49 protein-coding genes (1 of these 49 only partly in view) are annotated in these 57,534 nt (G+C 68.3%); 20 read left to right on the plus strand and 29 right to left on the minus strand.

Annotated features, from left to right (window positions below):
* Positions 1 to 676: 4Fe-4S dicluster domain-containing protein (locus U4Z64_RS31680; RefSeq protein ID WP_321822027.1), on the plus strand; the 676-nt coding region annotated here is incomplete at its 5' end.
* 117 nt (positions 677 to 793) lie between these two features.
* Here the strand turns inward: U4Z64_RS31680 and U4Z64_RS31685 are convergent.
* The 3 genes from U4Z64_RS31685 to rbsK form a co-directional block, all read right to left on the minus strand.
* Entirely contained in the window at positions 794 to 1,741 is a 948-nt protein-coding gene (locus tag U4Z64_RS31685; RefSeq protein WP_321810391.1) for a dihydrodipicolinate synthase family protein, read from the minus strand.
* 45 nt (positions 1,742 to 1,786) lie between these two features.
* Positions 1,787 to 3,106: an MFS transporter gene (locus tag U4Z64_RS31690; protein WP_124488978.1), complete on the minus strand. Its 1,320-nt coding sequence runs from the start codon at positions 3,104 to 3,106 to the stop codon at positions 1,787 to 1,789.
* 61 nt (positions 3,107 to 3,167) lie between these two features.
* Positions 3,168 to 4,097: a ribokinase gene (gene rbsK, locus U4Z64_RS31695; protein WP_044846062.1), complete on the minus strand. Its 930-nt coding sequence runs from the start codon at positions 4,095 to 4,097 to the stop codon at positions 3,168 to 3,170.
* 238 nt (positions 4,098 to 4,335) lie between these two features.
* Here rbsK and U4Z64_RS31700 point away from each other — a divergent pair, with 238 nt between their 5' ends.
* Positions 4,336 to 5,406 carry a LacI family DNA-binding transcriptional regulator gene (locus tag U4Z64_RS31700; RefSeq protein WP_321822028.1) on the plus strand — a complete coding sequence of 357 codons (1,071 nt, stop codon included), beginning with the start codon at positions 4,336 to 4,338 and terminating at the stop codon, positions 5,404 to 5,406.
* A 78-nt stretch (positions 5,407 to 5,484) separates the two neighbouring features.
* On the opposite strand, the gene aroC is transcribed toward U4Z64_RS31700, so the two are convergent.
* The 3 genes from aroC to U4Z64_RS31715 all read right to left on the minus strand — a co-directional run bounded on the left by aroC (position 5,485) and on the right by U4Z64_RS31715 (position 9,377).
* The gene (aroC, locus tag U4Z64_RS31705; RefSeq protein WP_044846064.1) at positions 5,485 to 6,585 is read right to left on the minus strand and encodes a chorismate synthase; all 1,101 of its coding nucleotides are present in this window, start codon (positions 6,583 to 6,585) and stop codon (positions 5,485 to 5,487) included.
* Between the two features lie 262 nt (positions 6,586 to 6,847).
* Positions 6,848 to 8,782, minus strand: a complete 1,935-nt coding sequence (locus tag U4Z64_RS31710) for an MFS transporter (RefSeq protein WP_321822029.1) — start codon at positions 8,780 to 8,782, stop codon at positions 6,848 to 6,850.
* A 139-nt stretch (positions 8,783 to 8,921) separates the two neighbouring features.
* Complete coding sequence (locus U4Z64_RS31715) at positions 8,922 to 9,377, minus strand: CBS domain-containing protein (RefSeq protein WP_044846066.1); 456 nt, start codon at positions 9,375 to 9,377, stop codon at positions 8,922 to 8,924.
* A 158-nt stretch (positions 9,378 to 9,535) separates the two neighbouring features.
* Between U4Z64_RS31715 and U4Z64_RS31720 the strand changes: the two genes are divergently transcribed.
* Positions 9,536 to 9,853: an Mpo1-like protein gene (locus U4Z64_RS31720; RefSeq protein ID WP_044846067.1), complete on the plus strand. Its 318-nt coding sequence runs from the start codon at positions 9,536 to 9,538 to the stop codon at positions 9,851 to 9,853.
* Between the two features lie 18 nt (positions 9,854 to 9,871).
* Here the strand turns inward: U4Z64_RS31720 and U4Z64_RS31725 are convergent, their stop codons facing one another.
* A complete protein-coding gene (locus U4Z64_RS31725) occupies positions 9,872 to 11,200 on the minus strand; it encodes a YihY family inner membrane protein (protein WP_321802169.1) in 1,329 nt (442 codons plus the stop codon).
* A 148-nt stretch (positions 11,201 to 11,348) separates the two neighbouring features.
* Between U4Z64_RS31725 and wrbA the strand changes: the two genes are divergently transcribed.
* From wrbA to U4Z64_RS31745, 4 genes are read left to right on the plus strand one after another with little or no spacing between them, the layout of a single operon-like run.
* Positions 11,349 to 11,969, plus strand: a complete 621-nt coding sequence (gene wrbA / locus U4Z64_RS31730) for an NAD(P)H:quinone oxidoreductase (protein WP_321802168.1) — start codon at positions 11,349 to 11,351, stop codon at positions 11,967 to 11,969.
* A complete protein-coding gene (locus U4Z64_RS31735; RefSeq protein WP_321822030.1) occupies positions 11,966 to 12,358 on the plus strand; it encodes a DUF2069 domain-containing protein in 393 nt (130 codons plus the stop codon). The genes wrbA and U4Z64_RS31735 overlap by 4 nt, the downstream gene beginning before the upstream one ends.
* Positions 12,359 to 12,377: 19 nt before the next feature.
* Positions 12,378 to 13,799, plus strand: a complete 1,422-nt coding sequence (locus U4Z64_RS31740; RefSeq protein ID WP_321822031.1) for an FAD-binding oxidoreductase — start codon at positions 12,378 to 12,380, stop codon at positions 13,797 to 13,799.
* A 24-nt stretch (positions 13,800 to 13,823) separates the two neighbouring features.
* A complete protein-coding gene (locus tag U4Z64_RS31745; RefSeq protein WP_321822032.1) occupies positions 13,824 to 14,651 on the plus strand; it encodes a metallophosphoesterase in 828 nt (275 codons plus the stop codon).
* Between the two features lie 56 nt (positions 14,652 to 14,707).
* Here the strand turns inward: U4Z64_RS31745 and U4Z64_RS31750 are convergent, their stop codons facing one another.
* A complete protein-coding gene (locus U4Z64_RS31750; protein WP_170296438.1) occupies positions 14,708 to 14,866 on the minus strand; it encodes a hypothetical protein in 159 nt (52 codons plus the stop codon).
* A gap of 125 nt (positions 14,867 to 14,991) precedes the next feature.
* Positions 14,992 to 15,933, minus strand: a complete 942-nt coding sequence (locus U4Z64_RS31755) for a LysR family transcriptional regulator (RefSeq protein WP_044846073.1) — start codon at positions 15,931 to 15,933, stop codon at positions 14,992 to 14,994.
* A 157-nt stretch (positions 15,934 to 16,090) separates the two neighbouring features.
* Here U4Z64_RS31755 and U4Z64_RS31760 point away from each other — a divergent pair, with 157 nt between their 5' ends.
* The 4 genes from U4Z64_RS31760 to U4Z64_RS31775 are packed head-to-tail and all read left to right on the plus strand — an operon-like array spanning position 16,091 to position 21,009.
* A complete protein-coding gene (locus tag U4Z64_RS31760) occupies positions 16,091 to 17,704 on the plus strand; it encodes an efflux transporter outer membrane subunit (protein ID WP_321822033.1) in 1,614 nt (537 codons plus the stop codon).
* A gap of 15 nt (positions 17,705 to 17,719) precedes the next feature.
* Positions 17,720 to 19,921, plus strand: a complete 2,202-nt coding sequence (locus U4Z64_RS31765) for an FUSC family protein (protein WP_321822034.1) — start codon at positions 17,720 to 17,722, stop codon at positions 19,919 to 19,921.
* Positions 19,918 to 20,121 carry a DUF1656 domain-containing protein gene (locus U4Z64_RS31770; RefSeq protein WP_011351756.1) on the plus strand — a complete coding sequence of 68 codons (204 nt, stop codon included), beginning with the start codon at positions 19,918 to 19,920 and terminating at the stop codon, positions 20,119 to 20,121. Before U4Z64_RS31765 ends, U4Z64_RS31770 begins: the two co-directional genes overlap by 4 nt.
* A gap of 12 nt (positions 20,122 to 20,133) precedes the next feature.
* On the plus strand, positions 20,134 to 21,009 hold the full coding sequence (locus U4Z64_RS31775) for an HlyD family secretion protein (protein ID WP_044846076.1): 876 nt from the start codon (positions 20,134 to 20,136) through the stop codon (positions 21,007 to 21,009).
* A gap of 23 nt (positions 21,010 to 21,032) precedes the next feature.
* Here U4Z64_RS31775 and U4Z64_RS31780 read toward each other — a convergent pair whose 3' ends face one another.
* Positions 21,033 to 22,706: a methyl-accepting chemotaxis protein gene (locus U4Z64_RS31780; protein WP_321822035.1), complete on the minus strand. Its 1,674-nt coding sequence runs from the start codon at positions 22,704 to 22,706 to the stop codon at positions 21,033 to 21,035.
* A gap of 410 nt (positions 22,707 to 23,116) precedes the next feature.
* Between U4Z64_RS31780 and U4Z64_RS31785 the strand changes: the two genes are divergently transcribed.
* Positions 23,117 to 24,352, plus strand: coding sequence for an MFS transporter (locus U4Z64_RS31785; RefSeq protein WP_321822036.1), 1,236 nt, complete (start codon positions 23,117 to 23,119; stop codon positions 24,350 to 24,352).
* 71 nt (positions 24,353 to 24,423) lie between these two features.
* Here the strand turns inward: U4Z64_RS31785 and U4Z64_RS31790 are convergent, their stop codons facing one another.
* The 3 genes from U4Z64_RS31790 to U4Z64_RS31800 all read right to left on the minus strand — a co-directional run bounded on the left by U4Z64_RS31790 (position 24,424) and on the right by U4Z64_RS31800 (position 27,941).
* The gene (locus U4Z64_RS31790) at positions 24,424 to 24,696 is read right to left on the minus strand and encodes a hypothetical protein (RefSeq protein ID WP_124523050.1); all 273 of its coding nucleotides are present in this window, start codon (positions 24,694 to 24,696) and stop codon (positions 24,424 to 24,426) included.
* A gap of 75 nt (positions 24,697 to 24,771) precedes the next feature.
* Positions 24,772 to 25,581, minus strand: coding sequence for a 5'-methylthioadenosine/adenosylhomocysteine nucleosidase (locus U4Z64_RS31795; RefSeq protein ID WP_321822037.1), 810 nt, complete (start codon positions 25,579 to 25,581; stop codon positions 24,772 to 24,774).
* Complete coding sequence (locus U4Z64_RS31800; RefSeq protein ID WP_321802163.1) at positions 25,578 to 27,941, minus strand: UvrD-helicase domain-containing protein; 2,364 nt, start codon at positions 27,939 to 27,941, stop codon at positions 25,578 to 25,580. The genes U4Z64_RS31795 and U4Z64_RS31800 overlap by 4 nt, the downstream gene beginning before the upstream one ends.
* Positions 27,942 to 28,155: 214 nt before the next feature.
* Here U4Z64_RS31800 and U4Z64_RS31805 point away from each other — a divergent pair, with 214 nt between their 5' ends.
* On the plus strand, positions 28,156 to 31,023 hold the full coding sequence (locus U4Z64_RS31805) for a valine--tRNA ligase (protein ID WP_321822038.1): 2,868 nt from the start codon (positions 28,156 to 28,158) through the stop codon (positions 31,021 to 31,023).
* 87 nt (positions 31,024 to 31,110) lie between these two features.
* The gene (gene galU / locus U4Z64_RS31810; RefSeq protein WP_044846083.1) at positions 31,111 to 31,995 is read left to right on the plus strand and encodes a UTP--glucose-1-phosphate uridylyltransferase GalU; all 885 of its coding nucleotides are present in this window, start codon (positions 31,111 to 31,113) and stop codon (positions 31,993 to 31,995) included.
* Positions 31,996 to 32,054: 59 nt separating this feature from the next.
* Here galU and U4Z64_RS31815 read toward each other — a convergent pair whose 3' ends face one another.
* From U4Z64_RS31815 to U4Z64_RS31845, 7 genes are all read right to left on the minus strand, one after another.
* Entirely contained in the window at positions 32,055 to 32,669 is a 615-nt protein-coding gene (locus U4Z64_RS31815; protein ID WP_321822039.1) for a DUF4136 domain-containing protein, read from the minus strand.
* A 37-nt stretch (positions 32,670 to 32,706) separates the two neighbouring features.
* Positions 32,707 to 35,094, minus strand: coding sequence for a CHASE2 domain-containing protein (locus tag U4Z64_RS31820; RefSeq protein ID WP_321822040.1), 2,388 nt, complete (start codon positions 35,092 to 35,094; stop codon positions 32,707 to 32,709).
* A gap of 10 nt (positions 35,095 to 35,104) precedes the next feature.
* Complete coding sequence (locus tag U4Z64_RS31825; protein ID WP_321822041.1) at positions 35,105 to 36,466, minus strand: FecR domain-containing protein; 1,362 nt, start codon at positions 36,464 to 36,466, stop codon at positions 35,105 to 35,107.
* On the minus strand, positions 36,463 to 37,167 hold the full coding sequence (locus U4Z64_RS31830) for a response regulator transcription factor (RefSeq protein ID WP_006490421.1): 705 nt from the start codon (positions 37,165 to 37,167) through the stop codon (positions 36,463 to 36,465). Before U4Z64_RS31830 ends, U4Z64_RS31825 begins: the two co-directional genes overlap by 4 nt.
* Before the next feature lie 229 nt (positions 37,168 to 37,396).
* Complete coding sequence (locus tag U4Z64_RS31835; RefSeq protein WP_321822042.1) at positions 37,397 to 37,837, minus strand: peptidase; 441 nt, start codon at positions 37,835 to 37,837, stop codon at positions 37,397 to 37,399.
* A 288-nt stretch (positions 37,838 to 38,125) separates the two neighbouring features.
* Positions 38,126 to 38,353, minus strand: a complete 228-nt coding sequence (locus tag U4Z64_RS31840; protein ID WP_006753156.1) for a sulfurtransferase TusA family protein — start codon at positions 38,351 to 38,353, stop codon at positions 38,126 to 38,128.
* A 162-nt stretch (positions 38,354 to 38,515) separates the two neighbouring features.
* Positions 38,516 to 39,451: a LysR family transcriptional regulator gene (locus tag U4Z64_RS31845; protein WP_321802157.1), complete on the minus strand. Its 936-nt coding sequence runs from the start codon at positions 39,449 to 39,451 to the stop codon at positions 38,516 to 38,518.
* Between the two features lie 115 nt (positions 39,452 to 39,566).
* Here U4Z64_RS31845 and U4Z64_RS31850 point away from each other — a divergent pair, with 115 nt between their 5' ends.
* Complete coding sequence (locus U4Z64_RS31850) at positions 39,567 to 41,087, plus strand: CoA-acylating methylmalonate-semialdehyde dehydrogenase (protein WP_321802156.1); 1,521 nt, start codon at positions 39,567 to 39,569, stop codon at positions 41,085 to 41,087.
* A gap of 73 nt (positions 41,088 to 41,160) precedes the next feature.
* Here U4Z64_RS31850 and U4Z64_RS31855 read toward each other — a convergent pair whose 3' ends face one another.
* The 8 genes from U4Z64_RS31855 to U4Z64_RS31890 all read right to left on the minus strand — a co-directional run bounded on the left by U4Z64_RS31855 (position 41,161) and on the right by U4Z64_RS31890 (position 50,277).
* Entirely contained in the window at positions 41,161 to 42,045 is an 885-nt protein-coding gene (locus tag U4Z64_RS31855) for a MurR/RpiR family transcriptional regulator (protein ID WP_321802155.1), read from the minus strand.
* A 318-nt stretch (positions 42,046 to 42,363) separates the two neighbouring features.
* Positions 42,364 to 43,536, minus strand: a complete 1,173-nt coding sequence (locus tag U4Z64_RS31860) for a Gfo/Idh/MocA family protein (RefSeq protein WP_124488955.1) — start codon at positions 43,534 to 43,536, stop codon at positions 42,364 to 42,366.
* Positions 43,537 to 43,602: 66 nt separating this feature from the next.
* Positions 43,603 to 44,529, minus strand: coding sequence for a TIM barrel protein (locus U4Z64_RS31865; protein ID WP_321822043.1), 927 nt, complete (start codon positions 44,527 to 44,529; stop codon positions 43,603 to 43,605).
* An 85-nt stretch (positions 44,530 to 44,614) separates the two neighbouring features.
* Entirely contained in the window at positions 44,615 to 45,628 is a 1,014-nt protein-coding gene (locus U4Z64_RS31870; RefSeq protein ID WP_044846092.1) for a Gfo/Idh/MocA family protein, read from the minus strand.
* Positions 45,629 to 45,702: 74 nt separating this feature from the next.
* The gene (locus U4Z64_RS31875) at positions 45,703 to 46,617 is read right to left on the minus strand and encodes a sugar phosphate isomerase/epimerase (RefSeq protein WP_321822044.1); all 915 of its coding nucleotides are present in this window, start codon (positions 46,615 to 46,617) and stop codon (positions 45,703 to 45,705) included.
* A 37-nt stretch (positions 46,618 to 46,654) separates the two neighbouring features.
* Positions 46,655 to 47,680: an ABC transporter permease gene (locus tag U4Z64_RS31880; protein WP_014722872.1), complete on the minus strand. Its 1,026-nt coding sequence runs from the start codon at positions 47,678 to 47,680 to the stop codon at positions 46,655 to 46,657.
* A gap of 27 nt (positions 47,681 to 47,707) precedes the next feature.
* Positions 47,708 to 49,282, minus strand: coding sequence for a sugar ABC transporter ATP-binding protein (locus U4Z64_RS31885; protein WP_321822045.1), 1,575 nt, complete (start codon positions 49,280 to 49,282; stop codon positions 47,708 to 47,710).
* Between the two features lie 68 nt (positions 49,283 to 49,350).
* On the minus strand, positions 49,351 to 50,277 hold the full coding sequence (locus U4Z64_RS31890; protein WP_044846095.1) for a sugar ABC transporter substrate-binding protein: 927 nt from the start codon (positions 50,275 to 50,277) through the stop codon (positions 49,351 to 49,353).
* A 317-nt stretch (positions 50,278 to 50,594) separates the two neighbouring features.
* Here U4Z64_RS31890 and U4Z64_RS31895 point away from each other — a divergent pair, with 317 nt between their 5' ends.
* From U4Z64_RS31895 to U4Z64_RS31915, 5 genes are all read left to right on the plus strand, one after another.
* Positions 50,595 to 52,553: a bifunctional 5-dehydro-2-deoxygluconokinase/5-dehydro-2-deoxyphosphogluconate aldolase gene (locus U4Z64_RS31895; protein ID WP_321822046.1), complete on the plus strand. Its 1,959-nt coding sequence runs from the start codon at positions 50,595 to 50,597 to the stop codon at positions 52,551 to 52,553.
* A 46-nt stretch (positions 52,554 to 52,599) separates the two neighbouring features.
* Entirely contained in the window at positions 52,600 to 54,483 is a 1,884-nt protein-coding gene (gene iolD / locus U4Z64_RS31900; RefSeq protein WP_321822047.1) for a 3D-(3,5/4)-trihydroxycyclohexane-1,2-dione acylhydrolase (decyclizing), read from the plus strand.
* 61 nt (positions 54,484 to 54,544) lie between these two features.
* On the plus strand, positions 54,545 to 55,474 hold the full coding sequence (iolE, locus tag U4Z64_RS31905) for a myo-inosose-2 dehydratase (protein ID WP_124523020.1): 930 nt from the start codon (positions 54,545 to 54,547) through the stop codon (positions 55,472 to 55,474).
* A 31-nt stretch (positions 55,475 to 55,505) separates the two neighbouring features.
* The gene (gene iolB / locus U4Z64_RS31910) at positions 55,506 to 56,324 is read left to right on the plus strand and encodes a 5-deoxy-glucuronate isomerase (RefSeq protein WP_044846099.1); all 819 of its coding nucleotides are present in this window, start codon (positions 55,506 to 55,508) and stop codon (positions 56,322 to 56,324) included.
* An 84-nt stretch (positions 56,325 to 56,408) separates the two neighbouring features.
* Positions 56,409 to 56,903 carry a heme-degrading domain-containing protein gene (locus U4Z64_RS31915; RefSeq protein WP_321822048.1) on the plus strand — a complete coding sequence of 165 codons (495 nt, stop codon included), beginning with the start codon at positions 56,409 to 56,411 and terminating at the stop codon, positions 56,901 to 56,903.
* A 22-nt stretch (positions 56,904 to 56,925) separates the two neighbouring features.
* Here U4Z64_RS31915 and U4Z64_RS31920 read toward each other — a convergent pair whose 3' ends face one another.
* Positions 56,926 to 57,534 carry the 3' portion of a glucose 1-dehydrogenase gene (locus U4Z64_RS31920; protein WP_257774079.1) on the minus strand. It continues 138 nt past the right edge of the window, so the window shows 609 of its 747 coding nt (coding positions 139-747); the start codon falls outside the window, past its right edge; it ends in the stop codon at positions 56,926 to 56,928.

The following is a 57,534-nucleotide window of genomic DNA, read 5'->3' on the forward strand; positions in this document are numbered from 1 at the left end:
TGGCGACGACGCGGGCTTCCTGAACGCATCGCGGATCAAGGGCAGCCACGCGGCGATCAAGACCGGCATGCTGGCCGCCGATGCCGCGTTCGACGCGCTGCAGGCCGGTCGTCAGAGCGACGAGCTCAACGCGTATCCGGATGCGTTCAAGCAATCGTGGCTGTACACGGAGCTGTACCGCGCGCGCAACTTCAAGCAGTGGATGGCGAAGGGCCTGTACCTCGGCACGCTGATGGTCGGGCTCGAGCAGAAGGTGATGGGCGGCAACGTGCCGTGGACGCTGCACCACAAGCATGCGGACCACGAGATGCTGAAGCCGGCGTCGCAATGCACGCCGATCGAGTACCCGAAGCCGGACGGCAAGCTGACGTTCGACCGGTTGTCGTCGGTGTTCATCTCGAACACGAACCACGAGGAGAACCAGCCGGCGCACCTGACCTTGAAGGACGCGAACGTGCCGGTGAACGTGAACCTGCGCACCTACGCGGGACCGGAGGCGCGCTTCTGCCCGGCGGCGGTGTACGAGTTCGTGAAGAACGACGACGGCAGCGACCGCCTCGTGATCAACGCGCAGAACTGCGTGCACTGCAAGACCTGCGACATCAAGGACCCGACGCAGAACATCGTGTGGGTCACGCCGGAAGGCGGCGGCGGGCCGAATTATCCGAACATGTAACTGCCGAAGAACGCCGCCTCGCGCGGCGTTTTTTTCGTCGGTTCGACGTTCGACATTCGACGCCGCCCGGCTCTCCATCGGGCGCGCGACTCATGCACCGCGCCCGCATCGGCTGCGCTAACGCGCCGCGATCCGCCGACGGAAATGCTCGGTACCTGACACGATCTTGTCGAGCACCGCGTCGAGCGCCCAGAAGCGCTCGCGCACGTCGTAGTCGATCGCGCGGCAACGAATCGATCCGAACGTGCCGATCCGTTGATGATAGATCTTCGCAAGCGCCGGGTAGCCCAGCGCTTCCGACACCGCCGAGAGCACCAGGAACGTCGACAACTCGTCGGCCAGCGCCGGATCCGAGCCGCCCTGCGTGCGCAACCATCGGTACAGGTCGGGATGGAAGTTGGTGAACACGCCGTTGAAACCGGCCGACCCCGCCTTCATCGCATCCCATGCGATCGCGGCGTTTGCATTGAGGATCTTCAGCGGCGACCCCGCGGCGAGTGCGACGCGTCGCTTCACCGTCTCCAGATCGCAGCTCACGTCCTTCAACATCACGAAGCGGCCGGTGTCGATGCACGCACGCAGTTCGTCATCGGACAGCAGTCGCCGATAAGGCGCCGGACATTCGTACAAACCGAGCGGCAGATCCGACGGCAACCGGGCGAGCAGCTTGTGAAGATGGTCGAGAAGCGCGGCGCTGCCCTTGCGCTGCGGATCGAGGCGGTTGGTCACGAGCACGACGCCCTGCGCACCCGATTCTGCCGCGGCACGCAGCTCGGCGACCTGCGCATCCAGATCGTCGCTGATGTGCCCGGACGCGACGACGGGCACGCGCCCGGCCACCCGCTCGACCACGAAACGCGCGAGTTCCGCACGCTCGGCAAGACTCAGGAATTGCATCTCGCTCGATTGCGCGACCGCGAACAGCGCATCCGCGCCGTGCGCCAGATACCATTCGACGAGTCGCTCGAGGCCCGCGTAGTCGATCGCGCCGGCGTCGTCGAACGGCGTCAGCATCACCGGTACGATCCCCTCGATGGTTGCGCTCGATTGCCGATGTGGTTGCATCTGTTTCTCCTTCCTTCAGTGAATACGGGGGTGTAGCCGACGGACTCAGGCCGGCAGCGGTCCGGGCGCGGCGCTCGCGGACTGCTCGGGAATCGGTTTGCGCACCAGCAGCAGGTAAGCCATCGCGCCGGCGAATGCGATTGCCGCCGCCGTCAGCAGCGCCGGCACGAACGACCACCTCTGCGCGATGACCCCCGTCAGGATCGGCGCGAGCGCACCGCCGATGAAACCGCCGAAATTCTGGATCGCGCCGAGCGATGCGACACGGCTCGGCGGGGCGGCCGCCGTCGCGAGCGCCCACGAGCATGCCGACGCCGCATTGGCGAGAAAGATCACGACCGAAATGCATGCGAGCGCGACCGTGTTGCTCTGCACGAGCGCGGCCGGAATCGTGAACGCGACCATCCCGAGCATCGCGACGACCACCGCGTTGCGCCGGCTCACGACCGGCGAGCGGCTGCGGCGCGTCACCAGATCCGAGAGCCAGCCGGCAACGAGCGAACCGACGAACCCGCACAGGAACGGCACGGATGCCGCAAACCCGGTGCGCACGAGGCTCATGTGACGCTCCATCGTCAGGTAGCCCGGCAGCCAGGTCAGGTAGACCCAGTTCAGATACACGGAACCGAAGAATCCGAGCAGCATGCCCCAGGTCGTGCCGTGCGAAAACAGGCTGCGCCAGTCGGCGAAGGTCAGTTTCGGCATCGCGACGGCCGTCTGCGCATCGGTATCGAGATACGCGCGTTCCGCCGCGGTCAATTGCGCGCGCGCCGGATCGCGGTACAACGCAAACCAGACGACGGCGACGACGAGGCCGAGCGCGCCCGTCACGACGAATGCCCAGCGCCAGTTGAACGATGCGACGAGCACCGCGAGCAGCAATGGCGCGAGTGCGGTGCCGAGCGGCGACGCCGCGTTGAAGATGCCGGTCGGCGTACCGCGCGCACGCAACGGAAACCAGTTGCTCACCACCCGCGCCGCCGACGGGAACTGCGGCGCCTCGCCGATGCCCAGCACGATGCGCGCGACGATGAACCAGCCGAAGGTGGACACGATGCCGCCCGATGCCTGCGCGAGCGACCAGACGATCAGCCCGATGCCGAGCAGCCGGCGCGGCCCGATGCGATCGACGAGTCCGCCGACCGGGAACTGGCACAGCGCGTAGCTCCACGAGAACGCCGACAGCAGCAAGCCCATCTGCGAGAGCGACAGCCCGAGATCGCCCCGGATTGCCGAACTCGCGACGGCCAGCGTGCCGCGGTCGAGATAGTTGACGATCCCGCTCGCCATCAGCAGCGCGAGCGCAATACGTTGTCCGCGCCGGATACGTGGCGGCGCCGTCGGAACAGCATGATTCTCGTTCATTGCGTTTGTCTCCATGTCCTGAATGGTTTCCGGGCCTCGGTCTGTTCCGTCTTCGCGGAATCTATGCGGCCCCACGCTCCACTTCCTCGCGTGTCGGAATCGACGTCTGCGCGCCGTGGCGCGTGACGCTGATCGCGGCCGCACGCTGTCCGAACGCGATCGCGTCGTCCATCGACGCGCCGCTCGCCCGGGCGGCCGCGAAGCCGCCGACGAAGGTATCGCCGGCCGCCGTCGTATCGACGGCGACCACCGCCATCGCCCGATGGCGGCCGCTCCCTGCACTTCCGCGCCAGCAGACGCCGCGCGCGCCCAGCGTGACCAGCACGTTGCCGACACCCTTCGCGCGCAGCGCTTCGGCGGCTCGCACCGCGGAGGCGTCGTCGCCGACGGCAATGCCGGTCAGCGACTCCGCTTCCGTTTCGTTGACGACGAGATAGTCGATGCGGGCCAGCAATGCGTCGAACAGCGGCCGGGCCGGCGCCGGATTGAGCAGCACCGGCGTGCGATGCGCGATTGCACTGCCGATGGCGCGCGCGACGGTCTCGATCGGCACCTCGAGCTGGCACACCATCAGCGCCGCGCCGGCGATCGCGTCGCGCGCCCGGTCGATCAATTCGGCATCGAGGCGCGCGTTTGCACCGGGCACGACGACGATGCTGTTCGCGCCGTGCGCATCGACCGTGATCGTCGCGACCCCGGTTGCCTCGCCGTCGATCCGGTGCAGATGCGTCACGTCGATGCGCTCCGCGGCCAGCGCGTCGTGCAGACGTGCGCCGAACGCGTCGTTGCCGACGCAGCCGATCATCGCGACCGACGCACCGAGGCGCGCGGCGGCCACCGCCTGGTTCGCCCCCTTGCCGCCGTGAACGGTCTGGAACGTGGTGCCGAGCAGCGTTTCGCCCGGCACGGGCAGCCGCGGCGCATGCGTGACGAGGTCGACGTTGACGCTGCCGACGACAGCGATTCGGGGTGGTCTGGTGTGGGTCATCATCGAATGTAACCGCTTACATTTTCGACGGACAAAATGGCCTGATCGGCCTTCGTCGACGAAAACGTCACGATGCGGTTGAAATCTGTGTCTGACATAATACGGAGTAGCATCAAGATAGCGCTTACATTCTCACAGGCGAGACCGGGATTGCAAGCGGGACCACGATGAATCGAGGGTAAACGATGGCGTTTTTGACCACACGCGGAGCCTGCAGGGCAGCCGCGCCCGGGGATGACCGATGAGTACGCCTTCATCCGGTGGTGGCACGGCGCGCGCGCGCCGCGGCAGCGGCCGGTCGGTGCTCGGCGACGTCGCGAAACTCGCCGGCGTGTCGACCGCGACCGTTTCGCGCGTCTACAACGATCCCGGCAAGGTCTCGGCCGACGTGCAGCAGCGCGTGCGCGACGCGGCACGTGCGCTGAACTGGATTCCCAATGCAGCCGGCCGCGCACTCGCCTCCACGCGCACCCACATCACCGGGGCGATCATTCCGACGCTCGACGACCAGGTGTTCGCATCGCAGGTGGCGGGCATGCAGGCGGTCATGGCCGAGCACGGCATCACCCTGTTCCTGGGCTGCTCGAATTACGATCCGGCGCAAGCGCTCGCGCAGGTGCGCGCGATGCTGTCGCGCGGCGTCGAAGCGGTGTCGCTGGTCGGCGAAGCCTATCCGCCGGAAGTATTCGAACTGCTCGACCTGCATCGGGTGCCGTATGTCGTCACCTATGCTTACCGCGACGACAGCCCGCACTGCTGCATCGGCTTCGACAACCGCGCGGCATTCGCGCGACTGACCACGCACCTGCTCGAGCTCGGGCATCGCGATTTCGCGATCATCATGCAGCCTTCGGCCGACAACGACCGCGTGCAGGCCCGCCTGCGCGGCATTCACGAGACGCTCGCCGCGCGCGGGCTCGCGGTCAGGCCGATCCACCAGCACGAGGGCGCGGCCACGATCGCGTTCGGGCGGGCGAGCCTGCGCGCGATTGCCGACAGCGGCGCGACGCGCCCGACGGCCGTGATCTGCGGCAACGACGCACTCGCGCTCGGCGCCCTGCTCGAGGCGCAGGCACTGGGCATCGACGTGCCTTCGCAGCTGTCGATCACCGGGTTCGACGATGTCGCGCTGGCTCGCGAAATCCGGCCGGCGCTGACGACGATGTGGGTCGACACCGATGCGATCGGCCGCAAGGCCGCCCGTGCGTTGCTCGACGCACTCGAAAACGGCGCAGCCGGGCCCGGTTGCGCGGTACTGCCGGAGCTGCGGGTACGCGAATCGGCCGCGCCGCCGGACGCGCCGGCCCAATGAAAGCGGGGCGCCGCAGGCGCCCCGTTTCGCATCGAATCGGCTAAATCGGTCGAACCGGCGAGTGCCGGCTCCGTTGCATCAGGTCGCGCTGCCCGCGATCTTCGGCGTCGGCGTCTCGACGTCGCCGCACTGCGCGCGATGGCGCAGCGCGTGGTCGATCAGCACCAGCGCGAGCATCGACTCGGCGATCGGCGTCGCGCGAATGCCGACGCACGGGTCGTGGCGGCCGAAGGTTTCGACGGTCGCTTCTTCACCGGACTTCGTGATCGAACGGCGCGGCGTGCGGATGCTCGAGGTCGGCTTGATCGCGATCGACACGGTGATGTCCTGCCCCGTCGAAATCCCGCCGAGCACGCCGCCTGCATGGTTGCCGACGAAACCGGCCGGCGTCAGTTCGTCGCCGTGCACCGAGCCGCGCTGCGCGACGCTGTCGAAGCCCGCGCCGATCTCGACGCCCTTCACCGCGTTGATGCTCATCATCGCCTTCGCGATGTCCGCGTCGAGCCGGTCGAATACCGGTTCACCCCAGCCGACCGGCACGCCCGACGCGACGACGTCGATGCGCGCACCGATCGAATCGCCGTCCTTGCGCAGCGCGTCCATGTAGGCTTCCAGCTCCGGAACGATCGCCGCATTCGGCGAGAAGAACGGGTTCTCGCGGACGTGCGACCAGTCGACGAACGGCACGTCGATCTCGCCGAGACCGCTCATGTAGCCGCGCACTTCGACGCCGAAGCGCTCGCGCAGCCACTTCTTCGCGACCGCGCCCGCGCCGACGATCGGCGCGGTCAGGCGCGCGGACGAGCGGCCGCCGCCACGGTAGTCGCGGATGCCGTATTTCTGCCAGTAGGTGTAGTCGGCGTGGCCGGGGCGGAACGTCTCGACGATGTTGCCGTAATCCTTGCTGCGCTGGTCGGTGTTGCGGATCAGCAGCGCGATCGGCGTGCCGGTCGTCACGCCTTCGAACACGCCGGACAGGATCTCGACCTCGTCGGCTTCCTGGCGCTGCGTCACGTGCCGCGACGTGCCGGGCTTGCGGCGATCGAGCTCGACCTGGATGTCGGCTTCGGTCAGCCCCATTCCCGGCGGGCAGCCGTCGATCACGCAGCCGATCGCGGGACCGTGCGATTCGCCGAAGGTCGTGACAGTGAAAAGCGTGCCGAGGGTATTGCCGGACATGATGGAACCGCCCAAAGAGAAATGGACAAACCGATGCGCTGCCGGGGCCGCTGGCAGGCCGATCGTTTGCCGGTCGAGAAAAGAGGTAAACCGCTATTATGCCAGCCGTCCCGGACCCGCGGGCCGCGTGAACCGTTCAGACCATACTGGCCGGCCACGCAGACGACCCGGCGCGAGAATCGTCGACCTGCGCCGTTCCGGTCGAACCGGCCGGTTTGCAGCCGTCTGCTGCCCGATACGAAGCCGCCGGGGCCCGCCCTGCCTACTTCCGCGCGCCGCGCAGCTCGGTCACCGCCGCCTGCAGCGCCTCGGGCGTCGCGACCGAGGCCGCGATCGGCTCGCCGACCGCGAGCGTCAGCCGGCTCATCACGCCGCGCTTGATGGGCCGCGGCATGCGCGCATCGGCATGACGGGAGAAATAGCTGCCCCACAGCCCGCGCAGCGCCATCGGGATCACGGGCGCCGGCGTGCGACCCAGGATCTCGGTGATGCCGTGGTGGAAGGTGTTGATGTCGCCCGTCTTGGTCAGCTTGCCCTCGGGGAAGATGCACACGAGTTCGCCGTCCTTCAGCGCGGACTCGCATGCGTCGTACGCGCGCGCGAGCATGTCGGGATCCTCGTGGCGCGGCGCGATCGGAATCGCCTTCGCATGCCGGAACACCCAGCTCGCGAAGCGCGCCTTGAAGATCCGGTGATCCATCACGAACCGGATCGGCCGCGGGCTCGCAGCCGCCAGCACGAGCGCGTCGACGTAGCTCACGTGGTTGCATACGAGCACGGCCGCGCCCTCTTCCGGGATCCGCTCCGCATGGACGAGACGAATCCGGTAGAACGTGTGCACCAGCACCCACGCGACGAAACGCAGCAGGAACTCGGGGACGAGCAGGTAGATGTACGTCGCGACCACGACGTTCAGCAGCGCGGTGACGAGGAACAGGCCGGGGATGTCGACCCCGGCCTTGGTCAGCCCCATCGCCATCAGGGCCGACAGGATCATGAACAGCGCGTTCAGGATGTTGTTCGCGGCGATGATCCGCGCACGGTGGGTCGGCGCGCTGCGGCTCTGGATCAGCGCATACAGCGGCACGCTGTAGAAGCCACCGAACATCGCGAGCAGGAACAGGTCGGCCAGGATGCGCCAGTGACGCGCGCCGCCCAGGAATTCCCCGACCGACAGCAGATGCCCGGGCGACGGCAGCGAGCGGCTCGCGAAATACAGCTCGATCGCGAACACGCTGATGCCGATCGAGCCGAGCGGCACGAGGCCGATCTCGACGCGGCGCTGCGACAGCCGCTCGCAGAGCAGCGAGCCGAGGCCGATCCCGACCGAGAACGTCGCGAGCAGGACCGTGACGACGTCGGGGCTCGCGGACAGCACGTCCTTCGCGAAATTGAAGAACGACGTGAGGAACGTCGCGCCGACGAACCACAGCCACGAGATGCCGAGCAGGCTCAGGAACACGGTGCGGTTCTGCCGCGCGAGCCCGAGGTTGCGCCACGTTTCGCTGAACGGGTTCCAGTTGATCACGAGATCGGGCTGCGGCGCGGGCGTCGATGGCACGCGCTGCGCGACGAGCCGCCCCGCGAGCGCGATGACGACGACGCTCACCGCCAGCACGCGCTCGCCGCTGCCTTCGATGCCCGCGGCCGCGCCGCCGATGATCGTGCCGATCAGGATCGCGATGAACGTGCCCATCTCGACGAGGCCGTTGCCGCCGACCAGTTCGTGGTCGCCGAGATGCTGCGGCAGGTATGAATACTTGACGGGGCCGAACAGCGTCGAGTGCATCCCCATCATGAACGTGCACAGATACAGCAGCGTCGCGCTGTGCGTGACGAAACCGGCCGCGCCGACCAGCATCAGCACGATCTCGAAGGACTTCACGAAGCGCGTGAGCGTCGCCTTGTCGTATTTGTCGGCGATCTGGCCGGAGGTGGCCGAGAACAGCACGAACGGCAGGATGAAGATCGCGGAGATCAGGAACGCGGCCGTCTTCGCGTCGACGCCGGAAAAGCGCGCGGTGTGATAGGTGACGAGCGACGTGAAGCCGATCTTGAACACGTTGTCGTTCAGCGCGCCCAGGAACTGGGTCGTGAAGAACGGCGCGAAACGGCGCTGGCGCAACAGGTCGAACTGCGACGCGTGGGCGCGCCGTTCGCCGCGCGATGCGGAAGAGACTTGCGTGTGATCGCTCATGCGGAATACGCGCGCATCGTCTGGGCGAAGCTGCGCGGGCCTTGGGTTGTTGTCGAAAAAAAGGCGGCGCAGGCTGAACCTGCGCCGCCGTACGCCGAATGGCAGCGCCCGCGCGTCATGGCACCGGGCGCGACGCGATTCACGGCTTCTGCGCTTCGGCTTCCGATTCCGGCCAGTCGCGGATGTACGCCTTCAGCATCCGGTTCTCGAAGCTCTGCGCCTCGACGACCGTCTTCGCGACGTCGTAGAACGAAATGACGCCCATCAGCACCTTCTTGTCGAGCACCGGCATGTAGCGCGCGTGGCGCTCGAGCATCATCCGGCGCACTTCGTTGACGTCGGTTTCCGGCGTGCACGTGAGCGGCTCGTCCATCACCTTGCGCACCTGCACGTCGCCGATCGCGCCGCCGTTCACGTGCAGGCGCAGGATGATCTCGCGGAACGTCAGCATCCCGACGAGATCGCCGTACTCCATTACGACGAGCGAACCGATATCGTGTTCGGCCATCGTATCGACCGCTTCGCGCAGCGGCTTATCGGGCGTCACCGTAAACAGCGTGTTGCCCTTCACTTTCAGAATATCGCTGACGCGCATCGTAGTCCCCTCATGCTTGAATGCAAAACCGCTTTCGATCCTATCGGAAAGCCTGTCAAAAGGAAAGCTCAGCCCCACGCGGCGCGGCCGTCGCCGCTTGCGGACACCGGCCGGCCGCCGCACAATGACTCCATGGACGGCGGCCCGAGGAGACGGCCATGGCACATACGCATACGGAGCAATTCGCCAGCTTCGCCGATTTCTACCCGTACTACCTGAACGAACACCAGAACCTGACGTCGCGCCGGCTGCACTTCATCGGCTCGCTCGGCGTGATCGGCTGCGTCGCGATGGCGATCGCGACGGGCCACTGGCCGTGGCTGCCGGCGGCGGTCGTGTGCGGCTACGGATTCGCGTGGGTCGGACACTTCTTCTTCGAGAAGAACCGCCCCGCCACGTTCCGGCACCCGATCTACAGCCTGATGGGCGACTGGGTGATGTTCAAGGACATCTGCACCGGCAAGATTCCGCTATAACGCCCGCCCGGTACCGCGTCACGCCGTTTTCGGCGGCCGCGCGTGCGGGTCGGGCGCCCCGCCGGGCACCGGCCCGGGCACGGTCGCGGCCGGCGCACCCGCAAGCCGGTGCGCGGCGATCAGCGACGCAAGCGATACGTCGAACCGGTCGTTCGACAGCACCTCGAGCAATGCCGCGCCTTCGACGTGGCTGCTGCGTCGCTGCAGCTGGTAGGTCAGTTCGGTGCGGTCGATCACCAGCACGTCGAACAGCTGCGCCAGCGTCAGCTGCTCCGGATTCGCCAGCAGGATGTAGCGCGGCGCGCGTTCGCCGCTGTCCAGCCGCGCGATCCATTCCCGCTCCTCCATCGTCGACAGCAGCCGCTGCGCGGTTTCCATGTCGCAGCGCAACATGGCCGCAAGCCGCATCGCCGTATAGCCCGCCTTGCCGACCGCGCGCGCCTCGGCCAGCCGCGCGAGCAATTCGAGCGCGTCGAGCAGGTCGCTGCCCGCATAGTGGATGCGATGGAACTGGCCGACGCGGATCGCCGGCAGCGCGGACGCCACCATCGCGCCGAGCAGCGCGATGAACCAGCTCAGATACACCCACAACAGGAACACCGGCAGCGCCGCGAACGCGCCGTAGACGGCCGTATAGGTCGGAATGCGCCGCACGTAATAGCCGAAGCCGCGCTTCGCGAGCTCGAACGCGATGGCCGCGAACAGCCCGCCGATCACCGCGTCGCGCCATGCGACCGTGCAGTTCGGCAGATACACGTACAGCAGCGTGAACGCGAGCACGGTCAGCGGCAGCGACACGAACGCGAGCAGCCATTCGACGATCGACGTCGACGGCGCGGCGCCGGTGAACGCCAGCGATTGCGTAAACAGGTACGACGAGATCGACAGGCTCACGCCGAACAGCAAGGGCCCGAGCGTGATCAGCGCCCAGTACGCGAGCACGCGCTGCGCGAACGGCCGCGGCTTGCGCACCCGCCAGATCAGGTTGAACGCGGACTCGATCGTCATCATCGTCATCACGGACGTGACGACGAGCACGATCAGACCGGCCGTCGTCAGCCCCTTGGCCTTCGACGCGAACTGGTTCAGGTACTTGAAGATCTGGACGTTGAACTGCGCGGGCATCAGGTGATCCGCGAGGAACCCCTGCAGCGAGATCTGGAACGACGCGAACATCGGGAACGCGGTAAACAGCGCAAACGCGACCGTCACGAGCGGCACGAGTGCCAGCATCGTCGTGAACGTGAGGCTGCCCGCCACTTGCGGGATGCGATCCTCGGCGCTGCGCCGGGCCGCGAACTGCGCGAGGCGCTTGAGGGTGTCGAGATCGACGCTCAACTTCGGCAAACGGCTTCTCCTTCTCTGCTGACGCCGCGCGCCCGGTGGCGCGCCGCCGCCGCGCTGCGCGACGACTTCAGCCCCTATAATAGCCGCTCGATCCAGCAGGGGCCGACTGCACCGGGCATCCGCGCGGCCGCATGCGGCCCCGTCGCCCATGAAAGACATCCTCGTCCTCTATTACAGCCGCCACGGCGCCACGCGTGATCTCGCGCTCGCAATCGCGAACGGCATCGACAGCGTGCCCGGCATGCAGGCCCGCATCCGTACCGTGCCACCCGTCTCGACGGTCTGCGAAGCCACCGCCTCCGATATCCCCGACGACGGCCCGCCGTATGCGGAACTGCGCGATCTCGAGGAGTGCGCGGGCCTCGCGCTCGGCTCGCCGACCCGCTTCGGCAACATGGCCGCCTCGCTCAAGTATTTCCTCGACGGCACGACGCCGCAATGGCTGTCGGGCGCGCTGACCGGCAAGCCGGCCTGCGTGTTCACGTCCACCGGCAGCCTGCACGGCGGCCAGGAGTCGACGCTGCTGTCGATGATGCTGCCGCTGCTGCATCACGGGATGATGATCGTCGGCATCCCGTACACGGAATCCGCGCTCAGCACGACGCGTACCGGCGGCACGCCGTACGGCGCGTCGCACGTGTCGCAGCACGATCGCAGCGGGCCCGCGGGGCTGTCGGCGGACGAAAAGGCGCTCGCGGCCGCGCTTGGCGTGCGGCTCGCGCGTGCGGCAGCGGCCCTCGCCGACGCCCAGGCCGCCGAGGCCGCATGAACGCGCCTGCCCGTCCCCCCGTCACCGCCCGGCCGCGCTACGCGCTGGCCGCGGCCGCGTGCCTCGTCGCGCTGATCGCGCTGTCGCTCGCGTGGGAACTGTGGCTCGCGCCGCTGCGCCCGGGGGGCTCGGCGCTGATGCTCAAGGCCGTGCCGCTCGCGCTCGCGCTGCCAGGCGTCTGGCGGCGTAACATCTATACGATGCAGTGGGCGAGCATGCTGATCCTCGTCTATTTCGCCGAAGGCATCGTGCGCGGCATGTCCGACCGCGGATTGTCCGCGACGCTCGGCTGGTGCGAGACCGCGCTCGCCGTCGGCTTCTTCGTGGCCGCGCTGGCCTACGTCGCGCCGTTCAAGCGCGCGGCGAAGCAGCAGCGCGCCGCGTCCTGACCCTTACGCGACCGAACGTATGAATTCTTCCGAAGCCTTCGTATCCGCCTGCCGAGACGCGATCGGCGCCACCTACGTGCTGACCGAGCCGCACGACACCGAACCGTTCCTGACCGACTGGCGCCGCCGTTACAAGGGCAGTGCGTGCGCGGTGCTGAAACCGGCCGATACGGCGGAAGTCGCCGCGCTCGTCCGGCTCGCCAACGCGCACGGCGTCGCGCTCGTGCCGCAGGGCGGCAACACGGGGCTCGCCGGCGGCGCGACGCCCGACGCGAGCGGCAGCCAGGCCGTGCTGAGCCTCGCGCGCCTGAACCGCGTGCGGGCCCTCGATCCGCACAACAACACGATCACGGTCGACGCCGGCGTGATCCTCGCCGACGTGCAGGCGCGCGCCCGCGAAGGCGGCCGGCTGTTCGCGCTGAGCCTCGCTGCCGAAGGCAGCTGCACGATCGGCGGCAACCTGTCGACCAACGCGGGCGGCACCGCGGTGCTGCGCTACGGCAACGCACGCGAGCTGTGCCTCGGGCTCGAGGTCGTGACGCCGCAGGGCGAGATCTGGGACGGCCTGCGCGGGCTGCGCAAGGACAACACCGGCTACGACTTGCGCGACCTGTTCATCGGCGCCGAAGGCACGCTCGGGATCATCACGGCCGCCGTGCTGAAGCTGCATCCGCTGCCGGCCGCGCAGGTCACGGCGCTGGCCGCGCTCGAGTCGCCGCACGCGGCGCTCGACTTCCTCGCGCTCGCGCAACGCGCGGCCGGCCCGCTGCTGACCGGCTTCGAGCTGATGTCCGACTTCTGCATGCAGCTGGTCGGCAAGCACTATCCGCAACTGCGCTATCCGTTCGACCGCACGCATGCGCAGACGGTGCTGCTCGAACTGTCGGACAACGAAAGCGAAACGCATGCGCGCGCGCTGTTCGAAAAACTGATGGAAGAGGCGTTCGAGGCCGGGCTCGTGGTCGACGCGGTCGTCGCGGAAAATCTCGCGCAATCGCGCGCGTTCTGGGACCTGCGCGAACACATCCCGCTCGCGCAGGCCGACGAAGGTCTCAACATCAAGCACGACATCGCGGTGCCGATCTCGTCGATCGCGCGCTTCATCGGCGAAACCGACGCGGCGATCCAGCAAGCCGCGCCGGGCGCGCGGATGGTCACGTTCGGCCACCTCGGCGACGGCAACCTGCACTACAACGTGCAGACGCCCGAAGGCGGCGACCCGAAGGCGTTCCTCGCGGCATTCCAGAAGCCGATCAACCGCATCGTCTACGACAACGTGCACCGTCACCACGGCACGATCAGCGCGGAGCACGGGATCGGCCAGCTGAAGATCGACGACGCGCAGCGCTACAAGTCGCCGGTCGAAACGGCGCTCATGCGCACGCTGAAGACCGCGCTCGACCCGCGCGGGCTGATGAATCCCGGCAAGGTCCTGCACTGAAGCCCCCGTCCCGGAGCGATGCCCATGAGAGTCCGCGTCCTGTCCGACCTGCATCTCGAATGCAACCAGCCCGACACGATCGCGCATGCCGACGCGGATCTCGTCGTGCTGGCCGGTGATATCCACAATCACGCGGAAGGCCTGCGCTGGGCCGCCGAGACGTTCGATCCCGACGTGCCGGTGATCTACGTGCCGGGTAATCACGAGTACTACGACGGGGAATTCGGCGCGCTCGAAACCGCGATGCGCGACGCCGCGCATACGCTCGACCACGTGCATTACCTGAACAACGGCGTGTACGTCGATCCGGCGCAGCGCTTTCGCGTGCTCGGCACGACGCTGTGGGCCGATTTCTCGCTGTTCGGCGCCGATCAGGCGAGCGTCGCGCGCGCGATCGACGCGGCCATGCGCGTGATGCTCGATTTCAAGGGATTGATCCAGGTGACGTGGCCGCACGATGCGTCCGTGCATGCGGCGGCAGCCCCGGAGCGGGATTTCACGCCGGCCGATGCGATCGCACTGCACCGGCAAGGCCGCGCGTGGCTGGAAGCACGGCTCGCGACACCGTTCGCGGGCCGCACGATCGTCGTCACGCATCATGCGCCGCACCTGCGCTCGCTGGCGGAGCGTTATGCGGAAGACCTGGCGTCGGCGGGATTCGTCACGGACATGGCGGAACTCGTGCGGCCGCCCGTGGACCTGTGGATCCACGGCCACACGCATACTTCATTCGATTACGTGACCGACAGCGGCACGCGCGTGGTGTGCAACCCGCGCGGCTATATCCGCCGGCGCACCGGCGAACTGGAGAATCCCGCGTTTGCGTGGGACAAGGTAGTCGAGCTCGGCTGAGCGCCAAGCCATCGGGCCGCGTGATGCGGCCCTACCCGAGCTGAAAGGCCGCCCGATCAGCGATCGGCGCGGCGCGAGCCGTTCGACGACGGGCGCACCCGCACCGGCACGGGCTTCATCCGTGCCTTCATCGCGCGCAGCAGATCGCGCGTCGCCGCGGCGGCAGCAGCCGCACCAAGCAAAACTCCAAGGCCGATCATCAGTTGCGTATCCATTGCGACTCCGGGTGTGGGCAGTTCCAAATCTCGATGATTGAAACAGTATCAAACTGTCCGCGGTCCGTTGGTAAAAAAATGTTGCGTGAAGGACAAATCTCGTCAGATTGCACTCGACCGCGCGCTCATGTCGCAGCCGTGAACTGCGCGAGCGCGGCTTCGTCGGCTTCCAGCGTGGCCGGCAGCTCGTCGCGCAGGAAATCGACCCAGGTGCGGATTTTCGCGTCGAGGTACTGGCGCGACGGATACAGCGCGTAGATGTTCATCACGTGCGACCGGTATTCGGGCATCACGCGCACGATGTGTCCGCTGCGCAGCCCGCCGATCGCCGAATAGAGCGGCAACCCGCCGATTCCCATCCCTTCCCGCACGGCCACCGCGAGCGCCTCGGCGACGTTCACGCGGAACGGCGGCGCCGTGACCGGAACCACTTCGTCGCCGCGCGGCCCCGACAGCGACCACTCGTCGAAATGAAAACCGGGCGCGACCATCCCGAGACAGACGTGCTGCTCGAGATCGGCCGGGGTCTGCGGCACGCCGTGCGCGTCGATATAGCCCGGCGACGCGCACACGACGCTGTAGCTCTCCCCGAGCCGCTGCGACACGAGCCCCGAATCCGGCAGGTCGCGGCCGACCACGATCGCGACGTCGTACCCCTCGTCGAGCAGGTCGGGCATGCGCTGCGCGAGCGTCAGCTCGACGTGCACGTCCGGATAGCGCTGCCGATAGCGCGCGATGGCCGGCACCAGATAGTGCTGCCCGAGGCTCGTGAAGCAATGCACCTTCAGCTTGCCCGACGGCCGCGCGTGCGCGTCGCCCGCTTCGGCTTCGGCCTGGTCGACGTACGCGAGGATCTGCTCGCAGCGCTGCAGGTAGCGCTCGCCCGCTTCGGTCAGCGCGATCCGGCGTGTCGTCCGGTTCAGGAGGCGCGTGCGCAGGTGCGCCTCGAGATCCGACACGGCGCGCGACGCATAGGCGGTGGTCGAATTCATCTGCTGGGCGGCCGCGGTAAAGCTGCCCGCGTCGACCACGCGGACGAAGACCCGCATGTTTTGTAACGTATCCATCCCATTACCCGTATGAATCCGGAGGGATTGTTGCACAGGGGCCAACAAATATTATCTCAGGATTCGTAAAAATGACTTGCACCGTTGTCCATTTATTCAGGAATCACTGAAAAATATAATCGCATCCGACTTATCTATATCCGAAAGGGAGAAAATCGTGCGGTCTCCGGCAACAAAAGGGACGCTGGCACTGGCGGTTCTTGCAGTCTCATTAATAATGGCCGGATGCGCGAGCATGGGCGACAACAAGCCGCAGTCCGCCCGCATCGAAGCGAACACGCTCGACGCCGGCGCCGCGATCCGCGCGGCGGACCACGATGCGGGCTGGCCCGCGTCCGACTGGTGGCGCGCGTACCGCGATCCGCAGCTCGATGCGTGGATTGCCGCCGCGCAGGCCGGCAACCCGAGCCTGGCGGCCGCCGAGGCGCGCGTGCGCGAAGCGCAGGCGATGGCGCGCGTGGCGCGCTCGGCGGAACTGCCGCAGATCAACGGCAATCTGTCGCTGATGCGCCAGCACTGGCCCGACAACGTCTACTACGGCCCGGGGCCGCTCGCCGACACCGACACCTGGAACAACACCGGCACGCTCGGCCTGTCGTACCACCTCGACCTGTGGGGCAAGGACAAGAACGCGACCGAGCGCGCGCTCGACACCGCGCATGCGACCGCGGCCGACGCACGGGCGGCGAAGCTCGAGCTCGAGGTCAACGTCGTGCGCGCGTATGTCGGCATGTCGATGAACTACGCGCTGCTCGACCTTGCGCACGAAACGTTCGAACGCCAGCGCTCGCTGGCCGATCTCGCGCGCAAGCGCCTGCAGGCCGGCCTCGGCACGCAGCTCGAAGTCAGCCAGGCCGAATCGACGCTGCCCGACTACGAGCGCCAGATCGACAGCTACGAAGAAGCGATCCAGCTCGCGCGCCACCAGCTCGCCGCGCTCGCGGGCAAGGGTCCTGGCGCCGGCGACGCGATCAAGCGGCCGAGCCTGTCGCTCGATGCGCCGGCCGGCCTGCCGTCCGCGCTGCCGGCCGACCTGCTCGGGCGCCGCCCGGACGTCGTCGCGGCCCGCTGGACGGTCGACGCGCAGGCTCGCGGCATCGATGTCGCGAAAGCCGCGTTCTACCCGAACATCGACCTGCTCGCGACGGTCGGCGGCTTCGGCGTGACCGCGCCGTTCACCGACTTCCTGCGCGCGATGAACGGCGGCTGGACGGCCGGCCCAGCGCTGTCGCTGCCGATCTTCGAAGGCGGCCGGCTGCGCGCGCAACTCGGCGCGGCCGACGCCGGCTACGACCAGGCGGTCGAACGCTACAACCAGACGGTCGTCGGCGCGCTCAAGGACATCGCCGACCAGGTCGTGCGGATCCGCTCGCTCGACACGCAGAAGAAGGACGCCGCGCGCTCGGTGGCCGCCAACGACCGCAGTTACCAGCTGTCGCGCGAAGGCTTCCGCCGCGGGCTGACCGATTACGTGAACGTGCTCGTCGCGCAGCAGCAGTTGCTGCGCGCGCAGGAGACGGCCGCCCGCATCGACGCGGAACGCCTCGCCGCGCGCGCGCAGTTGATGGCCGCGCTCGGCGGCGGCGTCGAGACGGAGGCGCAGACGGATGCGGACGTTCGGGGCGGCCATCCGCCGCGCGACGCGTCCGCCGCGGGTGCCGCCGCGCCGGCAGCCGCATCGGGTGCGAAGCCCGCCGCGGCCGCCGCGCGCCCCGCGCAGGTCGCGACGGCCGGTTCGGCGGGTGCAGCCGCCACGCCGGCCGCACGGTAACGCGGAGCGACCGTCATGTCAGCCTCCTCCCCCGCTTCCACGCACGCCGGCGGCGCGCTCGCGGCCTGGTACGCCGCCTTCGGCGACTGGGCCCGCAGCGACGGCGCCGCGCGGCTCTACCTGTTCAAGGCGCTGCTCGCCGCGTTCATCGCGACCGGCGTGTCGATGCGGCTCGACCTGCCCGCGCCGAAGACGGCGATGACCACGGTGTTCATCGTGATGCAGCCGCAAAGCGGCGCGGTGCTCGCGAAGAGCTTCTACCGGGTCGCCGGCACGATCTTCGGGCTGATCGCGACGCTCACGTTCGTCGGGCTGTTCCCGCAGCAGCCGCAGCTGTTCCTCTTGGCCGTCGCGCTGTGGGTCGCGCTGTGCACGGCCGGCGCCGCGCGCAACCGCAATTTCCGCAGCTACGGCTTCCTGCTCGCCGGTTACACGACCGCGCTGATCGGGCTGCCGGCGTCGCAACACCCCGACGGCGCGTTCATGAGCGCGATGACGCGGGTCGCCGAGATCATGGTCGGGATCGTGTCGGCAGGCGTCGTCAGCGCGCTGGTGTTTCCGCAGTACACCGGCGAGCAGATGCGCACGACGGTGCGCAAGCGCTTCAGCAGCTTCGTCGACTACGTCGCGGCGGCACTGTCGGGCCAGCTCGACCGCGCGCACATCGAAACCATCCATACGCGCTTCGTCGCGGACGTGGTCGGCTTCGAAGCGGCGCGCAGCATGGCCGTGTTCGAGGATCCGGACACGCGGATGCGCAGCGGCCGTCTCGCGCGCCTGAACAGCGAGTTCATGAGCGTATCGAGCCGCTTCCACGCGCTGCACCAGCTGATGAACCGGCTGCGCGCGGCCGGCGCGCAGGCCGCGATCGATGCGATCGAGCCGTACTTCCGCGAAATCGCGCCGCTTCTGACGCGCAACGGCGAGCCGGTGCGCTCGTCGGCCGACGCCGCGCTCGCCGCCGAACAGTTGCTCGCGTGGCGCGACGCGCTGCCGCGCCGCATCCGCGCGACGCGCGCCGCGCTCGAGACGCAGCCGGATTTCCCGCTGCTCGACTTCGACACGGCCACCGAGCTCCTGTACCGCTTCATCACGGACCTGCACGAATACGCGGCAACCTACGCGTCGCTGTCGACCGCGACGCACGAGCGCGAGCGCTGGATCGAACGCTACGAGCCGCGCACCAACCTGACGGCGATGGTGATCGCGGCGATTCGCACCGCGACCGTGATCCTCGTGCTCGGCGCGTTCTGGATCGCGACCGCGTGGCCGAGCGGCGTGACGCTGACGCTGACGGCGGCGGCCACCTGCGCGCTCGCGTCGTCGACGCCGCGCCCGACCGCGATGTCCGCACAGATGGGCATGGGTACCGCACTGGCCGTCTGCACGGGCTTCCTGCTGACGTTCGGCATCTACCCGCACATCGACGGCTTCCCGCTGCTGTGCGTGGCCCTCGCGCCGCTGCTCGCGATCGGCATCTTCATGACGCTGAAGCCGAAGCTCGCCGGCTACGGGATGGGCTACCTGATCTTCTTCAGCTTCCTCGCCGGCCCCGACAACATCACGCACTACGACCCGACGAGCTTCATGAACGACGCGCTCGCGCTGGTGCTGTCGATGCTGGTCTCCGCGATCGCGTTCGCGGTGCTGTTCCCGCCGACCGCGCCGTGGCACAAGAAGCGGCTGTTCGCCGACCTGCGCCACCAGGTGGTCGCGGCGTGCCACGCACGGCTGGCCGGATTGCGCACGCGCTTCGAGAGCGGCGCGCGCGACCTGATGTACCAGGCGCACACGCTGTCGGCCGACCAGCCCGACGTGCAGCGCGACGCGCTGCGCTGGATGTTCGCGGTGCTGGAAACGGGCAATGCGGCGCTGGACCTGCGCGCGGAGCTGGCGACGCTGCCGTCCGACCCGCGCTATGCGCCGACGACACCGTGGCGCCGCGCGATCGAGACGCTGCGCGCCGCGCTGTCCGCGCTGTTCCGCAAGCCGGACGCGGCGCGCTTCGACGCGGCGCTCGCCGCGGTCAACGCCGCGATCGACGCGACCCGGCAAACGCTCGATGCGTTCACGCCGTCGCGCGAGGAGCGCCACCGGCTGCAACGCATCCTGAGCCATCTGCATTTCGTACGCACGGCGCTGCTCGATCCGGAATCGCCGCTCGAGCCGCTCAACCGCAACCGCCCCGTGCGTCCCCAACAAGGAGCCTCATCATGATGCCGCGTGAAATCGCCATTCTCGATGCCTACATGCCCACGGTGGTCCTGATGTTCGTCCTGGGCGCGCTCGCGACCTGGGCCGTCGACCGCCTGCTCGCCTACACGGGCCTCTACCGTCTCGTCTGGCACCCGTCGCTGTTTCGCGCGTGCCTTCTCGTCTGCATTTGCGGCGGACTGAGTCTTGCCGTTTACCGTTGATTCCGAACCATCATGATTCTCAGAAAACTCTTCGGCTTCGTCGCGACCGCCATCATCCTTCTCGTCGCGATCCTGATCGGGCGCTCGCTCTGGGTGCACTACATGGACGATCCCTGGACGCGCGACGGCCGCGTCCGTGCCGAGATCGTCAACGTCGCGCCGGACGTGTCGGGCGCGATCGTCGAGCTGCCCGTGCATGACAACCAGCTCGTGAAAAAGGGCGACCTGATCATGCAGATCGACCCGTCGCACTACCAGATCGCGGTCGAGCAGGCGCAGGCGGCCGTCGCCGCCCGCCGCGCGGAACTGCAGATGCGCCGCGACGACGCGGCCCGTCGTGCCGACCTCGACGCGCTCGTCGTGTCGAAGGAAAACCGCGAGAACGCGGCGCACAGCGCGTCGAGCGCCGATGCGCAGTACCAGCAGGCGATCGCCGCGCTCGACGCCGCGAAGCTCAACCTCGAACGCACGCGCGTGGTCGCACCGGTCGACGGCTACATCACGAACCTGCAGACGTTCAAGGGCAACTACGCGGTGGCCGGCCAGGCGAAGCTCGCGATCGTCGACAGCCATTCGTTCTGGGTCTACGGCTACTTCGAGGAAACCAAGCTGCCGCGCGTGAAGGTCGGCGCGCCGGCCGAGATGCGGCTGATGAGCGGCGGCGTGATGAAGGGCCACGTCGAGAGCATTTCGCGCGGCATCTACGATCGCGACAACCCGCAAAGCCGCGACCTCGTCGCGGACGTGAACCCGACCTTCAACTGGGTGCGCCTCGCGCAGCGCGTGCCGGTGCGCATCCGCATCGACGAGGTGCCGGCCGACGTGGTGCTGTCGGCGGGCACGACCTGCACGGTCATCATCGATCCGGACCAGCGGAAGAAGTCGTAAGCGCCGACCTGCCGGCCGGACGCCTACGCCGCGATGCGAAAGCGTCCGACCAGCGACTTGAGCGCCTGCGCCTGTTCGTCGAGCGCATTCGCCGCGGCGGCGGCCTGCTCGACGAGCGCGGCGTTCTGCTGCGTGCCGGCATCCATCTGCGTGACCGCGCGGCCGATCTCGTCGATCCCGGCGCTCTGCTCGTCCGACGCCGCCGAGATCTCGCCGATGATGTCGGTCACGCGCTTGACCGCCCGCACCACGTCGTCCATCGTGCTGCCCGCATCGCGCGCGAGCGCCGCGCCGTTCGCGACGCGCTCGACCGACGCGCCGATCAGCGCACGGATCTCCTTCGCCGCGGTCGCCGCGCGCTGCGCGAGCAGCCGCACCTCGCCCGCGACCACCGAAAAACCGCGCCCCTGCTCACCCGCGCGCGCCGCCTCGACCGCCGCGTTCAACGCGAGAATGTTGGTCTGGAACGCGATCCCCTCGATCGTGCCGATGATGTCGCGAATGTTCTTCGCGCTGTCGTCGATCTCGCTCATCGTCGCGACCACGCGGCCGACGACTTCGCCGCCCGCCTCCGCGACGGCCGACGCATTGGCCGCGAGCGCGCTCGCCTGACGTGCGTTCTCGGCATTCTGCCGCACGGTCGACGTGAGCTCTTCCATGCTGGCCGCGGTGCGCTCGAGCGCGACGGCCTGCTGCTCGGTGCGCCGCGACAGGTCGAGGTTGCCGGTCGAGATCTCTCCGGACGCGGCCGCGATCGCCTCGGCGCTGACGGCGATCTCGCCGACGGTCGCCGCAAGCCCGGACTGCATGTCGGACAGCGCGCGCACCATGCTGTCGCGGTCGTGCCGGCCGAGCGGAATCGGCCGCGTCAGGTCGCCGCGCGCGATGTCGGCGGCGATCGCCTTCGCCTGGGCGGGCTCGCCGCCGAGCTGCGACGCGAGGCGGCGCACGACCCGCTCGGCGATCGCGATCGCCAGCACGATCAGCGCGGCCGTCATCGCCGCGATCATCGCGAACGACGACGAGAAGATCGTTGCGGATGCATCGAGCGTCGCCTTCGACTTCGCGCCGCGCGTCTTCACGAGCATCGCGACGAGCTTCTCGAGCTTGCCGGTCTCGACCAGCAGCGACACGTCCTGCGTGCCGACCTGCCAGTTCATCTGCGACAGGTCGAGCGGCTGCGCCTGCACGAGCGCGACGAAATCGCGCAGATGGCCGCTCCACGTGCCGACCGCCAGCGAGAACGCGCGCAGTCGCGCGGAATCGTCCGCATCGGCCGGATCCGCGTAATGCTGCAGCGTCGCGAGCGCCTGGCCGATCGACGCGAGCCCCGCGCCGACTTCGGCGCCCAGGTCATCGCGTTCCTTCGCGGTGGTGGCGGTCAGCAGCATCTTCTGCGCGCGGCTCGCGCGCAGCACCTCGGCGCGCACTTCCTCCGCCGCCCGGCTCGCGACGTGCCCCTGCTCGTAGACCGACGCAATCGACGCGTTCAGCCGGCTGATCTGCCACAGCGAGAACACGCCGATCGCGAGCGTGCCGGCCAGCAGGATCGCGAACGCGGCGCGCAACGTCGCCTTGACGGTCCACGTCCGGCGTTCGTGCCGGGCTGCGCGCGCGTGCCGCGAGGCGGGCCTGGCGGCTGCGTCGGTCGCGGCTGTGGCCGCAACCGGCCGCGGATGCAATGAAGCTGCTTTCATCGATATTTCCCCGTATTGATCGTGCCGCCGGAAAGGTCGGTTCCGGCGGCCGGCATTCACGCAATGACCCGTCATGCCGCGCGTCCTGCACCCGTCCGGCTCGTGGCCGGCGCCGGGCGCGGCGCGCCTGTGTTGTCGTTGCGTCTTCTACGGCCTCGATCGGCGCGCCTTGAGTCCGGACAAACACCGATCCGGTCCCGCGCGGCGCGACGAAAGGCGGACACGCCGCAGCGTTATACCCGGCCAAAAAAGGGTGCAATGGGTCGAATCGTCGTAGCAATGTCCGAATCGCGACAAAACTTGGCCTGACATTCTCGATACGCCACATTAGACTTCTTTGACGCAACAACGATTCGAACGCGCCGATCCCCATCAGAGCGCGTCCCGTCACCTCAACTCGCTCAGCTCACATGGAAACCAGCCTCGATACGGGCGCCGGCACCGCCGCCGCCCAGCCGTCTGCTCCACGCGCCCCGCGTACCGTCTACCCGGTGCTCGGCGCGATCAGCTTCTCGCACATGCTCAACGACATGATCCAGTCGTTGATCCTCGCGATCTATCCGATGCTCAAGAGCCAGTTCGCGCTGTCGTTCGCGCAGATTGGCCTGATCACGCTGACCTACCAGATCACCGCGTCGCTGCTGCAGCCGCTCGTCGGCCTGTATACGGACAAGCGGCCGAAGCCCTATTCGCTGCCGGTCGGGATGGGTTTCACGCTCGCGGGGCTGCTGCTGATGTCGGCCGCGCCGAACTTCCCGACGCTGCTGGCGGCGGCGGCGCTGGTCGGCTGCGGCTCGTCGGTGTTCCATCCGGAATCGTCGCGCGTCGCGCGGATGGCGTCGGGCGGCCAGCACGGGCTCGCGCAGTCGCTGTTCCAGGTCGGCGGCAACGCCGGTTCGGCACTCGGCCCGCTGCTCGCCGCGCTCGTGATCATCCCGCACGGCCAGCACAGCATCGCGTGGTTCTCGGCGGCCGCGCTCGTCGCGATGGTCGTGCTCACGCAGATCGGCCACTGGTACAAGAAGCATCCGTCGATGAAGAAGAAGGCGGCGCCGGCCGGCCATCCGACGCTGTCGCCGGGCCGCGTACTCGCCGCGATCGGCGTGCTGGTGCTGCTGGTGTTCTCGAAGTACTTCTATCTCGCGAGCATCAACAGCTATTTCACGTTCTACCTGATCGACAAGTTCCACCTGTCGGTGCAGGCCGCGCAGATCCACCTGTTCGTGTTCCTCGCGGCGGTCGCGGCCGGCACGCTGATCGGCGGGCCGGTCGGCGACCGGATCGGCCGCAAGTACGTGATCTGGGTGTCGATCCTCGGCGTCGCGCCGTTCACGCTGCTGCTGCCGTACGCGAACCTGTTCTGGACGAGCGTGCTGAGCGTGATCATCGGCGTCGTGCTGGCGTCGGCGTTCGCCGCGATCCTCGTCTATGCGACGGAGCTGATGCCCGGCAAGGTCGGGATGGTCGCGGGCCTGTTCTTCGGCTTCGCGTTCGGCCTGGGCGGCGTGGGCGCCGCCGTGCTCGGCCAGCTCGCCGACGCGACGAGCATCACGTTCGTCTACAAGGTGTGCTCGTTCCTGCCGCTGATCGGCGTGCTGACGGTGTTCTTGCCGAACCTCGAAAGCAGCCGGCGCAAGAAGGCGTGACGAAACGGCCGCGGCTTGGGTGCCGCGGCCGTTGGCTCAACAACCTTGCGAAACGTTTCGTTGAGCGGTTATCAGTGCCGGGGTTCTCGTGTGCCGCGACCGAACATTCGCGCACCCAGCCAGACCAGCGCGATCGCGATCACGAAGCTGACGCCGAGCATGGTGCTGATCAGGATGTCGCCCTGGCCGTGAACACCGAGCGTTTCGAACACGCGGAACAGCGGCTCGAACGCTCGCCACCCCGCCCCGCTTTGAAACCATTCATCCAGCGGGGAATTCGCCAGGCCGAGATAGACCGGGATCGTCAAGACGATCGCTGCAAGCAGGCGGACAAGCACTTTCATTGGACGATCACTCGACCGTAGTACTTCATCCCGGTGCCCGGAATCGTGGCACCGGCCTGCGACTTCAAGACTTGCCTACACGACGGCTGCACCATTCTCCGTCGCATGCAACGTCAGGAACCGCTTGAGGATGCCGGACGAATAGCTGCTCGCGATCGCCGACAGGAAGTGCGAGAACGACTGCGTCGCGTGATCGTCGGCCGTATCGGAGATCGTGCGCACGATGGCGAACGGCACGTCGTGTTCGGCGCACACCTGCGCGATCGCCGCGCCTTCCATCTCGACCGCGAGCGCGTCCGGCAGCGCGTCGCGCAGCGCGACGACTTCCCGCTCGCTCGACACGAAGCGGTCGCCGCTGATGATCAGCCCGCCATGCAGCGTCCCGCCGGCGAGCCCGAAACGCGCGGCGAACTGTGCGCCCTCCTCGGCGACGAACAGCGTGCACGCGGCCTTCAGGCGGGCCGTCAGCGCCGCGTCGGTCGCGAACCGCGTGATGCCGAGCAGCGGCACCTCGTAGCGCGGAAACAGCGGCGACGCATCGAGATCGTGCTGCAGCAGCGTATCGGCGACGACGACGTCGCCGATACGCACCGTGCGCGACACGCCGCCGGCGACACCGGTGAACACGACGCCGGACACGCCGAACACATGGATCAGCGCACTGACGGTGGCGGAAGCCGCGACCTTGCCGACCCGCGCGAGCGTGACGACGCAGGCCGCGCCGTGCACGGTGCCGACGTGGTAATCGCGGCGGCCGAGCGTGATCGTCTTCATCACGCCGTCGGCGCGCATCGCGGCGATCAGGTCGCCGAGTTCCTCGGGCAGCGCAGCCAGAATGCCGAGCGGACGCGTCGATACCGTTTCAACCATGTCGATGCTCATCATTCCACCGCCTGCAGTTTCGCGACCGCCAGCGCGAGCCACTTCTCGCCGTGCCGCTTGAACTTCACCTGCGCCTTCGCATCGGCGCCGCTGCCTTCAAGCGCGGTGACCGTGCCCTCGCCGAACTTGGTATGGAAGACCGGCTGGCCGACGCGGAAACCGGTGTCGGCTGCGCGCTGCTTGTTCGCGAAGGCCGGCAGCGGCGCGGTGACCGCCGCGTCGACGACCTGCTCGCGGCTGCCGCCGCCCGGCCGCGCGAACCAGTCGCGCCCCCAGCCGGCGTTGTCCGAGCGGCCGCCCCAGCGCGAGCCGGCCTCGACCTTCGGCGTGAGCCACTTCAGCACGTGCTCCGGCAGTTCGTCGAAGAAGCGCGAGCGCACGTTGTAGCGCGTCTGGCCGTGCAGCATCCGGCTCTGCGCGAACGACAGGTAGAGCCGCTCCTTCGCGCGCGTGATCGCGACGTACATCAGCCGGCGCTCTTCCTCGAGGCCGTCCGATTCGAGCACGCTGTTCTCGTGCGGGAACAGCCCTTCCTCGAGGCCGGTGATGAACACGGCCGAGAATTCGAGGCCCTTCGCCGCATGCACCGTCATCAGTTGCACCGCGTCCTGGCCGGCCTGCGCCTGGTTGTCGCCGGCTTCGAGCGACGCGTGCGACAGGAAGCCCGCGAGCGGCGTCATCGTGTCGGGGTTCTGCGCGGGGTCGCCGAGCGGCGCCGGGTCGAGCACGTCGACCGACGGATCGCCTGCGTCCACGCCGAGCTCCGGCGCCGCGATCGCGCCCGCGCGCAGCGGAATCGAGCGGGCCGGTGCGTCGAGCCCGTAGCCTTCCTCGCTGACGAACGCGGTGGCCGCGTTCACGAGTTCCTGCAGGTTCTCGAGGCGGTCCTGGCCTTCGCGCTCGCCCTGGTAGAAATCGGCGAGGCCGCTCGCGCGCACGACGTATTCGACCGTCTCAGGCAGGCTCATCTGCTGCGTCTCGGCGCGCATCTTCGCGATCAGCGTTGCGAACGCGCCGAGGCTCGTGCCGGCCTTGCCGGTCACGTACGGAATCGCGGCGGCCATCGAGCAGTCGTACAGGCGCGCGGCGTCCGCGAGCTGCTCGATCGAGCGCGCGCCGATCCCGCGCGTCGGGAAATTCACGACACGCACGAACGCGGTGTCGTCGTTCGGATTGTCGATCAGCCGCAGGTACGCGAGCGCGTGCTTCACTTCCTGGCGCTCGAAGAAGCGCAGGCCGCCGTACACGCGATACGGAATGCCCGACGTCATCAGCGTGTGCTCGATCGCGCGCGACTGCGCGTTGCTGCGATACAGGACGGCCACCTCGCTGCGCGACATCCCGGTGTTGATCAGCGAGCGGATCTCCTCGACGATCCAGCCGGCTTCCTGCGCATCGGTGCTCGCCTCGTACACGCGCACGGGCTCGCCGTGACCGGCGTCGGTGCGCAGGTTCTTGCCGAGGCGATGCGCGTTGTTCGAGATCAGCTGGTTCGCCGCATCGAGGATGTTGCCGTGCGACCGGTAGTTCTGCTCGAGCTTGATCAGGTTGCGCACGCGGAATTCGTCTTCGAAGTCGCGCATGTTGCCGACGTTCGCGCCGCGGAACGCGTAGATCGACTGGTCGTCGTCGCCGACCGCGAAGATCGCGTTCTCGCCGCCCGCGAGCATCTTGAGCCACGCGTACTGCAGCTTGTTGGTGTCCTGGAACTCGTCGACGAGGATGTGCCTGAAACGCGCCTGGTAGTGCGCGCGCAGCGGCGCGTTGTACGCGAGCAGCTCGTAGCAGCGCAGCAGCAGCTCGGGGAAATCGACGACGCCCTCGCGCTGGCACTGCTGGTCGTACGCCTGGTACAGCTCGACGAACTTGCGGTTGAAGTTGTCGGACGCGTCGACCTTGTCGGGCCGCAGCCCCTGCTCCTTCGCGTTGTTGATGAAGTACTGGACGTTCTTCGGCGGGTATTTCTCGTCGTCGACGTTCGCCGCCTTCATCAGCCGCTTGATCGCCGACAGCTGGTCGGCCGTGTCGAGGATCTGGAAGGTCTGCGGCAGGCCGGCGTCGCGCCAGTGCGTGCGCAGCATCCGGTTGCACAGCCCGTGGAACGTGCCGATCCACATCCCGCGCGTGTCGATCGGCATCATCGCCGACAGCCGCGCCATCATCTCGCGCGCGGCCTTGTTCGTGAAGGTGACGGCGAGCACGGTGGCCGGCGATGCGTAGCCCTGCTGGATCAGCCACGCGATACGTGTGATCAGCACGCGGGTCTTGCCGCTGCCCGCCCCCGCGAGGATCAGCGCCGGTTCGTTCGGCAGCGTGACGGCGGCGTATTGTTCAGGGTTCAGATTGGCGAGCAGATCGGGCATGGAGCGGCAGCGGACGTGCGAGAAAAATGCGGACCCGCCATTATAAGTCGGCCGCGCGATGCCGTTTCCGATCCGTTGTGCCGCGGGCCGTCGCCCGCGCTGCGCGCCCCTTGCGACGCGCCCGCGCGGGCAAGCGATGGCTGGCCGATGTGCATCCATTTATAATTGTCAGATTCGGCATCCAATTCACGCATTTTTCGGCAGATTTCCAACCATGAGCGACAGCACGCTTGCGAAGAGTTTCGAGCCCCACACCATCGAGTCCCAATGGGGGCCGGAGTGGGAAAAACGCGGCTATGCCGCCCCGGCATTCGACCCGGCGCGTCCCGATTTCGCGATCCAGCTGCCGCCGCCGAACGTCACCGGCACGCTGCACATGGGCCACGCGTTCAACCAGACGATCATGGACGGCCTCGCCCGCTACCACCGGATGCTCGGCGAGAACACGCTGTGGGTACCCGGCACCGACCACGCGGGGATCGCGACCCAGATCGTCGTCGAGCGCCAGCTCGACGCGCAGGGCGTATCGCGCCATGACCTCGGCCGCGAGAAGTTCGTCGAGCGCGTGTGGGAGTGGAAGCAGCAGTCCGGCTCGACGATCACGGGCCAGGTGCGCCGCCTCGGCGCGTCGACCGACTGGTCGCGCGAATATTTCACGATGGACGACAAGATGTCGGCCGCCGTGCGCGACGTGTTCGTCACGCTCTACGAACAGGGCCTGATCTACCGCGGCAAGCGCCTCGTGAACTGGGATCCGGTGCTGCTCACCGCGGTGTCCGACCTCGAAGTCGCGAGCGAGGAGGAAAACGGCCACCTGTGGCACATCCGCTACCCGCTCGTCGACGGTTCGGGCTCGCTGACCGTCGCGACCACGCGTCCGGAAACGATGCTCGGCGACGTCGCGCTGATGGTCCACCCGGAAGACGAGCGCTACGCGCACCTGATCGGCAAGCTCGTCACGCTGCCGCTGACGGGCCGCGAGATCCCGGTGATCGCCGACGACTACGTCGACCGCGAGTTCGGCACGGGCGTCGTGAAGGTCACGCCCGCGCACGACTTCAACGACTACCAGGTCGGCCTGCGCCACAACCTCGCGCCGATCGAGATCCTCACGCTCGACGCGAAGATCAACGACAACGGCCCCGAGCAGTATCGCGGCCTCGACCGCTTCGACGCGCGCAAGGCGATCGTCGCCGATCTCGACGCGGAGGGCTTCCTCGACTCCGTGAAGCCGCACAAGCTGATGGTGCCGCGCGGCGACCGCACGGGCGTCGTGATCGAGCCGATGCTGACCGACCAGTGGTTCGTCGCGATGACGAAGGCGGCGCCGGAAGGCACGTTCAACCCGGGCAAGTCGATCACCGAAACGTCGCTCGACGTCGTGCGCAGCGGCCAGATCAAGTTCGTGCCGGAAAACTGGACGACCACCTACTACCAGTGGCTCGAGAACATCCAGGACTGGTGCATCTCGCGCCAGCTCTGGTGGGGCCACCAGATTCCCGCGTGGTACGGCGAGAACGGCGAGGTGTTCGTCGCGCGCGACGAGGAAGAGGCGCGCGCGCAGGCCGCCGCGAAGGGCTACACCGGCGCGCTGAAGCGCGACGAGGACGTGCTCGACACGTGGTTCTCGTCGGCGCTCGTGCCGTTCTCGTCGCTCGGCTGGCCGAACGAAACGCCTGAACTGCAGCACTTCCTGCCGTCGTCGGTGCTCGTCACCGGCTTCGACATCATCTTCTTCTGGGTCGCCCGGATGGTGATGATGACGACGCACTTCACCGGCAAGGTGCCGTTCCACACCGTCTACGTGCACGGTCTCGTGCGCGACGCGGAAGGCCAGAAGATGTCGAAGAGCAAGGGCAACACGCTCGACCCGATCGACATCGTCGACGGCATCGACCTCGAGACGCTGGTCGCGAAGCGCACGACCGGCCTGATGAACCCGAAGCAGGCCGCCACCATCGAGAAGAAGACGCGCAAGGAATTCCCGGACGGCATCGCCGCGTTCGGCACCGACGCGCTGCGCTTCACGATGGCGTCGATGGCGACGCTCGGCCGCAACGTGAACTTCGACCTCGCGCGCTGCGAAGGCTATCGCAACTTCTGCAACAAGCTGTGGAACGCGACGCGCTTCGTGCTGATGAACTGCGAAGGCCACGACTGCGGCGCCGACAAGCCGGAAGTGTGCGGCGCGGGCGACTGCGGCCCCGGCGGCTACCTCGACTTCTCGGCGGCCGACCGCTGGATCGTGTCGCTCCTGCAGCGCACCGAGGCCGACATCGCGAAGGGCTTCGCCGATTACCGCTTCGACAACATCGCGACCAGCATCTACAAGTTCGTGTGGGACGAGTACTGCGACTGGTACCTCGAACTCGCGAAGGTGCAGATCCAGAACGGCACGCCGGAACAGCAGCGCGCGACGCGCCGCACGCTGCTGCGCGTGCTGGAAACGGTGCTGCGCCTCGCGCACCCGATCATCCCGTTCATCACCGAAGCGCTCTGGCAGAAGGTCGCGCCGCTCGCCGGCCGTTATCCGCAAGGCCAGGCCGAGGGCGAAGCGTCGCTGATGACGCAGGCGTATCCGGTCGCGAACCTGCAGAAGATCGACGAGGCGTCCGAACAATGGGCGGCCGACCTGAAGGCGATCGTCGACGCGTGCCGCAACCTGCGCGGCGAGATGAACCTGTCGCCGGCGACCAAGGTGCCGCTGCTCGCGGCCGGCGATGCCGAGCGCCTGCGCTCGTTCGCGCCGTACGTGCAGGCGCTCGCGCGCCTGTCGGAAGTGCAGATCCTGGCCGACGAAGCGACCCTCGACAAGGAAGCGCACGGCGCGCCGATCGCGATCGTGGGCCCGAACAAGCTGGTGCTGAAGGTGGAAATCGACGTCGCGGCCGAACGCGAGCGCCTGTCGAAGGAAATCGCGCGCCTGACGGGCGAGATCGCGAAGTGCAATGCGAAGCTCGGCAACGAGGCGTTCGTCGCGAAAGCCCCGCCGGCCGTGGTCGAGCAGGAGCAGAAGCGCGTCGCCGAATTCCAGAGCACGCTCGAAAAACTGCGCGCTCAGCTCGATCGGTTGCCTGCGTAACAAACGGTAAGGTCGTTTGCGTTCACTATAATCAGAACGTGAACATAGGCTGTCTGACAAGTCGATTACAGGAATAAAGGTTCGATCATGTTGAAAGTCACCAAGGCGGTATTCCCCGTTGCCGGTCTCGGCACGCGGTTCCTCCCGGCAACGAAGGCGAGCCCGAAGGAAATGCTGCCCGTCGTCGACAAGCCGCTGATCCAGTACGCAGTCGAGGAAGCGATCGCCGCGGGCATCACCGAGATGATCTTCGTGACCGGGCGCAGCAAGCGCGCGATCGAGGATCACTTCGACAAGTCGTACGAGGTCGAGGCCGAACTCGAGGCGCGCGGCAAGGAGAAGCTGCTCGAGCTCGTGCGCAGCATCAAGCCGAGCCATGTCGACTGCTTCTACGTGCGCCAGCCGGAAGCGCTCGGCCTCGGCCATGCGGTGCTGTGCGCGGAGAAGCTCGTCGCCGACAATCCGTTCGCCGTGATCCTCGCCGACGACCTGCTCGACGGCAACCCGCCCGTGATGAAGCAGATGGTCGACGTGTTCGATCACTATCACAGCTCGGTGATCGGCGTGGAAGAGATCCCGCCGTCGGAGACGAAGTCGTACGGCATCGTCGACGGCAAGGAGTGGGAAGAGTCGATCGTCAAGATGTCGGCGATCGTCGAGAAACCGGAGCCGGAAGTCGCGCCGTCGAACCTCGGCGTGGTCGGCCGCTACATCCTGAAGCCGCGGATCTTCGAACACCTGCGTGCGCTGAAGCCGGGCGCGGGCGGCGAGCTGCAGCTCACCGACGCGATCCAGGCGCTGCTCGCCGACGAACAGGTGCTGGCCTACAAGTACCAGGGCACGCGCTATGACTGCGGCAGCAAGCTCGGCTACCTGAAGGCGACGGTCGAGTTCGCGCTGCGCCACCCGGAAGTCGGCACCGACTTCGACGCGTACCTGCGCGCGCGCGGCAACGGGCAACCGGCTGCCTGAACGCGGCACGGGCCTGCCTCGCCTCCCCGGCGGGCCGCCCTCGCGTCACGGCCGGCGCGTCAGCGCGTGACGGCCGGCTTCACCGAGACGACGCCCGGCATTGCGCCCGCGTCGTCTTTTTTCGTCTTCACGAGCCAGCCGTCACCCTGCTCGAACGGCAGCTTCGCGAGCGCGCTCTTCACGAGCGTCGGCGCGGCCTTCTGCGTGAGCGCATCGCGATCGCGCAGCGACGCCGACACGCGATAGACGTCGACGCCCGTCTTCGCATCGACGAAACGCAGCGTCAGCACGTGGCGGTACACCTTGCCCGCGAACGGCAGCGCGAACGGCGCCGGTCCGTCGACGGTCACGCACGCGCTGCTTGCCGCGCCGCACTGGTCGGCCGTCGCCGCGACCGACGCCGGCTGCGTCGCATACGCGATCGACAGCCGGTAGCGCGCGGCCTGGCCAGGCTGCGCGTCGAAGCCGCGCTGCGCGAGCTCGTCGTGCACGAGCGTCTCGATCTGCCGGTATTCGGCATCGTCGGCCTGAGCGGCCGTGCGCACGAAATCGTAGCCGTGCGCACCGGATGCGAACGCATTCGGCTGCCCGAGCGCGCTCACGCCGGTCGTGACGCCGGCGCAACCCGTCAACAGCGACGCCGCCAGCGCGGCCGCTGCCCATTCCTTTCTCATGACTTCCCCCAAATGCCTGCCGTCGTGCCCGGCCCTGTCAGGCGGACGGCTCGTCGATCGCGGGCAGCGACACCGTCACCGCGGTGCCGACACCCACTTCGCTGTCGACCGTCACGCTGCCGCCGTGGCGCGTGACGACCGTCTTCACGAATGCCATGCCGAGCCCGGAGCCCGAGATTTCGGGCCGCTCGCCGGCATGGAACCGCTTGAAACGCTCGAACAGATGCTGCAGATCTTCCGGCGCGATGCCGTACCCCTGATCGCGAATCGTACAGAAGATCCGCTTCGATGCATGCTCGACCGACAGCGTACACGCGATCACCGTGTCGGACGGACTGTATTTGACTGCGTTGTTCAGCAGGTTGACGAACGCACGCGTGATCAGCGAGCGGTCGGCGCGCGTCCAGCACATGTCGGCCCCGGCGTCGGTCTCGATGCGGATGCGCTTTGCCTGCGCCTGCGGCCAGACTTCGTCGCTCGCGTCGATCAGCACGTCGACCAGGCTCGTCGGTTCGAGCTGGTACGCCTGCGACTCCGCGCGCGCCAGCTGCACGAACTCGTCGGCGAGCGACAGCGCACGGTGCGCATAGCGCTCGATCCGCGCGAGCAGCCCGCGCATCGCGTCGGTTTCGACGCGATCGCGCTCGATCTCGACGAGCGCGAGGATCGACGACTGCGGCGAGCGCATGTCGTGCGACAGCAGGTGCAGCGCCTCCTCGCGCTGCCGCTCGGCCGCGTGCAGCTCGGTCACGTCGACCAGACCGGCGATCCAGCCCGTCACGTGGCCCTGCGCGTTCGTACACGGGGCGTAGCGTAACAGATGGTCGAGCCCGTCGCGATCGCGCACCTCGATGCCGCGCGCCATCGCTTCGTCTTCGGCCCCGAGCGTCGGGTCGAGCGCGTCCGGCCAGTGTGCGCGGATCGTGACGTCGTGTTCGGCGTTGCCGTCGACGGTCTTCATGAAGGTCAGCTCGCCGAGCGCGGCGCGCAGCGGCCGCCCTTCCGGCACCGGCAGCGCGAGCCGCGAACCGTAGCGCTTCGCCGCATGGTTCGCGATCAGCACGGTGCCGGCCAGGTCGGTGACGAAGATCGGCTCCGGCATGCTGTCGAGGCTGTCCCACACGAAGCGCTTCATGTCCTGCACGCGCTGCGCGGCCTGCGCCATCAGCGCCATCTGCCGTTCGAGCACGTCGCCGCCGACGCTGCGCGTGCGCGGCGCCTCGGGCAGCAGGTGCGGCTCGTCGGCGAGCCGCTGCAGCTCGCGGCGCAGGTACGACATCGTCATTTCCAGGCGCCGCCAGTTCCAGATCGGATAGACGGCGACCAGCCCGAAGATGGCCGGCGCGGGCGATAGCCATATGCGCGCCTCGAACAGCAGCGCCAGGCTCGCGACGACGGCCAGCGCGGCCAGGCTCAGCGTCAGCAGCAGCGCGCGCCATGGCGACAGCATCAGGAAGCCGCCCAGCAGCACGGCGAGCGGCAGCAGCGAGGCGGCGAAGAGTCCGGCCCGCGATGCAGGCAGGATCGCGCTGCCGGTCGTCAGCATGTCGAGCACGTTCGCATGGATGTACACGCCGGCGAGCGGACCGAAGTCGCCCGACACCGGCGTCGCGAAGCGGTCGAAGAGGCCCGACGCCGTCACGCCGACGACGACGATCTTGCCGCGCAGTGCGTCGGGTTTCACGCGCCCTTCGAGCACGTCGTCGAACGACAGCGTCGGATACGCGGGCGTGTTGCGGCTGAACGGGATCAGGTAGCGGCCGTCGCCGGTCGCGTCGCGCGACAGGTCGTGCGCTTGCGCGCCGGGCGTGCCGCCGACCGGATGCAGCCGGCCGGCCTGGATCGCACGATAGACGGGCACCATCAGCTGCGGCCAGCGCACGCGGCCGTCGCTTTCGAACAGCGCGACGCTACGCACGATGCCGTCGGGATCGACTTCGAGATTGATGTGGCCGAGTCCCATCGTGCGCGCCGACAACTCCGCCACCGGCGGATCGACGGTGCGCGTGCCGTCCGCCTGTTCGGGGCTCAGCAAGACGGGCAGGAAGGTCGGCACACGGGCCATGGCGTCGGCGAACGCGCGATCCTCCGGCGACTGCTCGGTAAACAGCACGTCGTAGACGACCGCGGCCGGCTGCGCACGCGCCAGCGTGTCGAGCAGCCGCGCGTGCACGCTGCGCGGCCACGGCCAGCGGCCGAGTGCGGACAGGCTCTGGTTGTCGATGTCGACGACGACGACGTCGGGCGACAGCGGCAGGCTGCGCAGCATCAGCAGCCGGTCGTAGATCAGCCCGTCGACGCTCGACGACAGCCGGCCGAGCGCGCACGCGAGTATCACCGCGATCCCGAGGCAGCCGATCGCGATCCACTCGATCAGGAAGCGGCGGCCGAGGCGCCGCCGCGGGGAAACGGAGTCGGTTTTCATGCGCCGCGGGTCAGCGCGACAACGTGAACGCGTTGACCGGACTCGTCTTCTGATAGAACTTGCCGCCCTCGAACTCCTCGACCGTCACCGCCCAGTAGTAGTCGCCGGGCGGCAGGTGGGAGACCGTGATCCGGCGCGCCTGCAGGCCCATCTGGTCGACGACCGGCGCGCTCAGGTCCTTCGAGTGCGACAGCACGAACCGATAACGCGCGTCCTTGGCCGCGTCGTTCGGCGCCCAGCGGAACTCGTAGCCGTCCGGGCCGGGCGACGCGCTCGCATCGAGCCCCATCAGGCGCCGCTCGAACGCGTAAATGTGCGGCATGCCTTCGAGGCCGTTGTCGTCGATCGCGGAAATCCGGACGAAGTACGTGCCGTTCGGCACCTCGCGGAACACCGCGCGCGACGAGACCGTGCGCGTTTCGCTGAACAGTTCGAGCATGCCCGCGTCGCGCGCGAGTTGCAGGTGATAGGCATGCGCATGCTCGAGCGGCGCGACGTCGAACGTGAGGTCGGGCTCGTCCTGCACCTTGTCCGGATGCGTGAGCGCGGGCGCCGGCAGCAGCTGCACGGGTGCGCCGACCGCGCCGGACGACGTCGTGACGCTGCCGAAGTTCGCATGCACGAGCGTCGGGTCGGCCGGCTGCTGCTTGCCCGCGACGCCGACGGTGCCGTCGAGCACCTCGACACGCGTCGCCGCGTTGCCGGCGGCGTCGTAGTTCACGCGGAACCGCGTGCCGCGCACGCCGGCCACGACCGACGGCGAGCGGATCTGGAAGCGGTCGTCGCGCTTCTTCAGATGCGTGACCTCGCTGTCGACCGAGCCACGCGTGAGCTCGAACTCGCGATCGAGCGTGCCGGTCAGCACGGTGCGGCGCAAGGTCTTCAGGTCGAGCTGGCTGTCGGGCGGCAGGCTCATGTGCGTGCCGTCGGCCAGTTCGAGCGTCAGGAAGCCGTTCGCGCCCGTGCGCACGCGGTCGCCCTCGGTCAGCGTCGCTTCGTTCGCGAGCGGCGCGTACGCGCCGCCGGACGCGCGCTCGGCCGTGCCCTGCACCGCGACGACGCGCGCGGTCAGCTTTTCCTTGCGCAGCCGCGCGACCGGCAGCTTCAGCGCGATGTCGGGCTGCAGGTGTTTCGGCGCGGGCACGCCGTTGATCCGTTGCAGCAGCTGCCAGTCGTCCGGGCCCTGCAGGTAGCGCGCGGCGACGTCGTACAGCGTGTCGCCGGCATGCGTGCGGTAGACGACCATCTTGCCCGCGGCAGCGCTCGGCTGCGCGACGGCCTGCTGCGCCGCGAACGCAAACGCGACCGCGCACGCCGCATGCAGTGCCGCCGTGCGCAGGCTCGCCGTGCGCTGGGTGATGCGCCGGGTCACTCCGGCTCTCCCTGACCGACCCGCTCGAGCCGGTAGCCGTAGCCGTAGATCGGCGCGAGGCGATAGCCGTTTTCCGGCCGCAGGCCGAGCTTCGTGCGCAGCATCGAGATGTGCGTGTCCATCGTGCGCGACGGGATGTCGGTCGCCTGCTTCCACACGAGATCGAGAATGTGCGCGCGCGACAGCGGCCGGTCGAGGTGCTGGAACAGCAGCAGCGCGAGCTCGAATTCCTTCTGCGTGAGGCTCACGGCCTTGTCGCCGACATACGCCTGCTTCAGGTTCACGTCGAAGCGGAACTGGTCGAACTCGCGAACGGTCGCCTCCGCGTTGACCGGATACGCGCGGCGCAGCAGCGAGCCGATGCGCGCGCGCAGGATCGGGCCCGACACGGGCTTGACCACGTAATCGTCCGCGCCGGCGTTGAGGATCTGCGTGATCCCCGCCTCGTCGTCGCGGCTCGTCATGAAGATGATCGGCAGGCTGTGCTCGGTCTGGTTCGCACGCACCCACTTGAGCACTTCCTCGCCGGACATGTCGGGCACGTTCCAGTCGAGCACGAGCAGATCGAACGTCTCGCGCTGCAGACGCTTCTTCAGGGCCTTGCCTTCCTTGAACGCATAGCACGTGTGGCCGACGGCCGTCAGCGTTTGACTGACGAAATCCGTCTGGGCCGGATCATCATCCAGTACAGCAATTCTCATAGCACCCCGCAAATCGAAATCGATTCGTCCAGTTCAGCTCCCCGCACTCATCCCGCCGCGCAGCATGCGCGCGGCGCCCGACACCGGCCGGCGAGCCGTCGTTTGCCGAGCACGCAACCTGCGCGACACGGCGCCCCGGCCACCCATCTCAAAAACGGGGCACGGACGAACCGGCGATTTCATCATAGTAGTATGAAATTCGCCAAGAAATTGCGCGGACTACGGTCCTTTATTCGAATAATCCTTCCCGTCGCGCAACTGGCGGCGCTTCCGGCGGGCCCAGCATGGGCTGCCCCAGCGTGGGCTGCCCCAGCATGGGCTGCCCCAGCATCCGCTCCAGCTGGCTGCGCACGCGCTCCCACGCCGGCGCCGCATAGTCGGGCTGGCTCGCCGCCCACGCCTGCGCGAGATCGAACACGCGCCCGATCGTCGCGCCGCAATACGTGAAGCCCGCGCCGTCGTCCCGCGCGGCGCCGCGCAGCCGTTCGTCGAGCGATTCGGCCAGCCACGGCATCTCGGCCGCCGCCGAATCGGCATACGCCTCGAGCGCGGCACGCGCGTGGCGATCCCGTTGCGGGTCGAGCTCGATCCGGCTCAACCCCGCCGCGCGTGCGGGCGCGATGCATTCCGCTGCGGACGGACTTCGAATGGTCCCTGGTCTGAAGGACATGTCCTCTCCCCGTTTGTACGACGGCAGCGTCAGGCATGGCCCCCGTGCCCGCCTCGTATGACGTACCGTGGCCGGTGCATCCATCCGAGACGGACGACCGGCCGGGTCAGTATACGCAGCCGGTCGTGCGGCGAGGTTTAAGAATTGTCAGAGGCGTCAGACGAGCGTTTCCCATGGAACAGGCGCTGGGCGAGGGTCTGTGCTGGCGCTCGTGTCGAGCCGTTGGCGCGGCGGACCGCAGCGGGCGGTGCGCGAGCGGGCGCCGCAAGGGGCGCGTGATGCGGGCCGTCAGCGGCGGCGCATCAGGAACACGAAGGTCTTGTCCTGGGTCGTCACTTCGACGATCTCGTTGCCCGTCTGCTTCGCGAACGCGGCGAAATCGCGCTGCGAACCCGGATCGGTCGCGAGCACCTTGAGGATCTGCCCGCTCTCCATATCGGCGAGCGCTTTCTTGGCGCGCAGGATCGGCAACGGGCAATTGAGCCCGCGCGCGTCCACTTCCTTGTGAATCTGCATCGGCTGTCGACCTTCGAATGACGCGCCACACGGGCGCGGGAGGAAGCGGCGATTTTACCGCAGCGCGGCCGCCCCTGCCCGCGCGGCCCGGGCCCGGCCGCGCGACGCGGCGCGCCCGCGCTCGGCACGCGCTCGTCATGCCAAGCGCCCGCCGAGCGCCCGTCAGGCGCCCGTGAACCCGCCCGCGAGCCGCTCGCGCAGATGCCGCACGAGCGCACGCACCGCGCTCGGCACGACCGGGCTGTACGGCCGCAGCGCGAAGATGTGGTCGCCGAACGCACCCGACGGCCGCCAGCCGTCCAGCAGCGCGACGAGCCGGCCGGCATCGAGATCGCGCTGCGCGCTGAAATCCGGCAGCAGCGCGATGCCGAGCCCGCCGAGCGCGGCCTCGCGCATCGCCTCGCTGTTGTTGGCCGCGAAGCTGCCGCGCACCGGCACGCTCACGCGCTGGCGCCGCCGGCCGTCCGGCTCGAAGCTCCAGGCGGCCGGTTCGTTGTCGCGCAGGTAGCACAGGCAGCTGTGGTCGACGAGTTCGCTCGGGTGGCGCGGCGCACCGCGCGCGTCGAGGTAGTCGCGGCTCGCGACCAGCAGCGAACGCGTGTCGCACAGCTTCCACGCGACGTGGGTTTGCGGCGCGGTCGTCGTATGGCGGATCGCGAGGTCGAAGCCCTCCTGCGTCAGCGAATGCAGCCGGTCGGACAGGTCGAGTTCGATATGCACGCCCGGGTGCTGCCGCAGGAAATCGGGCAGGTGCGGCACGACCTGCTGGCGCCCGAGCGCGACCGGCGCCGTCACCCGCAGCAGCCCGCGCGGCTCGCCGGCGAGGTCCTTCACGCGCGCGAAGTGCTGGCCGATCGATTCGAACGCGTCGCGCGTGCTGTCGACCAGCGTCTGCCCGGCGTCGGTGAGCCGCACGCTGCGCGTCGTGCGCCGCACGAGCGGCACGCCGGCCGCCTTCTCGAGATCGGCGATGCGCTGGCTCATCGCGGCCTTGCTGATGCCGAGCCGCTGCGCGGCGGCCGTGAAACTGCCGGCCGCGGCCAGCACCGTCAGCGAGTGGATATGCGGCCAGAGCGCCTGGACATTTTGCTGATTCATCCGCCGATTATTCAGAATTCTGAACAGTGAATCAAGCTGCGCGGCCTTCTCCCGCCCCGCCGCTTTGCCTAGACTAGGTTCCGTCCACCCCCATTCCCATGCCCAGGAGACACGCATGACCACGGTTCCCGCCTATACGTCCGACGCCGACGTCGGCCACTACATCGACGGCGCACCCGTCGCCGGCCGCAGCGGCCGCTTCCAGGACGTCTTCAATCCGGCGCTCGGCCGCGCGGTGCGCCGCGTCGCGCTCGCCGGCGACGACGAAGTGCAGCGCGCCGTCGCGTCCGCCCGTGCGGCGTTCCCCGCCTGGGCCGACACGCCGCCGATCCGCCGCGCCCGCGTGCTGCACCGCTTCCTGCAGTTGATGAACGAACACCGCGACACGCTGGCCGCCATCATCACGGCCGAGCACGGCAAGGTGTTCTCGGATGCGCAGGGCGAAGTCGCGCGCGGCATCGACATCATCGAATTCGCATGCGGCGTGCCGCAACTGCTGAAGGGCGACTTCACCGACCAGGTCAGCACCGGCATCGACAACTGGACGATGCGCCAGCCGCTCGGCGTCGTCGCGGGTATCACGCCGTTCAACTTCCCGTGCATGGTGCCGTGCTGGATGTTCCCGGTCGCGCTCGCGACGGGCAACACGTTCGTGCTGAAGCCGAGCGAACGCGACCCGTCGGCGGCGCTGTTCATCGCCGACCTGCTCACGCAGGCGGGCCTGCCCGCCGGCGTGTTCAACGTCGTGCAGGGCGACAAGGGCGCGGTCGACGCGCTCCTCGACCACCCGGACGTGCAGGCCGTCAGCTTCGTCGGCTCGACGCCGATCGCGGCCTACGTGCAGCAGCGCGCGGTGCAGTCGGGCAAGCGCGTGCAGGCGCTCGGCGGCGCGAAGAACCATCTCGTCGTGATGCCGGACGCGAACATCGAGCAGGCGGTCGACGCGCTGATCGGCGCCGCGTACGGCTCGGCCGGCGAGCGCTGCATGGCGATCAGCATCGCGGTGCTGGTCGGCGACGTGGCCGACAAGATCGTGCCGTTGGTGGCCGAGCGCGCGCGCAAGCTGGTGATCGGCGACGGGATGTCGCCGGAAGTCGAGATGGGACCGATCGTCACCGGCGACGCGCTCAAGCGCATCGAAGGTTATATCGGGCAAGGCGTCAGCGAAGGCGCGCAACTGGTGGTCGACGGCCGCGGGCTGCGCGTGCCGGGCCGCGAGGAAGGCTTCTTCACCGGCGGCACGCTGTTCGATCACGTGAGCCCCGACATGCGCATCTACAAGGAAGAGATCTTCGGGCCGGTGCTCGGCTGCGTGCGCGTGAAGGACTTCGGCGCAGCGGTCGACCTGATCAACGCACACGAATTCGGCAACGGCGTCGCATGCTTCACGAGCGACGGCGGCATCGCGCGCGAATTCGCGCGGCGCATCCAGGTCGGCATGGTCGGCATCAACGTGCCGATTCCGGTGCCGATGGCCTGGCACGGCTTCGGCGGCTGGAAGAAGAGCCTGTTCGGCGACATGCACGCGTACGGCGAGGAAGGCGTGCGCTTCTACACGCGCCAGAAGTCGGTGATGCAGCGCTGGGCGTCGAGCATCGGCAAGGGCGCCGAATTCGCGATGCCGACCGCGAAGTAAGCGGGGTCGACGCGCCGCCCGCCGATGGAATGCGCGGGCGGCCGGCGAATCGAAGGCCGGCGTCAGCCGGCCTTCAGCCGGCCTGCGTGCCGTGGGCGCCGTCGGCGGTCGGCAGGTACGACAGCTCGAGCCGGTACGCGAGCGCGACGAACAGGCTCTGCGCGAGGCCCATCGTCGCGGTCAGTGCACGGAACCCGAACGTCTCGCTGTCCTGCACCATCAGCGTCACCTCGGCCTCGCGCGCGAGCGGGCTCATCCGGCTGTCGGTGATCGCGATCAGGCGCGCGCCGCGCTGCACGGCCTGCTGCGCGACCTGCACCGTCTCTTCCGCGTACGGCATGAACGAGATCACGATCATCACGTCGCCCTCGCGCACCGAGCGGATCTGGCCGAGATGCATGCTGCCGAGCGCGCTGAACAGGCCGATGCGCTTGTCGGTGTGCTGCAGCGCATAGTCGAGATACACGGCGATCGGAAACGCGCGGCGCGAGCCGGCGATCCAGATCGCCTGCGTGTCGGCGAGCAGGTCGACGGCCTGTGCGAGCGCGTGCGGGTCGAGCGTCTGCCGCAGCTGCTGCATGCCGGCAATGCTGCCCTTGATGAATTCGTCGGCGATCTGCTCGGGCTGCAGGCTCGACTCACCCGATTCGATCACGTCGCGCAGCCGCAGGTTGTACGCGCGGCCCGGCGCGATCTGCTGGGCCAGCCCCTCGCGGAACAGCCGCTGCATCTCGGAGAAGCCCGAAAAGCCGAAATGCTTCGCGAACCGGACGACGGCCGACGGCTGCACGCCGCACGCCTCCGCGAGCGACTGGATGCCTTCCAGGCCCAGCTGGTCCCGATGCGTTTCCACGTGACGCGCAATCACCTTCAGGCGATTGCTGAGGCCGTCGTACTCCTGCGTCAGATGCTGCAGGAACGCCTCGACGGTGGCGGGTGGTTTCTCGGATGAACTCATCGGATAGCGCGAAGTTGACGGCCCCGATCCGCGCGCCGCCTGCGCGTGCGCCCGGGACTCACCTATGGACATGCATGAAGGGCGAATTTAATCACGTTTGCGGCACGGCCCGCGCCGCACGCTCGCTCCCACGCGCTCGATCATCACCTGCACACGCTCCACGGCCGGAATGGAAACGATTTTCCAACGCCGTCGCCGAGCCGTAAAGATTAGGGCGTCTACCGACGCCGATGCGAACGGCGACGCCGAGGGTCGCCGGCAACCGCCCTGGGCCGCCGGCCGACGCCGCGCATCGGCCGCCGCTGGCTCACCGCTTGCTCACCGATAGTCGACCCATACGCCGCCCGCATCGGCGGACCGCACGCAGTTCTCGACCCACCGCACGCCTTCGACGCCCGCATGGACATCCGGAAAGCGGATGCTCTTCAACGCCTGCGCGTCGCCGCGATCGGCCGCGTCCATCGCGAGCGCGAAGCGTGCGTACAGATTCGACCACGCTTCGAACAGCCCTTCCGGATGCCCGGCGCCGATGCGGTCCTCGCGCAATGCGTGCGGATGCAGATAGCCCATCCCGCGATCGAGCACCTGCGCGGGCTGCCCCTGGATCTCGTAGCGCAACTGGTTCGGATGTTCGTCCCACCATTCGACGCTCGCCTTCGACCCGATCACGCGCACCTTCTGCCCGTGCATCGAGCCCGCGTTCACCGCGCTCGACCACACGTAGCCGATCGCGCCCGTGTCGTACTCCATGATCGTGAACGCGTTGTCCTCGAGCGGCGCGCGACTCTTCACGAAGCTCTGCCGCGAGCACATCAGCCGTTTGATCCGCAGTTCCGGCGCCATCACTTCGGAGATGTACAGCGGATGCGTGCCGATGTCGCCGAGCACGTAGCTCGGCCCCGCGAACTTCGGGTCGACGCGCCAGCGCGCGGCGGCGCTCGCGGCTTCGACGCCCTCGCTGTGAAAGCCGTGCGCGAACTGCATCTGCACGATGCGGATCTCGCCGAGATCGCCGCGCGCGATCATTTCGCGCGCCTGCTCGATCATCTGGTGTCCGGAATAGCCGTACGCGACGCCGACGATGCGGTTCTTCTCGACCGACAGCCGCTGCAGCGCCTCGGCCTCCTCGGTCGTGAAGCACAGCGGCTTTTCGCACACGACGTGCAGCCCCGCGTTCAGCGCCGCGCGGCAAATTTCGAAGTGCGTGTTGTTCGGCGTCGCGATCGACACCGCGCGGATGCCGTCGGCACGCTTCGCCTCGGCGTCGAACATCGTCCGGTAGTCGGGATAGCAGCGCCCGGCGTCGACGCCGAGCTTCACGCCGAATTGCCGCCCGCGTTCGGCATCGATGTCGAATGCGCCGGCAACGAGCTGGAAGCTGCCGTCTCGCAATGCGGCCGACCGGTGGCTGTAGCCGATCTGGCTGCCGAGCCCGCCGCCGACCATGCCCCAGGGAATCGAATGTCCGAGCAGAATCTGTCCGTCGATCATGATTGTCGTGTTCCTGTCCGTGTTCAGGTGTTCAAAGTGTGTGCAGAGGGTCGGGCCGACGGCCGATTACGCGAACCCGGCCGATGCGAGAAACTCGCGGCTCGCCGCGACGTCGCGCAGGCTCGTGCCGGCATTGCGCGGATCGCGCTCCTGTTCGATCGTGATGGTTCCCGCATAGCCGATGTCGTCGAGCGCGCGACGGATCGCGCGGTAGTCGAGCACGCCGGTGCCGATCGGGCACATCACGCCACGCGCGCACGCCGCGAAGAAGGCGATGTGTTCGCCCATCACCGCGTCGTACACGGCCGCGTCGATATCCTTGAAATGCACGTAGTCGAGCCGCGCCGCGTGACGGCGCAGCCACGTCTCGGGATCCATCCCCGAGTAGTAAAGGTGGCCGGTGTCGAGACAGAGGCCCGCCGTATCGGCCGCGACGTCGGCGACGATCCGGTCGATCTCGTCCGCGAACTCGATGTAGCCGCCCGCATGCGGATGGATCACCGCGCGCACGCCGAATTCGTCGCGCGCGATCGTCGCGATTTCGCGAATGTGGTCGACCATGCGCGCCCAGCGTTCGGCGGACAGGCGCGGCGCGCGATCGGCGTGGCCGGCCGCGTGGTCGCGTTCGTCGTGCCCCCAGTCCATCACGACCAGATACGGCGCCGCATGGCGCTGGCCCGGCTGCGTCGGCAGCTTCGGCAAGCGCGTGATCAGCGCGCAGATCTCGCGCGTCTGGCGCAGCAGGTTCGGCAGGTTCTCCGGCGACACCAGGTCGTCGAAGATCGTGCCGGCGGTGATGCTCAAACGCTGCCGCTCGAGCTCCGCGCTCACCACGTCGAGCTCGAGCGGGATGTAGCCGTACGGGCCGAGCTCGATGCCCGAATAGCCGGCCTGTGCGGCCTCGGCGAGCACCTGCCGCCACGGCGGCAGGTGCGGGTTCTTCACGTCGTCGACGCCCCAGCAGCAGGGCGCGCAGCCAATCTTCATCGTCATGTCGGTCAGTCCCGCAGGAAAGCGGCGCGCGGCCGCGAGCATGGCCGCGTGGACACGCGGCCCGGTGTCGGCGTGTTCAGCCGGTTCAGCCGCGATAGAACGCCGGGCGTTCGGCCATCGCGATCGGCTCGACCGCCCCGCTCTGCTGCGCGCGCACGCACGCATCGGCCGCGACCGCCGCCGCATAGCCGTCCCACGCGGACGGCCCGGTCAGCGCACCCTGCCGCACGCCGTCGATGAACGCCTGCAGCTCGACGTCGTACGACGCGATGAAGCGCTCCTTCCAGTCGGTCATGATCTCGACCGACTGCCGCGCCGCGTGCTTGAGCCCGACCGCGGGCGGATCGGGCAGCTTCGCGATGCCGTTCTCGCCGACCACCTCGCACTGGATGTCGTAGCCGTATTGGCAGTTCACGAAGATCTCGACGTCGATGCGCACGCCGCTCGCGGTTTCGAGCAGCACGATCTGCGGATCGGCGAGATGCGCGGACGCATGGCGCGTCTTCTTCGGATAGACGACCTGCGCGCTCGCATAGTCCTCGCCGAGCAGCCAGCGCAGCACGTCGAGCTCGTGGATCAGCGTGTCGGTGATCGCCATGTCGGTCGTATAGCGCTCGCCGACCGACTGGTTGCGGTGCGCGCAATGCAGCATCAGCGGCGCGCCGATCTCGCCGCCGTCGATCACGCGCTTCAGCGCGCGATAGCCTTCGTCGTACGGACGCATGAAGCCGACCTGCACGAGCCGGCGGCCGTGCGCGACCTCGGCTTCGACGATGCGCATGCAGCCGTCGGCCGTGACGGCCAGCGGTTTCTCGCAGAACACCGGCTTGCCGTGCGCGATCGCGTCGAGCACGAACGCTTCGTGCGTCGGCCCCCACGACGTGACGAGCACGGCCTGTACGTCGGCAGCCGCGACCACTTCGTGGCCGTCGCCGTAGATTTCCGCGTCGAGCCCGTACTTCGTCACCGCATCGCGCGCCTGCTGCGGATCGATGTCGTTGACGGCCACCACGCGCGCGCCGGACAGCGTGCGCGTGAGCCTGCGGATATGGTCCTGGCCGATCGCGCCGCAGCCGATCACGCCGATTTGCAAGGTCATCCGGATATCTCCAGTCTCTGGTTCAACGACGGCGCGGCCCGTGCCGCGCCGGTCGGCAATGGTTCCAAAACGGGTCAGCGCGCGGCCGCCCGTTCGAAATGGCGTTCGACGTAGCGCTGGATCGTGTCGCGCATATAGCGCGACGACGCTTCCGCGCGGTCCTCCCACGCGAACACGCACGACGACATCACGCCGTCGAAGCCGGCGCTGCCGAGTGCGCGGAAAAACACGTCCCAGTCGATCTCGCCCTGCCCGATGTCGAGATGCTGGTGCACGCGGATCTGGTTCGAGCCCGGCGGGTTCACGATGTAGCGCAGCTGGCTGCTCTTGCGGTGGTCGAACGTGTCGGCCACGCGCACGTGTGCGAGGATCGGCGCGGCGGCCGCGATCATCGCGGCCATGTCGTCGCCGTAATAGAACGTGTGCGGCGCGATGTACGACAGCTTCAGCGACGGCGAACCGATGTTCGTGACGATGTCGATCGCCGGCTGCAGCTGCTCGATCCAGTCTTCCGGATGCGGCTCGACCGACAGCACGATGCGTTCGCGCTCGAGGATCGGCAGCAGCTCGTCCATCGAACGGAACCACGCGGCTTCGCACAGCTCCTTCGGATTCGCGCCCGCCCGTTCGCCGACCGAGCGCTCCGGCGACGCGCCGCGCCCGAATTCGGAGACCATCAGCGGGCATTCCATCTCAAGCGCGACCTCGATCGCCTTCTTCCAGCAGCGCACCGCCCACTGCCGCTCGTCATCGAACGGGCTGGCCCAGCGGTACATCGGCTGCAGCGACGCAAGGCCCACGCCGCTCGCGCGCAACGCTTGCCGGAACGCGGCCATGCGCTCGCGCGTCGCGCGCGGCATCACCCACCAGTCGAGAAAGTCGCTGCGCGGCGACAGCTCGATCTGGTCGTAGCCGAGCTCGGCCACCGCATGCGGCAGCCGGTCGAGCGGCAGGTGGCGAATCATGTAGGGATCCAAAGCGATCTTCATTTTCTTCCCGATCGGTTGTGTGTTCGATCTCGGCCGGTCAGCGGCGCGATTTCTTGTTGCGATACTGGTCGGCGATCACGGCCGCGACGATGATCGCGCCCTTGACCATCTCCTGGTAGTACGCGTCGATCCGGATGAACGTGAAGCCCGACGTCATCACGCCGAGGATCAGCACGCCGATCACGGTGCCCGTCACGCGCCCGAGGCCGCCCGACAGCGACGTGCCGCCGATCACGACGGCCGCGATCGCGTCGAGCTCGTACATCACGCCCATGCCCGACTGGCCTGAGATCGCGCGCGCGGCCGTCACGGTGCCGGCGATCCCGCTCAGGAGGCCCGCGATCGCATAGACGAACACCAGGTGGCGCGTCACGTTGATGCCCGACACGACGGCCGCGTGGCGGTTCGCGCCGATCGCATACGTGTACTTGCCGAAGCGCGTGTAGCGCAGCACGACGTGGAAGATCGCGGCCACCACGACGAAGATGATCACCGGGTTCGCGCCCGCGCCGATCGCCGCGAACTGGTCGGTCAGCATCGACACCGGCATCCCGTTGGTGAACCACTTCGCGAAGCCGCGCGCGGCCACCATCGTGCCGAGCGTCGCGATGAACGGCGGGATGCCCGTCAGCGCGATCAGCGAGCCGTTCAGCAGGCCGACCAGCAGCCCGACGCACACGCCGGCCAGCACCGGCCAGATGATCGGCAGGTCGGTCAGGTGCGGGAACACCGCGCGCGGAAAATCGGACACCTGCGCGAGGCTGGCCGACACGACCGCCGCCGCCGCGACGACGGACCCCGACGACAGGTCGATCCCGCTCGTGATGATCACGAGGTTCACGCCGACCGCGATGATGCCGATCACGGCCATCTGCAGCACGATGATCTCGAGCCGCTCCGCGTTGAACAGGAAGCTCTGCCCGACGACGAGCCAGCCGATCACCTCGAAGAACAGGCTGATGCCCACCAGCACCAGGAAGATGCTCAGTTCGGGCGGCCACTTCGCGTGCCGCGTCTTGATCGTCATGGACTGCGCGTCCGCGACCGGATTCAGGTTGCCCATTTCAGTTGTCTCCATGCTTGTTGCGGCTCAGCGCGAGGCCAGGTCCATGATGCGGACCTGGTCGGCGTCCTTGCGTTCGACGATGCCGGTCATCCGGCCTTCGTGCATCACCATCACGCGATCGCTCATGCCGAGCACCTCCGGCATCTCCGACGAGATCATCAGCACCGCGACGCCCTTGCCGGCGAGCGCGCTGACGAGCCGGTGGATCTCGGCCTTCGCGCCGACGTCGATCCCGCGGGTCGGCTCGTCGAGGATCAGGATGCGCGGTTGCGTGAGCAACCATCTGCCGATCAGCACCTTCTGCTGGTTGCCGCCCGACAGGTTCTGGATTTCCTCGTGCAGCCCGGGCGTCTTCACGCGCAGCATCCGGCTCATTGCCTCGCAGTCGCGTTTCAACTGCGCCTGCCGCACGAAATTGAACTTCACGTAGCGGTTGCTGAGCACCGCCGCTTCCATGTTCGCGAGCAGGTCGAGATTCAGGAAGCAGCCGGTGTCCTTGCGGTCCTCGGTGAGGAACGCCATCCCGTGCTTCATCGCCTGCGCGGGCGTGGCGATGCGTACCGGCTTGCCGTCGATCAGGATCTCGCCGGCGGTGGCCGGCACGACGCCGAACAGCGCCTCCGCGACGTTCGAGCGCCCCGAGCCGACGAGGCCCGCGACGCCGAGGATCTCGCCCGCGCGCAGCTCGAAGCTGACGTCGCGGAACACCCCGTCGACGCCGAGGTTCTTCACGGCCAGCACGACGTCGCCGATCGGCACCTCCTCCTTCGGGAACATCTGCGTGATCTCGCGGCCGACCATCATCCGGATGATGTCGTCGCGCGTGACGTCGCTCGACGCGTGCGTGCCGATGTACTTGCCGTCGCGGAACACCGAGAACTCGTCGGCGATCTCGAACAGCTCGTTCATCTTGTGCGTGATGTAGACGATGCCCTTGCCCTGCTCGCGCAGCTGGCGAATGATGCGGAACAGGTGCGTGACCTCCTTGTCGGTCAGCGCGGAAGTCGGCTCGTCCATGATCAGCACGTCGGAGTCGAACGACACGGCCTTCGCGATCTCGACCATCTGGCGGCTCGCGACCGTCAGCGTGCGCACGTCGGCTTCCGGGTCGATGTCGATCGACAGCCGCTCGAACAGCGCGGCGGTGCGGCGGCGCAGCTCGGCGTGATCGATCAGGCCGAAGCGGTTCTTCGGTTCGCGGCGGATCCAGATGTTCTCGGCGACCGTCATGTACGACATCAGGTTGAGTTCCTGGTGGATCATCGCGATCCCGCGATCGAGCGCGTCGAGCGGGCCGTTCAGCACGACGGGCTCGCCGTTGATCAGGATCTCGCCCTGGTCGGGCGTGTAGACGCCGGCGATGATCTTCATCAGCGTCGACTTGCCGGCGCCGTTCTCGCCCATCAGCGCATGCACGGTGCCGCGCCGCACGCGGAACTGCACGCCGTCGAGCGCGACGACGCCGGGAAACGACTTGCCGACGCCGCGCACCTCGAGCACGCAGTCGGCGGCGGGCACACCGGACGAACCCGGTGCGGCGGACGAGGCGGCCGGCGCGCTTTCGCTCGCCATCGAGCGCGCCATCCTGGCTGTAAACATGGACGTTCCTCGAAAGTCACACGCGAACCCGGACACGCCGGGCCCGCGCAGTTCAGCGGAAAAACCGGTCAGTGCTTCGCGTACTGGTTCATGTTCTCCGGCGTGACGAGTTCGAAGGGGACGTTCACGAAGCGCTCGACGGGCTGCTTCTTCGCCAGCTTGAGCGCGGCCGCGACGGCCTGCGCGCCCTGCCCGGCCGCGTTCTGGTACACCGACACCTTCAGCTCGCCGCTCTTCATCGCCGCGAGCCCGTCCGGCGTCGCGTCGATGCCCGCGACGACCGTCTTCGGCGTCAGCTTGCGCGCGGCCTTCAGCGCGTTGATCGCGCCGATCGCCATTTCGTCGTTGTTCGACACGATCGCGTCGAACTTCGTCCCGGAGCTCAGCCAGTTCATCGTGATGTCCTGGCCCTGCGTGCGGCTCCACTTGCCTTCGCGCTTGTCGACGATCTTCATGCCGGCACAGTCCTTGGTCGCGATCACGTCCTCGATGTCCTTGGTGCGCGCGCGCGCCGACTCGTTGGACAGCTCGCCCATCAGCACCAGGATGTCGCCCTTGCCGCCGAGCAGCTTGCACACCTGGCGCGCCTGCAGCGTGCCCGACTGTTTCTCGTCGGAGGCGACCACCGCGACGCCGGCCGGCAGCTTGTCGAAATCGACCGGCTTGCGGTTCACGTAGACGAGCGGGATCTTCGCGGCGGTCACCATCTTGGTGATCTTCGGCGTCGCGTCGGTGTCGACCGCATTCACGATAATCGCGTCGACCTTCTGCGCGATCATGTTCTGGACCTGGCTCAACTGCTTGCCGACGTCGTTGCCGCCGTCCTCGATCTGCACGGTCGCGCCGTCCTTCTTCGCCGCATCGCCGATGCTGTTGCGCAGGATCGTCAGGAACGTGTCGTCGAACGATGCCATCGTCACGCCGATCTTCTCGGCATGCGCGAGCGGCATGGCCAGGATTGCGGCGGCCGCGGCGGCCATCAGCTTGGTCTTCATGATCACTCTGTCTCCTCATCTCCGGGGGCGGAAAAACGGCGCGTTGCGCGCCGCCGGGCCGAGTCCGATCGGATCCGATTCGGACTGAAGCATCCGGATGAAACTGTAGATCACTTCTTCGAAAATTTGGAAATTTATTTCTACGTGATTTCACCTAGGGAACTGGATTTCCAAAAAGTCTAGACTCCGTTCCGTAGCCCGATTCCTTGCGGCAGGCGTTCCCGTGTCGTGCCGCGCACGTGACGGACCACCGTCGCAGGATCGGTCCCTCAATCCGCCGGCAGGGTCGAACGCCGGCCGCGAGCGTGATACGTGATATGAGCCCGTTGAACTTTCCGACTGACCGCCCCATCGATCTCGCCTGCCTCGGCCGCGTCGCCGTGGACCTTTACGCGCAACAGTACGGCAGCCGCCTGGAGGATGCGCGCAGCTTCCAGATGTATCTCGGCGGCTCGTCGGGCAACGTCGCGTTCGGCGTCGCCCGGCTCGGACTGAAGACCGCGATGATCTCGCGAGTCGGCGACGAGCAGATGGGCCGCTTCGTGCGCGAGACGCTCGAGCGCGAAGGCTGCGACACGAGCCAGCTGCAGACCGATCCGGAACGCCTGACCGCGCTCGTGCTGCTCGGGCTGAAGGATCGCGACACGTTCCCGCTGCTGTTCGTGCGCGAGAACTGCGCGGACATGGCCGTGCGCGCCGACGAGATCCGCGAGGATTTCATCGCCGGCTGCCGCGCGCTCGCGATCACCGGCACCCATCTTTCGACGCCGGGCACCCGCGAGGCGTCGCTGACCGCGCTCGGCTACGCGCGCCGCCACGGCGTCGTGCGGATCCTCGACATCGACTACCGGCCGGTGCTGTGGGGGCTGACCGCGCGCGGCGCGGGCGAGAACCGCTACGTGCCCGACGCGCAGGTCACGCGGCAGCTGCAGCAGGTGCTCGGCGAGTTCGACCTGCTGGTCGGCACCGAGGAGGAATTCCTGATCGCGGGCGGCGTGCCGCACGACCTGATCGCGTCGCTGCAGGCCGTGCGCCGCGCGAGCGGCGCGGTGCTGGTGGTCAAGCGCGGCGCGCTCGGCTGCTGCGTGATCGAGGGCGACATCCCCGCGCACATCGACGATGCGCCGACCTTCCACGGCGAACGCGTCGAAGTCCTGAACGTGCTGGGCGCGGGCGACGCGTTCCTGTCGGGCCTGCTGTCCGGGCTGCTGCGCGGGCACGGCTGGGCGCAAGCGACGCGCATCGCGAACGCGTGCGGCGCGATCGTCGTGTCGCGCCACGCGTGCTCGGCCGCGATGCCGACGCCGGCCGAGCTCGCGCACTGGTTCGGCAGCAGCCGCAATCCGCAGGTGGACGCCGATCGCGCGCTCGCGCACCTGCATCGCGTGACGGTGCCGCGCCGCGCATGGGACGACCTGTGCGTGATGGCGTTCGACCATCGCAGCCAGTTCTACGAACTCGCGGTGCAAGCCGGCGCGGACGAAGCGCGGATCAAGACGCTCAAGCGCCTGCTCGTGCGCGCGGCCGAACAGGTCGAGCGCGATCGCCGGATCGAAGGCCACGTCGGCGTGCTGATCGACGGCGGCGCATATGGCCGCGACGCGCTCGCGTCGGCCACCGGCCGCGGCTGGTGGGTCGGCCGCCCGGTCGAGCTGCCCGGCTCGCGGCCGCTGTGCTTCGACGACACGCGCTCGGTCGGCTCGTCGCTCACGCACTGGCCGACCGAACAGGTCGTGAAGTGCCTGGTCCACTACCACCCCGACGACGACGTCGACCTGCGCGTCGCGCAGGAGCAGCGCGTGCTGGAGCTGTGGGAAGCCACGCGCGCGAGCGGCAACGAGCTGCTGCTGGAAATCATTCCGCCGCGCGCGGTCACGCCGCCCGGCACCGAGGACGACGCGGTGCTGCGCACGGTCGCGCGCTTCTACAACCTCGGCGTGATGCCGGAGTGGTGGAAGCTCGCGCCGATGAGCGCCGACGGCTGGGCGCGGCTCGAGACGCTGGTGGCCGAGCGCGACCCGCACTGCCGCGGCGCGGTGATCCTCGGGCTGAACCAGCCGCTGCAATATCTGGTCGACAGCTTCCGCTCGGCGACCAATCCGATCGTCAAGGGCTTCATGGTCGGCCGCACGCTGTGGGCCGACGCGTCGCTGCACTGGCTCGCCGGCCGGATCGACGACCAGGCGCTGATCGACGAAGTGGCCGGCAATTTCGCGCAGCTGGTCGACGCGTGGCTCGGTCGCCGTGCCGCCGCGCGAGCCGCCGCAGCCGCCTGATGCAGATGTCCGTGATGACCCCCCGATTCCTCCTGATCGACAGACGATGACCACCACCGTAAGACTGACCGTCAGCCAGGCGCTCGTGCGCTACCTGGCCGCCCTGCGCGCCGAAGTCGTCCAGCCGGACGGCCGCACCGAGATCCTGCCGTATTGCGGCGGCGTGTTCGCGATCTTCGGCCACGGCAACGTGGCCGGGCTCGGCGAAGCGCTGCATGCCGAAAAAGAACGGCTGCCGACGTTCCGCGCGCACAACGAGCAAGGAATGGCGAATGCGGCCGTCGCGTTCGCGAAAGCGAACTTCCGCCAGCGGATGATGGCCGCGACGTCGAGCATCGGCCCCGGCGCGACCAACATGCTGACCTCCGCGGCGCTCGCGCACGTCGGCCGGCTGCCGCTGTTGCTGCTGCCCGGCGACGTGTTCGTGTCGCGGCTGCCCGACCCGGTGCTGCAGCAGGTCGAGGACTTCGAACAGGGCGACGTCAGCGCGAACGACTGCTTCCGGCCGGTGACGCGCTACTTCGACCGGATCACGTCGCCCGAGCAGCTGCTGGTCGCACTGCCGCGCGCGATCCAGGTGATGACCGACCCCGCGCAATGCGGCCCCGTATGCCTCGCGCTGCCGCAGGACGTGCAGACCTTCGCTTACGACTGGCCGGAGGATTTCTTCGCGCCGCCGGTGATCCGGATGCGCCGCCCGCCGGCCGACGCGCTCGAACTCGCGGATGCGCTCGACGTGTTGAAAGCGGCGAAGAAACCGCTGATCGTCGCCGGCGGCGGCGTGCTGTACAGCCAGGCGTGGGACGCGCTGCGCACGTTCGCCGACACGCACGGCGTGCCGGTCGCCGAATCGCAGGCCGGCAAGGGCAGCCTCGCGTGGGACCACCCGCTGAACCTCGGCTCGATCGGCGTGACGGGCTCACCCGCCGCGAACCGCGCGGCCGCGCAGGCCGACGTGGTGTTCGCGGTCGGCACGCGCCTGCAGGACTTCACGACCGGCTCGCACGCGCTGTTCGGCAATGCGACGCTGCTGAGCCTGAACGTGCAGCCGTTCGACGCGGGCAAGAAGCGCGGCCGGCAATTGATCGCCGATGCGCGCACGGGCCTCGGCCAGCTGTCGGCCGCGCTCGCCGGCTGGCGCGCGGATGCGGCGTGGACGGCCGCGAACCAGGATCAGGCCGCCGCGTGGAACGCGCGCGTGACCGAGCTGACCACGCGCGTGCCGAAGGACACCCTGCCGTACGACGCGGAAGTGATCGGCGCGGTGCGCGACTCGGCGGCCGACGCGGGACGCGACAGCGCGCGCGACGATCTCGTCGTGTGCGCGGCCGGCACGCTGCCGGCCGAACTGCACAAGCTGTGGCGCAGCGGCGTGCCGGGCAACTACCACATGGACTACGCGTACTCGTGCATGGGCTACGAGGTCGCGGGCGGCCTCGGCGCGAAGCTCGCGCGGCCCGAGCGCGAAGTGATCGTGATCGTCGGCGACGGCTCGTACATGATGCTCAACGCCGAACTCGCGACGTCCGTGATGCTCGGCCGCAAGCTCATCGTCGTGATCCTCGACAACCGCGGCTACGGCTGCATCGAGCGGCTGCAGATCAATTGCGGCGGCGCGAGCTTCAACAACATGCTCGACGACTGCGTGCCGGAAGGCGGCGAACGCTCGACGATCGACTTCGCGATGCACGCGCGCGCGATGGGCGCCGAAGCCGTGCACGTGCGCGACGTCGGCGAGCTGCGCAGCGAAATGAAGCGTGCGCGCGCAGCGAAGACGAGCCAGGTCATCGTGATCGACACGACGCACGAGCGCACGACCGCGGACGGCGGCGCGTGGTGGGAAGTCGCGGTGCCGCAGGTATCCGCGCGCGCCGGTGTCGAACGCGCGCACCGGACGTATCTCGACGAGAAAACCCGGCAGCGGCGCTGATCCGTTTCCCCATTCAATCCGCCGCTCCGCGAAAACAATATTCGAACCAAGGAAGCACGTCATGAGCTGGAACGTTCGCATCGGTATCAATCCCCTGTCGTGGATGAACGACGACCTGCCGTCGCTCGGCGGCGAGACGCCGCTCGAGACGGCACTGAAGGAAGGCGCCGAAATCGGCTACGCGGGCTTCGAGCTCGGCAACAAGTTTCCGAAGACGGGCCCCGAGCTGAAGGCGAAGCTCGCCGAGTTCGGGCTCGTGTGCGTGTCGGGCTGGTATTCGGGCTTTCTGGCGGAAGTCGCGCCGGGCATGAGCGACGCCGATGCCGTCGAGGCCGAAATCGAGCGCTGCCGCGCGCACATGACGAAGCTGCAGTTCAACGACGTGAAGGTCGTGGTGTACGGCGAATGCGCGGGCACGATCCAGGGCAGCATCGACACGCCGGTCGCGAAGCGCCCGCGCTTCGTCGACGATGAAACCTGGCGGCGCTATGCGGCGCGCCTCGACGCATTCGGCGCGCACCTGCTCGAGACCTACGGGATCAAGCTCGCCTACCATCACCACATGGGCGCGTACGTCGAATCGCCGGACGACGTCGACCGGCTGATGGCGCTGACCGATCCCGCGAAGGTGTTCCTGCTGTTCGACACGGGCCACGCGTATTTCGGCGGCGCGGCCGATCCGGTCGCGCTGCTGAGGAAGCACGTGGCGCGCGTCGTGCACGTGCACTGCAAGGACGTGCGGCCGCAGGTCGTCACGCAGGCGCGCAACGGCGGCTGGAGCTTCCTGAACGGCGTGATCAACGGCACCTTCACGGTGCCGGGCGACGGCGCGCTCGATTACGAAGCGACGCTGCGCACGCTGAAGGACGCCGGCTACGAAGGCTGGCTCGTGGTCGAGGCCGAGCAGGACCCGGCCGTCGCGCCGAGCTATCAGTATGCGAAGAAGGGCTACGAATCGCTGCGCGCGATCGTCGACCGGTTGAGCGCGTAAGCCCCGTCATCTCATCGAGGAACCTCACGCCATGACGATTTCTCCCCTGCTGGTCAAGGCATCCGCCGACCGCGAAATCTGCAACGTGACGCCCGAGTCGGCCGGCTGGAAACACGTCGGCTTTCGCGCGCTGCGCCTGAAGGCCGGCGACACCGAAACGCTCGACACGGGCACGCGCGAACTGTGCGTCGTCGTGCTCACGGGCACGCTGCGCGCGCAAGTCGACGGCGAGACCTACGACGCGCTCGGCAAGCGCGACAGCGTGTTCGAGGAAGTGTCGCCGGACGCACTGTACGTGCCGGGCGGCAAGACCGTCACGCTGGTGGCGACGCGCGACGCGGAAGTCGCGCTGTGCACCGCGCCTTACGCGAGCGGCGACAAGCGCGTGCAGCGCCTCGACGGCGAACGGATGCGGCGTGCGGTGCGCGGGCAAGGCACCAACACGCGCTACGTATGCGACATCCTGATGGGCGACAACCCGGCCGCGGACCGGCTGCTGGTCGTCGAAGTGATCACGCCCGCGAGCCACTCGAGCAGCTATCCGCCGCACAAGCACGATCGCGACGCGGCGCCCGACGAAACGTCGCTCGAGGAAACCTATTACCACCGGATCGATCCGCCGCAGGGTTTCGCGTTCCAGCGCGTGTACACGGACGACCGCAGCCTCGACGAGGCATGCGCGGTCGAGAACCACGACGTCGTGATGGTGCCGCGCGGCTATCACCCGGTGGTCGCGCCGCACGGCTACAACCTGTACTACCTGAACGTGATGGCCGGGCCGAGCCGCGCGTGGGCGTTCAAGAACGACCCCGCGCACGAGTGGATGCTCGACGCGGCGCCCGGGCGCTGATGCATTGATGCGCTGAACGATCGACGGCCGGCGCGCGACGCAGGACGCGCGCACGAGCCGGACTTGCGACGACACGGAGCTGCCATGCCGATCCCTTTCCCGCGCTGTGCGCCCACGCCCTTCCGCGACACGACCTCAACGCCGATGCTGGCGCACTTCGATGCCGACGTCGCGCGCCGGCTCGGCGACATCGCGGTCAATCTCGCGTCGCGCCGCGGGCTGCCGATCGCGGTCGGCATCGTCGGCGAAGCCGCACCGCTGTTCTATTGCGCGCTCGACGGCAGCCGCGCCCACGACAGCGACGCGATCCGCCGCCGGCAGAACACGGTGTTGCGCTTCGGCGTCAGTTCGCTCGAGGTCGGCGCGCGCTTTCGCCGCGCCGGCTGGTCGTTGCAGTCGCAGGGATTGTCGGATGCCGACTATGCGCTCGACGGCGGCGGCGTGCCGCTGCGGCTGGCCGACGGCGGCATCGTCGGCGCGATGGCGATCGCCGGGCTCGACGACGAACGCGATCATGCGCTCGTCGTCGAGAGCCTGCGCTGGCATGTCGGCGCGAACGCGCTCGCGATGATCGCGTAGCGGCGCGCGCCGACTCGCGCGATCAGTGCAGCCCGCCGCTCGCGACGAGGCGCTCGCCGGTCAGCCAGCGCGCATCGTCCGATGCGAGGAACACCGCGACCGACGCGATGTCGTCCGGCTCGCCCAGGCGGCCGAGCGGCGTCTGGCTTTGCACCTGCCGGTCGAGGTCCGAACCGATGATGCCCGCGCTGTGCGTGCCTTCGGTCACGATCATGCCCGGGTTGATCGCGTTCACGCGAATCTTGCGCGGGCCGAGTTCGAGCGCGAGCACGCCGGTGATCGCGTCGACGGCGCCCTTGGTGCCGCTGTACACGGCGCTCGCGGGCGGCGTGATGCTCGTCACCACGGAACTGATGTTGATGATGCTCGCGCCTTCGCCCAGATGCTTGACGGCGGCCTGCGTCGTCAGCAGCACGCCGAACACGTTCGTGTCGAACTGCCGGCGGTAGTGCTCTTCGGTGATCGCCTCGATCGGCGCGAATTCGTACACGCCGGAATTGTTGACCAGCACGTCGAGACGGCCGTACGTGTCGATCGCCGTATCGACGATGCGCTGCGCGTCCGCTGCCTTCGACACGTCGCCGCCGACCGCGACCGCGCGGCCGCCCGCTTCGACGATCGCGCTCACGAC

The sequence above is a fragment of the Burkholderia sp. BCC1996 genome (assembly GCF_905339955.1).
GTDB lineage: Bacteria > Pseudomonadota > Gammaproteobacteria > Burkholderiales > Burkholderiaceae > Burkholderia.

Coding starts and splice junctions, on each gene's coding strand:
- wrbA (WP_321802168.1), top strand. CDS start 11,349: ATGAAAGACATCCTCGTCCTCTATTACAGCCGCCACGGCGCCACGCGT.
- U4Z64_RS31770 (WP_011351756.1), top strand. CDS start 19,918: ATGATGCCGCGTGAAATCGCCATTCTCGATGCCTACATGCCCACGGTG.
- U4Z64_RS31685 (WP_321810391.1), bottom strand. CDS start 1,741: ATGCAACCACATCGGCAATCGAGCGCAACCATCGAGGGGATCGTACCG.
- iolD (WP_321822047.1), top strand. CDS start 52,600: ATGACCACCACCGTAAGACTGACCGTCAGCCAGGCGCTCGTGCGCTAC.
- U4Z64_RS31830 (WP_006490421.1), bottom strand. CDS start 37,167: ATGAGAATTGCTGTACTGGATGATGATCCGGCCCAGACGGATTTCGTC.
- U4Z64_RS31775 (WP_044846076.1), top strand. CDS start 20,134: ATGATTCTCAGAAAACTCTTCGGCTTCGTCGCGACCGCCATCATCCTT.
- galU (WP_044846083.1), top strand. CDS start 31,111: ATGTTGAAAGTCACCAAGGCGGTATTCCCCGTTGCCGGTCTCGGCACG.
- U4Z64_RS31700 (WP_321822028.1), top strand. CDS start 4,336: ATGAGTACGCCTTCATCCGGTGGTGGCACGGCGCGCGCGCGCCGCGGC.
- U4Z64_RS31835 (WP_321822042.1), bottom strand. CDS start 37,837: ATGTCCTTCAGACCAGGGACCATTCGAAGTCCGTCCGCAGCGGAATGC.
- U4Z64_RS31735 (WP_321822030.1), top strand. CDS start 11,966: ATGAACGCGCCTGCCCGTCCCCCCGTCACCGCCCGGCCGCGCTACGCG.
- U4Z64_RS31815 (WP_321822039.1), bottom strand. CDS start 32,669: ATGAGAAAGGAATGGGCAGCGGCCGCGCTGGCGGCGTCGCTGTTGACG.
- U4Z64_RS31805 (WP_321822038.1), top strand. CDS start 28,156: ATGAGCGACAGCACGCTTGCGAAGAGTTTCGAGCCCCACACCATCGAG.
- U4Z64_RS31720 (WP_044846067.1), top strand. CDS start 9,536: ATGGCACATACGCATACGGAGCAATTCGCCAGCTTCGCCGATTTCTAC.
- U4Z64_RS31890 (WP_044846095.1), bottom strand. CDS start 50,277: ATGAAGACCAAGCTGATGGCCGCCGCGGCCGCCGCAATCCTGGCCATG.
- U4Z64_RS31850 (WP_321802156.1), top strand. CDS start 39,567: ATGACCACGGTTCCCGCCTATACGTCCGACGCCGACGTCGGCCACTAC.
- U4Z64_RS31870 (WP_044846092.1), bottom strand. CDS start 45,628: ATGACCTTGCAAATCGGCGTGATCGGCTGCGGCGCGATCGGCCAGGAC.
- U4Z64_RS31880 (WP_014722872.1), bottom strand. CDS start 47,680: ATGGGCAACCTGAATCCGGTCGCGGACGCGCAGTCCATGACGATCAAG.
- U4Z64_RS31860 (WP_124488955.1), bottom strand. CDS start 43,536: ATGATCGACGGACAGATTCTGCTCGGACATTCGATTCCCTGGGGCATG.
- U4Z64_RS31785 (WP_321822036.1), top strand. CDS start 23,117: ATGGAAACCAGCCTCGATACGGGCGCCGGCACCGCCGCCGCCCAGCCG.
- iolB (WP_044846099.1), top strand. CDS start 55,506: ATGACGATTTCTCCCCTGCTGGTCAAGGCATCCGCCGACCGCGAAATC.
- rbsK (WP_044846062.1), bottom strand. CDS start 4,097: ATGATGACCCACACCAGACCACCCCGAATCGCTGTCGTCGGCAGCGTC.
- U4Z64_RS31915 (WP_321822048.1), top strand. CDS start 56,409: ATGCCGATCCCTTTCCCGCGCTGTGCGCCCACGCCCTTCCGCGACACG.
- U4Z64_RS31780 (WP_321822035.1), bottom strand. CDS start 22,706: ATGAAAGCAGCTTCATTGCATCCGCGGCCGGTTGCGGCCACAGCCGCG.
- U4Z64_RS31740 (WP_321822031.1), top strand. CDS start 12,378: ATGAATTCTTCCGAAGCCTTCGTATCCGCCTGCCGAGACGCGATCGGC.
- U4Z64_RS31800 (WP_321802163.1), bottom strand. CDS start 27,941: ATGCCCGATCTGCTCGCCAATCTGAACCCTGAACAATACGCCGCCGTC.
- U4Z64_RS31845 (WP_321802157.1), bottom strand. CDS start 39,451: ATGAATCAGCAAAATGTCCAGGCGCTCTGGCCGCATATCCACTCGCTG.
- U4Z64_RS31755 (WP_044846073.1), bottom strand. CDS start 15,933: ATGGATACGTTACAAAACATGCGGGTCTTCGTCCGCGTGGTCGACGCG.
- U4Z64_RS31795 (WP_321822037.1), bottom strand. CDS start 25,581: ATGATGAGCATCGACATGGTTGAAACGGTATCGACGCGTCCGCTCGGC.
- U4Z64_RS31715 (WP_044846066.1), bottom strand. CDS start 9,377: ATGCGCGTCAGCGATATTCTGAAAGTGAAGGGCAACACGCTGTTTACG.
- aroC (WP_044846064.1), bottom strand. CDS start 6,585: ATGTCCGGCAATACCCTCGGCACGCTTTTCACTGTCACGACCTTCGGC.
- U4Z64_RS31865 (WP_321822043.1), bottom strand. CDS start 44,529: ATGACGATGAAGATTGGCTGCGCGCCCTGCTGCTGGGGCGTCGACGAC.
- U4Z64_RS31750 (WP_170296438.1), bottom strand. CDS start 14,866: ATGGATACGCAACTGATGATCGGCCTTGGAGTTTTGCTTGGTGCGGCT.
- U4Z64_RS31875 (WP_321822044.1), bottom strand. CDS start 46,617: ATGAAGATCGCTTTGGATCCCTACATGATTCGCCACCTGCCGCTCGAC.
- iolE (WP_124523020.1), top strand. CDS start 54,545: ATGAGCTGGAACGTTCGCATCGGTATCAATCCCCTGTCGTGGATGAAC.
- U4Z64_RS31710 (WP_321822029.1), bottom strand. CDS start 8,782: ATGAGCGATCACACGCAAGTCTCTTCCGCATCGCGCGGCGAACGGCGC.
- U4Z64_RS31885 (WP_321822045.1), bottom strand. CDS start 49,282: ATGTTTACAGCCAGGATGGCGCGCTCGATGGCGAGCGAAAGCGCGCCG.
- U4Z64_RS31745 (WP_321822032.1), top strand. CDS start 13,824: ATGAGAGTCCGCGTCCTGTCCGACCTGCATCTCGAATGCAACCAGCCC.
- U4Z64_RS31790 (WP_124523050.1), bottom strand. CDS start 24,696: ATGAAAGTGCTTGTCCGCCTGCTTGCAGCGATCGTCTTGACGATCCCG.
- U4Z64_RS31820 (WP_321822040.1), bottom strand. CDS start 35,094: ATGAAAACCGACTCCGTTTCCCCGCGGCGGCGCCTCGGCCGCCGCTTC.
- U4Z64_RS31840 (WP_006753156.1), bottom strand. CDS start 38,353: ATGCAGATTCACAAGGAAGTGGACGCGCGCGGGCTCAATTGCCCGTTG.
- U4Z64_RS31765 (WP_321822034.1), top strand. CDS start 17,720: ATGTCAGCCTCCTCCCCCGCTTCCACGCACGCCGGCGGCGCGCTCGCG.
- U4Z64_RS31895 (WP_321822046.1), top strand. CDS start 50,595: ATGAGCCCGTTGAACTTTCCGACTGACCGCCCCATCGATCTCGCCTGC.
- U4Z64_RS31855 (WP_321802155.1), bottom strand. CDS start 42,045: ATGAGTTCATCCGAGAAACCACCCGCCACCGTCGAGGCGTTCCTGCAG.
- U4Z64_RS31690 (WP_124488978.1), bottom strand. CDS start 3,106: ATGAACGAGAATCATGCTGTTCCGACGGCGCCGCCACGTATCCGGCGC.